Source organism: Rhodoplanes tepidamans (assembly GCF_030813915.1).
In the GTDB taxonomy this organism is placed as follows: domain Bacteria; phylum Pseudomonadota; class Alphaproteobacteria; order Rhizobiales; family Xanthobacteraceae; genus Rhodoplanes; species Rhodoplanes tepidamans.
The window spans coordinates 114,066-170,393 of the sequence record NZ_JAUSUJ010000016.1 but is presented as its reverse complement, the minus strand read 5'-3'; the positions used below and the strand labels follow the sequence as shown (position 1 = coordinate 170,393).

At 72.2% G+C, this 56,328-nt stretch carries 48 protein-coding genes and 1 tRNA gene (2 of these 49 running past the window's edge); 21 read left to right on the top strand and 28 right to left on the bottom strand.

The window, feature by feature from the left end:
- Window positions 1-99 carry the 3' end of a carboxylesterase/lipase family protein gene (locus J2S22_RS19540; protein ID WP_272775344.1) on the top strand. It extends 1,590 nt beyond the left edge of the window, so 99 of the gene's 1,689 nt are visible here — the last part of the coding sequence; its start codon lies off the left edge, out of view; the stop codon is at window positions 97-99.
- 146 nt (window positions 100-245) lie between these two features.
- Here J2S22_RS19540 and J2S22_RS19535 read toward each other — a convergent pair whose 3' ends face one another.
- On the bottom strand, window positions 246-2,960 hold the full coding sequence (locus J2S22_RS19535) for a phosphoenolpyruvate carboxylase (protein ID WP_272775343.1): 2,715 nt from the start codon (window positions 2,958-2,960) through the stop codon (window positions 246-248).
- A gap of 206 nt (window positions 2,961-3,166) precedes the next feature.
- A complete protein-coding gene (gene ccrA / locus J2S22_RS19530) occupies window positions 3,167-4,444 on the bottom strand; it encodes a crotonyl-CoA carboxylase/reductase (protein ID WP_272775342.1) in 1,278 nt (425 codons plus the stop codon).
- A 294-nt stretch (window positions 4,445-4,738) separates the two neighbouring features.
- On the opposite strand from ccrA, the gene J2S22_RS19525 reads away from it, so the two are divergent.
- The 3 genes from J2S22_RS19525 (at window position 4,739) to J2S22_RS19515 (ending at window position 8,314) form a co-directional block, all read left to right on the top strand.
- Window positions 4,739-5,890, top strand: a complete 1,152-nt coding sequence (locus tag J2S22_RS19525) for a glycosyltransferase family 87 protein (protein WP_272775341.1) — start codon at window positions 4,739-4,741, stop codon at window positions 5,888-5,890.
- 114 nt (window positions 5,891-6,004) lie between these two features.
- Window positions 6,005-6,253: a GlsB/YeaQ/YmgE family stress response membrane protein gene (locus J2S22_RS19520; RefSeq protein WP_272775340.1), complete on the top strand. Its 249-nt coding sequence runs from the start codon at window positions 6,005-6,007 to the stop codon at window positions 6,251-6,253.
- Window positions 6,254-6,349: 96 nt separating this feature from the next.
- A complete protein-coding gene (locus J2S22_RS19515; protein WP_272775339.1) occupies window positions 6,350-8,314 on the top strand; it encodes an ethylmalonyl-CoA mutase in 1,965 nt (654 codons plus the stop codon).
- Window positions 8,315-8,405: 91 nt separating this feature from the next.
- Here the strand turns inward: J2S22_RS19515 and cowN are convergent, their stop codons facing one another.
- Window positions 8,406-8,684, bottom strand: a complete 279-nt coding sequence (gene cowN / locus J2S22_RS19510) for a N(2)-fixation sustaining protein CowN (RefSeq protein ID WP_272775338.1) — start codon at window positions 8,682-8,684, stop codon at window positions 8,406-8,408.
- 125 nt (window positions 8,685-8,809) lie between these two features.
- On the opposite strand from cowN, the gene J2S22_RS19505 reads away from it, so the two are divergent.
- Window positions 8,810-10,090: a glycosyltransferase family 87 protein gene (locus tag J2S22_RS19505; RefSeq protein WP_272775337.1), complete on the top strand. Its 1,281-nt coding sequence runs from the start codon at window positions 8,810-8,812 to the stop codon at window positions 10,088-10,090.
- Here the strand turns inward: J2S22_RS19505 and J2S22_RS19500 are convergent.
- Window positions 10,053-11,051: an AraC family transcriptional regulator gene (locus J2S22_RS19500; RefSeq protein ID WP_272775336.1), complete on the bottom strand. Its 999-nt coding sequence runs from the start codon at window positions 11,049-11,051 to the stop codon at window positions 10,053-10,055. The genes J2S22_RS19505 and J2S22_RS19500 overlap by 38 nt on opposite strands.
- A 191-nt stretch (window positions 11,052-11,242) precedes the next feature.
- Here J2S22_RS19500 and J2S22_RS19495 point away from each other — a divergent pair, with 191 nt between their 5' ends.
- A complete protein-coding gene (locus J2S22_RS19495) occupies window positions 11,243-12,106 on the top strand; it encodes an outer membrane protein (RefSeq protein WP_272775335.1) in 864 nt (287 codons plus the stop codon).
- A 48-nt stretch (window positions 12,107-12,154) separates the two neighbouring features.
- Here J2S22_RS19495 and J2S22_RS19490 read toward each other — a convergent pair whose 3' ends face one another.
- Entirely contained in the window at window positions 12,155-13,369 is a 1,215-nt protein-coding gene (locus J2S22_RS19490; RefSeq protein ID WP_272775334.1) for an ATP-binding protein, read from the bottom strand.
- Window positions 13,370-13,618: 249 nt separating this feature from the next.
- Between J2S22_RS19490 and J2S22_RS19485 the strand changes: the two genes are divergently transcribed.
- The 6 genes from J2S22_RS19485 (at window position 13,619) to J2S22_RS19460 (ending at window position 21,398) form a co-directional block, all read left to right on the top strand.
- Window positions 13,619-14,290 (top strand): Crp/Fnr family transcriptional regulator, encoded by a 672-nt coding sequence (locus J2S22_RS19485; protein ID WP_272775333.1) that lies wholly within the window; start codon window positions 13,619-13,621, stop codon window positions 14,288-14,290.
- Between the two features lie 133 nt (window positions 14,291-14,423).
- A complete protein-coding gene (locus J2S22_RS19480) occupies window positions 14,424-15,386 on the top strand; it encodes an efflux RND transporter periplasmic adaptor subunit (protein WP_272775332.1) in 963 nt (320 codons plus the stop codon).
- A 1-nt stretch (window position 15,387) separates the two neighbouring features.
- Window positions 15,388-18,669, top strand: coding sequence for an efflux RND transporter permease subunit (locus J2S22_RS19475; RefSeq protein ID WP_272775331.1), 3,282 nt, complete (start codon window positions 15,388-15,390; stop codon window positions 18,667-18,669).
- Between the two features lie 152 nt (window positions 18,670-18,821).
- Window positions 18,822-19,499 (top strand): response regulator, encoded by a 678-nt coding sequence (locus J2S22_RS19470; protein ID WP_272775330.1) that lies wholly within the window; start codon window positions 18,822-18,824, stop codon window positions 19,497-19,499.
- Complete coding sequence (locus J2S22_RS19465) at window positions 19,496-20,926, top strand: sensor histidine kinase (RefSeq protein ID WP_272775329.1); 1,431 nt, start codon at window positions 19,496-19,498, stop codon at window positions 20,924-20,926. The genes J2S22_RS19470 and J2S22_RS19465 overlap by 4 nt, the downstream gene beginning before the upstream one ends.
- Window positions 20,927-21,134: 208 nt before the next feature.
- Complete coding sequence (locus J2S22_RS19460) at window positions 21,135-21,398, top strand: hypothetical protein (RefSeq protein WP_272775328.1); 264 nt, start codon at window positions 21,135-21,137, stop codon at window positions 21,396-21,398.
- Between the two features lie 27 nt (window positions 21,399-21,425).
- Here the strand turns inward: J2S22_RS19460 and J2S22_RS19455 are convergent, their stop codons facing one another.
- The 3 genes from J2S22_RS19455 to J2S22_RS19445 all read right to left on the bottom strand — a co-directional run bounded on the left by J2S22_RS19455 (window position 21,426) and on the right by J2S22_RS19445 (window position 25,512).
- Complete coding sequence (locus J2S22_RS19455; protein WP_272775327.1) at window positions 21,426-22,562, bottom strand: adenylate/guanylate cyclase domain-containing protein; 1,137 nt, start codon at window positions 22,560-22,562, stop codon at window positions 21,426-21,428.
- 155 nt (window positions 22,563-22,717) lie between these two features.
- A complete protein-coding gene (locus tag J2S22_RS19450) occupies window positions 22,718-23,098 on the bottom strand; it encodes a response regulator (RefSeq protein ID WP_272775326.1) in 381 nt (126 codons plus the stop codon).
- A complete protein-coding gene (locus J2S22_RS19445) occupies window positions 23,095-25,512 on the bottom strand; it encodes a sensor histidine kinase (protein ID WP_272775325.1) in 2,418 nt (805 codons plus the stop codon). The genes J2S22_RS19450 and J2S22_RS19445 overlap by 4 nt, the downstream gene beginning before the upstream one ends.
- Window positions 25,513-25,759: 247 nt before the next feature.
- On the opposite strand from J2S22_RS19445, the gene J2S22_RS19440 reads away from it, so the two are divergent.
- Window positions 25,760-26,011 carry a hypothetical protein gene (locus tag J2S22_RS19440; RefSeq protein WP_272775324.1) on the top strand — a complete coding sequence of 84 codons (252 nt, stop codon included), beginning with the start codon at window positions 25,760-25,762 and terminating at the stop codon, window positions 26,009-26,011.
- A gap of 67 nt (window positions 26,012-26,078) precedes the next feature.
- Here J2S22_RS19440 and J2S22_RS19435 read toward each other — a convergent pair whose 3' ends face one another.
- From J2S22_RS19435 to J2S22_RS19415, 5 genes are all read right to left on the bottom strand, one after another.
- A complete protein-coding gene (locus J2S22_RS19435) occupies window positions 26,079-26,651 on the bottom strand; it encodes an NADPH-dependent FMN reductase (RefSeq protein ID WP_272775323.1) in 573 nt (190 codons plus the stop codon).
- An 83-nt stretch (window positions 26,652-26,734) separates the two neighbouring features.
- Window positions 26,735-28,045 carry an O-antigen ligase family protein gene (locus J2S22_RS19430; protein ID WP_272775322.1) on the bottom strand — a complete coding sequence of 437 codons (1,311 nt, stop codon included), beginning with the start codon at window positions 28,043-28,045 and terminating at the stop codon, window positions 26,735-26,737.
- A gap of 34 nt (window positions 28,046-28,079) precedes the next feature.
- Window positions 28,080-29,540: a glycosyltransferase family 4 protein gene (locus J2S22_RS19425; protein WP_272775321.1), complete on the bottom strand. Its 1,461-nt coding sequence runs from the start codon at window positions 29,538-29,540 to the stop codon at window positions 28,080-28,082.
- Window positions 29,537-31,021 carry a glycosyltransferase family 4 protein gene (locus J2S22_RS19420; RefSeq protein ID WP_272775320.1) on the bottom strand — a complete coding sequence of 495 codons (1,485 nt, stop codon included), beginning with the start codon at window positions 31,019-31,021 and terminating at the stop codon, window positions 29,537-29,539. Before J2S22_RS19420 ends, J2S22_RS19425 begins: the two co-directional genes overlap by 4 nt.
- A 327-nt stretch (window positions 31,022-31,348) precedes the next feature.
- Window positions 31,349-31,425: transfer RNA gene (locus tag J2S22_RS19415), tRNA-Pro, on the bottom strand.
- A gap of 71 nt (window positions 31,426-31,496) precedes the next feature.
- Here J2S22_RS19415 and J2S22_RS19410 point away from each other — a divergent pair.
- Entirely contained in the window at window positions 31,497-32,501 is a 1,005-nt protein-coding gene (locus J2S22_RS19410) for an L-threonylcarbamoyladenylate synthase (RefSeq protein ID WP_272775319.1), read from the top strand.
- A gap of 74 nt (window positions 32,502-32,575) precedes the next feature.
- Entirely contained in the window at window positions 32,576-33,997 is a 1,422-nt protein-coding gene (locus J2S22_RS19405; protein ID WP_370878222.1) for an FAD-binding oxidoreductase, read from the top strand.
- Between the two features lie 155 nt (window positions 33,998-34,152).
- Here the strand turns inward: J2S22_RS19405 and J2S22_RS19400 are convergent, their stop codons facing one another.
- From J2S22_RS19400 to J2S22_RS19390, 3 genes are all read right to left on the bottom strand, one after another.
- Window positions 34,153-34,557 (bottom strand): hypothetical protein, encoded by a 405-nt coding sequence (locus J2S22_RS19400; protein ID WP_272775317.1) that lies wholly within the window; start codon window positions 34,555-34,557, stop codon window positions 34,153-34,155.
- Between the two features lie 101 nt (window positions 34,558-34,658).
- A complete protein-coding gene (locus tag J2S22_RS19395) occupies window positions 34,659-35,423 on the bottom strand; it encodes a DUF4198 domain-containing protein (protein WP_272775316.1) in 765 nt (254 codons plus the stop codon).
- Window positions 35,420-37,675: a TonB-dependent receptor gene (locus tag J2S22_RS19390; protein ID WP_272775315.1), complete on the bottom strand. Its 2,256-nt coding sequence runs from the start codon at window positions 37,673-37,675 to the stop codon at window positions 35,420-35,422. The genes J2S22_RS19395 and J2S22_RS19390 overlap by 4 nt, the downstream gene beginning before the upstream one ends.
- 478 nt (window positions 37,676-38,153) lie before the next feature.
- Here J2S22_RS19390 and nikR point away from each other — a divergent pair, with 478 nt between their 5' ends.
- Window positions 38,154-38,714, top strand: coding sequence for a nickel-responsive transcriptional regulator NikR (gene nikR / locus J2S22_RS19385; protein WP_370878221.1), 561 nt, complete (start codon window positions 38,154-38,156; stop codon window positions 38,712-38,714).
- Window positions 38,715-38,733: 19 nt separating this feature from the next.
- On the opposite strand, the gene J2S22_RS19380 is transcribed toward nikR, so the two are convergent.
- The 3 genes from J2S22_RS19380 to J2S22_RS19370 are packed head-to-tail and all read right to left on the bottom strand — an operon-like array spanning window position 38,734 to window position 41,014.
- Window positions 38,734-39,729 (bottom strand): Bug family tripartite tricarboxylate transporter substrate binding protein, encoded by a 996-nt coding sequence (locus J2S22_RS19380; RefSeq protein WP_272775314.1) that lies wholly within the window; start codon window positions 39,727-39,729, stop codon window positions 38,734-38,736.
- A gap of 51 nt (window positions 39,730-39,780) precedes the next feature.
- Entirely contained in the window at window positions 39,781-40,200 is a 420-nt protein-coding gene (locus tag J2S22_RS19375; RefSeq protein WP_272775313.1) for a cupin domain-containing protein, read from the bottom strand.
- Window positions 40,201-40,213: 13 nt separating this feature from the next.
- Window positions 40,214-41,014 carry an SDR family NAD(P)-dependent oxidoreductase gene (locus J2S22_RS19370; protein ID WP_272775312.1) on the bottom strand — a complete coding sequence of 267 codons (801 nt, stop codon included), beginning with the start codon at window positions 41,012-41,014 and terminating at the stop codon, window positions 40,214-40,216.
- 271 nt (window positions 41,015-41,285) lie between these two features.
- On the opposite strand from J2S22_RS19370, the gene J2S22_RS19365 reads away from it, so the two are divergent.
- Window positions 41,286-42,254: an AraC-like ligand-binding domain-containing protein gene (locus J2S22_RS19365; protein ID WP_272775311.1), complete on the top strand. Its 969-nt coding sequence runs from the start codon at window positions 41,286-41,288 to the stop codon at window positions 42,252-42,254.
- A 185-nt stretch (window positions 42,255-42,439) separates the two neighbouring features.
- Entirely contained in the window at window positions 42,440-43,051 is a 612-nt protein-coding gene (locus J2S22_RS19360) for a HupE/UreJ family protein (protein ID WP_272775310.1), read from the top strand.
- Window positions 43,052-43,097: 46 nt separating this feature from the next.
- Here J2S22_RS19360 and J2S22_RS19355 read toward each other — a convergent pair whose 3' ends face one another.
- Window positions 43,098-45,677, bottom strand: a complete 2,580-nt coding sequence (locus J2S22_RS19355) for an HWE histidine kinase domain-containing protein (RefSeq protein ID WP_272775309.1) — start codon at window positions 45,675-45,677, stop codon at window positions 43,098-43,100.
- 280 nt (window positions 45,678-45,957) lie between these two features.
- On the opposite strand from J2S22_RS19355, the gene J2S22_RS19350 reads away from it, so the two are divergent.
- Both J2S22_RS19350 and J2S22_RS19345 read left to right on the top strand, forming a co-directional pair.
- On the top strand, window positions 45,958-46,701 hold the full coding sequence (locus tag J2S22_RS19350; protein ID WP_272775308.1) for a Crp/Fnr family transcriptional regulator: 744 nt from the start codon (window positions 45,958-45,960) through the stop codon (window positions 46,699-46,701).
- Window positions 46,702-46,859: 158 nt separating this feature from the next.
- Window positions 46,860-47,348: a DUF992 domain-containing protein gene (locus J2S22_RS19345; protein WP_272775307.1), complete on the top strand. Its 489-nt coding sequence runs from the start codon at window positions 46,860-46,862 to the stop codon at window positions 47,346-47,348.
- A gap of 91 nt (window positions 47,349-47,439) precedes the next feature.
- Here the strand turns inward: J2S22_RS19345 and J2S22_RS19340 are convergent, their stop codons facing one another.
- From J2S22_RS19340 to J2S22_RS19320, 5 genes are all read right to left on the bottom strand, one after another.
- Entirely contained in the window at window positions 47,440-49,002 is a 1,563-nt protein-coding gene (locus tag J2S22_RS19340; RefSeq protein ID WP_272775306.1) for a DHA2 family efflux MFS transporter permease subunit, read from the bottom strand.
- Window positions 48,995-50,272, bottom strand: a complete 1,278-nt coding sequence (locus tag J2S22_RS19335; RefSeq protein ID WP_272775305.1) for an HlyD family secretion protein — start codon at window positions 50,270-50,272, stop codon at window positions 48,995-48,997. Before J2S22_RS19335 ends, J2S22_RS19340 begins: the two co-directional genes overlap by 8 nt.
- The gene (locus J2S22_RS19330) at window positions 50,265-50,744 is read right to left on the bottom strand and encodes a MarR family winged helix-turn-helix transcriptional regulator (protein ID WP_272775304.1); all 480 of its coding nucleotides are present in this window, start codon (window positions 50,742-50,744) and stop codon (window positions 50,265-50,267) included. The genes J2S22_RS19335 and J2S22_RS19330 overlap by 8 nt, the downstream gene beginning before the upstream one ends.
- Window positions 50,745-50,928: 184 nt before the next feature.
- Window positions 50,929-51,372, bottom strand: coding sequence for a hypothetical protein (locus tag J2S22_RS19325; protein WP_272775303.1), 444 nt, complete (start codon window positions 51,370-51,372; stop codon window positions 50,929-50,931).
- Between the two features lie 78 nt (window positions 51,373-51,450).
- Complete coding sequence (locus J2S22_RS19320) at window positions 51,451-52,029, bottom strand: TetR/AcrR family transcriptional regulator (RefSeq protein WP_272775302.1); 579 nt, start codon at window positions 52,027-52,029, stop codon at window positions 51,451-51,453.
- Between the two features lie 145 nt (window positions 52,030-52,174).
- On the opposite strand from J2S22_RS19320, the gene J2S22_RS19315 reads away from it, so the two are divergent.
- The gene (locus J2S22_RS19315; protein WP_272775301.1) at window positions 52,175-53,152 is read left to right on the top strand and encodes an SDR family NAD(P)-dependent oxidoreductase; all 978 of its coding nucleotides are present in this window, start codon (window positions 52,175-52,177) and stop codon (window positions 53,150-53,152) included.
- A 116-nt stretch (window positions 53,153-53,268) separates the two neighbouring features.
- On the opposite strand, the gene J2S22_RS19310 is transcribed toward J2S22_RS19315, so the two are convergent.
- From J2S22_RS19310 to J2S22_RS19300, 3 genes are all read right to left on the bottom strand, one after another.
- On the bottom strand, window positions 53,269-54,258 hold the full coding sequence (locus J2S22_RS19310) for an MBL fold metallo-hydrolase (RefSeq protein ID WP_272775300.1): 990 nt from the start codon (window positions 54,256-54,258) through the stop codon (window positions 53,269-53,271).
- A 104-nt stretch (window positions 54,259-54,362) separates the two neighbouring features.
- Window positions 54,363-55,346, bottom strand: a complete 984-nt coding sequence (locus tag J2S22_RS19305; RefSeq protein ID WP_272775299.1) for a Bug family tripartite tricarboxylate transporter substrate binding protein — start codon at window positions 55,344-55,346, stop codon at window positions 54,363-54,365.
- Between the two features lie 34 nt (window positions 55,347-55,380).
- Window positions 55,381-56,328 carry the 3' portion of a mandelate racemase/muconate lactonizing enzyme family protein gene (locus J2S22_RS19300; RefSeq protein WP_272775298.1) on the bottom strand. 150 nt of this gene lie beyond the right edge of the window, so the window shows 948 of its 1,098 coding nt (coding positions 151-1,098); its start codon lies off the right edge, out of view; the stop codon is at window positions 55,381-55,383.

Below are 56,328 nucleotides of genomic sequence, written 5' to 3'. Positions count from 1 at the left end.
ATGAACTTCACGCCCGGCCAGGTCGGGACCTTCGACGCCTCGGTCGCGCACAAATGCGGCTTCTGGAAGCCGCTCTATCCGGGCTTCTTGACGCAGTAGGCACGAGGGCCCGACGACGCTTTGCGCCGACGGCGCGAGCCTCGAACGATGCCGGCCCGGGCCGTCGCCCTTCGAGGGCCGCGCTGCGCGCGGCCACCTCGGGGTGACGGCGACAGTCAGCGTCCTGCCCGCCAGGGGCGGAGCGTCTACCCCGTGGTCTTCTGGCCCATGGCGATGGCGTTGACGGTGAGCAGGAGCGCATCGAGCGTCGCCTCGTCGGGCGCGGCGCGGTAGCGGCGCAGCAGCCGCACCTGCTCGTGGTGCAGCCAGGTGAGGCCGCGGGCCCGCATCTCGATGGTGCGCAGGAAGCGCGGGCGTCGCGCGTCGGTCGACGCGGCGAACAGCGACGACACGGCGGCGCGGGTGCGCTCGTGCTCGGCCAGGATGGTCGCCATCATGCGATCGCGCAGCGCCGCGTCCTCGACCAGGGAGGCATAGAGCTCCATCACCGCCGGATTGGCCATCAGCAGGCTGGCCTCGACGTTGTGGAGCACGTAGCCGAGGAAGCGCCAGCGCGGCAGCACCTCGCGGATCGTCTCGAAGCTCTCGGGGCGCTCGCGCCGCAGCCAGTCGATCGCGCTGCCGACGCCGTACCAGCCGGGCAGGTGGAAGCGCGCCTGGCTCCACGAGAACACCCATGGAATGGCCCGCAGATCGGCGAGGGTGGCGCGGCCGCTGCGGCGGCTCGGGCGCGAGCCGATGCGGGCCTGCTCGATGGCGTCGATCGGCGTCGCCGACCGGAAGAAGTCGATGAAGCCGTCCGCCTCGACCAGCCGCCGGTAGGCCGCGAAGCTCTCGTCCACCACGTCCTGCCACAGGCCGCGCAGGGGATGCGGCGGGACGGGGCCGGCCTCGTGCAGCATGGTGGTGCGCACCACGCCGGCGAGCAGCCGCTCCAGATGGAACGTCGCGGTGACCCGGTTGGCGTATTGCTGGGAGATCACCTCGCCCTGCTCGGTGACGCGCATGCGGCCGCTCAGGCTGCCGGCCGGCAGGGCGTCGAGGAAGGCGTGCGTCGGGCCGGCGCCGCGGCCGATGGTGCCGCCGCGGCCGTGGAAGAACTCCACCCGCACGCCGTGCTCGCGACCGACCCGGGCCAGACGCTCCTCGGCGAGGTGCAGGCCCCAGTGGCTCGCCAGAATGCCGCCGTCCTTGTTGCTGTCGCTGTAGCCGAGCATCACGGTGCATTCCGGCACGGCCTTGCCGTCGCGCAGGCGCAGATGCGTCAGCGTCGCCCGGGTGATCGGGTGCGCCAGGAAGGCGTCGAAGATCGTGTCGCACCGCGCCAGATCCGCGATGGTCTCGAACAGCGGCACCACCGGGATCATCGACGCGGGCCCCTGCGGCGTCTCGATCAGCAGACCGACCTCGCGGGCGAGCAGATACGGCGTCAGGAGATCCGACACGCTCCGCGTCATGCTGATCACCAGCGGGCCGAGCCCGTCCGGCCCGTGGCGCAGCAGATGGCGGCGCAGCCCGCGCAGCAGCGACACGGTCGCCTCCGCCTCGCCGGACAGCGCGGTGTGGTCGCCCGTGAACGGACGCGGGCTCGACAGCTCGCGCTCCAGGAAGGCGAGCTTCTCGGCCTCGCTCCAGTCCGGATAGTCGGTGCGGCGGTGGCCGGCCGCCGCGAGCAGCCCGGCGACGGCGCGATCGTGGAAGCCGGAGTTCTGGCGCACGTCGAGCCGGGCGAAATGGAAGCCGAAGACGCGCGCCTGTGCGGTGACGGGCCGGACGTCGACGGCGGCGATCTCGGCCGCGCCGGTCTCGACCAGGGCCGCTTCCAGGATCTCGAGGTCGGCGACCAGCTCGGCGGCCGCGGCGTAGCCGCCGTCCACGCCGTCGCGGGTCCGGGCGAGCCGCAGGAGCAGGAGATTGACCATCTGGCGCCACGGCTCGCCGCGATTGCGGGCCAGCGCCGTGCGGCTGTCGTCGCCGAGCAGCGCCGCGGTCTCGTCGATGCGCCGCTGCAGGATCGCCGGCACCTCGTCGCCGGACGCGGCGACGCTGATCCGCACGGCCAGCCCCGACAGCCGCGCCTGCAGGAGCGCGAGCGCCCCGGCCCGCAGCCGCCCGAGCATCCCCATCGTCACCGCGGTGGTCACGAACGGGTGGCCGTCGCGGTCCCCGCCGACCCAGGTGGCGAAGCCGAGCCGCGGCAGCGGCGGCGACGCGCTGCCGAACGTGTCCCGCCACGCCTGCTGGAAGCGCAGGTCGAGAAGCTCGACGGCGTCCGGGAACACGGTCTCCATGTAGTGCAGGACCGTGCGGATCTCGCTCTCCAGGTCGGGCCGCTCGAGCTGGATCTCGCCGGTGCGCCACAGCCGCTGCAGTGCCGCCTGGAGGCGGCGACGATAGATGCCGAGCTCGATGTCGGTGAAGGAGCGGGTCTCGCGCTCGAGCAGCATGAGATAGAGGGCGCGGTGATGCTCCAGCACGGTCGCCCGCTTCGCCTCGGTCGGGTGGGCGGTCAGCACCGGCTCGAGCGAGGCGCCGGCGATGGTGCGGCGGATGTCGCCCTCGGCCCGGCCGCGCGCCAGGAGGTCGCCGAGGTCGTGCCGCCAGAGCCCGGGCTCGCGCTCGTTGCGGCGCTCCTCGGCCCGGCGGCGCATCTGGTTGGCGGTGTTCTCCTCGACGATGTTGAGGAGCTGGAAGGCGATCGACAGCGCCTGGTAGCGGACGAGGCCGCCATTGCCGCCGTCCGGCGGCATGCCGTCGGCCGAGAAGCAGGCGCGCACGAAGCCGGCGACGCCGGCGGCCGGGCGGTGCGCCTCGACGACCTGACAGAAGGCGTCGAGGAGCCCGTCGAAATCGGCGGACCATTTGGCGAAGTCGTCACGGAGGCGGGCGGGAACGTCCATCGGAGCACTGGCGGCGGCGCGCGACCGGGCCCGACGAGTTCGGACCCGGCGGCGACCCGGGGGTGGCGGATTGTCTCATGCAGGCGGCATGCCAGCGGCAGCCCTGGCTTCATCCGGACATGGGGTGGTCGGTCCGGTCAGGGCGCCGGCTCCCTCGCTCCGCATGCGGAGCGAGCCGAGGCGTGGCGGACCGCGCGCCGCCGCGCCTACTGCCCCACCGCCTCCAGCACGTCCTCGAAGGTCCGGAGGCCCTTCTGCGGCACGTTGACGAGCACCGCCATGTTGCCGGGCTTGTGCTGGTTCTGCCACATCATGTGATGGGCGAGCGGGATCTCGGCCCAGGAGAAGACCTCGCTCATGCACGGGTCGATGCGGTGGTCGAGCACGAACTGGTTCGCCGCCGAGGCCTGCTTGAGGTGGGCGAAGTGCGAGCCCTGGACGCGCTTCTGCCGCATCCAGACATAGCGGGCGTCGAAGGTGATGTTGAAGCCCGAGGTGCCGGCGCAGAACACCACCATGCCGCCGCGCTTCACCACCAGGCAGGAGACCGGGAAGGTCGCCTCGCCGGGGTGCTCGAACACGATGTCGACGTCCTTCTTGCCGGTGATGTCCCAGATCGCCTTGCCGAACTTGCGCGCCTCCTTCACCCAGGCGGCGTATTCCGGCGTGTTGACCTGGGGCATCTGGCCCCAGCACTTGAAGTCCTTGCGGTTGATCACGCCCTTGGCGCCGAGCTGCAGCACGTAGTCGCGCTTGGTCTCGTCCGAGATGATGCCGATGGCGTTGGCGCCGGCGGCGGCGCAGATCTGCACGCCGAACACGCCGAGGCCGCCGGAGGCGCCCCACACCAGCACGTTGTCGCCCGGCTTCAGGATATGGGGCGGATGGCCGAACAGCATGCGATAGGCGGTGGCCAGCGTCAGCGTGTAGCAGGCCGACTCCTCCCAGGTGAGGTGCTCGGGCTTCTTGAGGAGCTGGCGCGACTGCACCCGGCAGAACTGGGCGAACGAGCCGTCCGGCGTCTCGTAGCCCCAGATGCGCTGCGACGGCGAGAACATCGGGTCGCCGCCGTTGCACTCCTCGTCCTCGCCGTCGTCCTGATTACAATGGACGATGACCTCGTCGCCGACCTTCCAGCGGTGCACCTTGCTGCCCACCGCCCAGACGATGCCGGAGGCGTCGGAGCCGGCGATGTGATACGGCTCGCCATGACCGTCGAGCGGCGAGATCGGCTGGCCGAGCGCCGCCCAGACGCCGTTGTAGTTGACGCCGCCGGCCATGACGTGGACCAGCACGTCCTCGTCGCCGAGCTGCCAGGTCGGCACCACCTCGATCTGCATCGCCTCCTGCGGCGGGCCGTGGCGCTCCTTGCGGATCGCCCAGGCGTACATCTTGGCCGGCACGTGCCCGAGCGGCGGGATTTCGCCGATCTCGTAGAGATCCTTCGGTTCGTTCGACGATCTGAGCTGGGTCACGGCCGCCATGGAACTTCCTCCGCCGGTCGAGAAGTCGGTCCGCCCGTAAGCCGGGCGAGTGTGCATCACCAGATATCGCGCCGCAACACGTACCACGGTCACAAGGCGCGGCGCAGGCCTTAAGGCTTCGTCAATTCGGAGGGGGGATCCTGCCGCGGGACGCCGCGAGCGCCCGTCCTCCGTCCCGAGAGAGTCGTCTCCGAGACCGCGTCTCCGACTGGATCCGCCATGCCCGCGCCGGCGATGCCCGTCTCCCCCGCGACCGCGGTCCGCCCCCCTCCCGCCGGAGCGGGAGTCGAAACGGTGCGGCTCGCCTGCTTCGCCCTCCTGATCGCCAACCTGACCTACATGGCGGTCGTGTTCACGTCGGGCGACTGGATCGTGACCTCTTCCGGAGCCCCGGTCCACACCGATTTCGTGATGGTCTACGCCGCCGGCAAGCTGGCGCTCGCCGGCGATCCCGCCGCCGCCTGGGACTGGACGCTCCACCGCGCCGCCGAGGACGCGGTGCTCGGCCGCCCGGCCCCGGCCTATTACGGCTGGCACTATCCGCCGCCCTTCCTGATGGTCGCGGCGGCGCTCGCGACGCTGCACTACGGCGCCGCGTTCGCCGCCTGGATGGCCGTGACCCTGCCGCTCTATGTCGCAGCCCTGCGGGCCATCGTGGCCGACCGCATCGGCTGGCTCCTGGCCGGGGGCTTTCCGGTGATCGTGCCGAATCTGGTGCCGGGGCAGAACGGGTTCTTCACGGCGGCGCTGATCGGCGGCACGCTGCTGTGGCTCGAGAGGCATCCGGTCGCGGCCGGAGTCTGTCTCGGGCTGCTCACCTACAAGCCGCAGTACGGCGTGCTGTTTCCGCTGGTGCTGATCGCCGCCGGCCGGTGGACCGTGATCGTCGCCGCCGGCGCGACCGCGCTCCTGCTGGCTGCCGTCACGGTGCTGGCGTTCGGCCCGGCGCCGTGGGGCGCGTTCCTGCACTGGCTGCCGCTCACCTCGCAGACCCTGCTCTCCGGTCCGGACACCGACTGGTACAAGTTCCAGAGCGTGTTCGCGCTGGTGCGGCTCCTGGGGGGCGGGGCGATGCCGGCCTGGGCCCTGCAAGGCGTCGCCGCAGCGGCGACCGCGGTGACGCTCTGTCTGATTTGGCGAAATAAGAGAGTTTCGTATGACCTGAAAGCAGCGGCGCTCGCAGTCGGCGTCCTCCTGGCGACGCCCTATGTCTATCTGTACGACCTCGCGATCCTCGTCGTGGCGCTCGCCTTCCTGCTGCGGCATGCGCTCGCGACCGGCTTCCTGCCGGGCGAGCGGGCGGCGCTCGGCTCCATCGCCCTCGCTTTCCTGGTGCTGCCGGTCGCCGGCATCCCGGTCGGTCTGCTCGGCGCCGCCGTGACGCTCGGCCTGATCGCCCGCCGCATCCGGGCGGACGTGCCGGACGCCGCCGCGGCTGTCGCCTAAAGTCGCAGGCCATGGTCGCGGTAGCGGGCTGACAGCCCGGATCGTCCGCGTTATGCTCGCTGCCGCAGTGCAAAATGGACCGCGCGGAGGCTCTCCGCCGCACCGGGACGAACCATGGGCTTGTCCTTGCTGGTTTGGCTGATCGTGGGCGCGCTCGCCGGCTGGATCGCCGGCAAGCTGGTGCACGGCGCCGGCTTCGGCCTGATCGGCAACGTCGCGATCGGCATCGTCGGCGCCGCCATCGCCGGCTCGCTGCTGCCGATGCTCGGGATCGCGGCCGGCGGCGGCTTTGTCCATGCGGTCTTTCACGCCGTGATCGGCGCCGTGATTCTGCTCGTACTGGCCGGGCTGATCCGGCGCTAGCCGCACGGCCGGGCTGCTTTCGTCGGTGGGCCCGCGGGTCCGGCGACGCAACGATTTCCGACAGTAAGAAACGTCATTTCACAGGGAACGTCCTCGATGCGCGACAAGCCGTGGATCATCCGGACCTATGCGGGCCACTCCAGCGCCCGCGAGTCGAACGCCCTCTACCGCAAGAACCTCGCCAAGGGGCAGACCGGCCTGTCGGTCGCCTTCGACCTGCCGACTCAGACCGGTTACGACAGCGATCATCCGATCGCCCGCGGCGAGGTCGGCAAGGTCGGCGTGGCGGTCTCCCATATCGGCGACATGCGCACGCTGTTCGATGGCATCCCGCTCGGCGAGATGAACACGTCGATGACCATCAACGCCACGGCGGCCTGGCTGCTCGCCATGTATGTCGCGGTCGCCGACGAGCAGGGGGTGCCGCGCGCGAAGCTCACCGGCACCACCCAGAACGACATCATCAAGGAGTATCTGTCCCGCGGCACCTACGTGTTCCCGCCGGGCCCCTCGATGCGGCTGATCAAGGACGTGATTCTGTTCACGACCCGCGAGATGCCGAAGTGGAACCCGATGAACGTCTGCTCCTACCACCTGCAGGAGGCCGGCGCGACGCCCGTGCAGGAGCTCGCCTATGCGCTCGCCACCGCGGTGGCGGTGCTCGACTCGGTGAAGGCGGCGGGCGAGATCGACGACTTCGGCGAGGTGGTCGGGCGCATCTCGTTCTTCGTCAACGCCGGCATGCGGTTCATCACCGAGATCTGCAAGATGCGGGCGTTCTGCGAGCTGTGGGACGAGATCACCCGCGAGCGCTACGGGGTCGCCGATCCGAAGCAGCGCCTGTTCCGCTACGGCGTGCAGGTCAACTCGCTCGGACTGACCGAGCAGCAGCCGGAGAACAACGTCTACCGCATCTTCCTGCAGATGCTCGCCGTCACGCTGTCGAAGTCGGCGCGGGCGCGGGCCGTGCAGCTGCCGGCCTGGAACGAGGCGCTCGGGCTGCCGACGCCGTGGGACCAGCAGTGGTCGCTGCGCGCCCAGCAGATCCTCGCCTACGAGAGCGACCTCCTGGAATACGGCGACATCTTCACCGGATCGGTGGAGATCGCCAGGAAGGTCGAGGAGCTGAAGGCCGAGGCGCGCGACGAGCTGCGGCGGATCCTCGACATGGGCGGCGCCGTCGGGGCGATCGACACCGGCTATCTCAAGGAGCAGCTGGTTGTCTCCAACTCGCGCCGCGTCGAGCTGATCGAGGCGGGCGAGCAGGTGGTGGTCGGGGTGAATCGGTTCGTCGAGACCGAGCCGTCGCCGCTGCCGACCGGCGAGGGGGCCATCATCACCATCCCGCCGGAGGTGGAGCAGGAGCAGATCGCCCGCCTGCAGGCGTGGCGCGACGGCCGCGACAACGGTGCGGTCGCCGCGACCCTGAAGGAGCTGCGGCGCGCCGCGGTCGAGGGACGCAACATCATGCCGGCCTCGATCGCCTGCGCCAAGGCGGGCGTCACCACGGGCGAATGGGCGTTCGCGCTGCGCGAGGGCTTCGGGGAGTATCGCGCCCCGACCGGCATCTCGGCGTCGGCCCGCAACGACGCCAGGAACATCGACGACCTCAAGGCCGAGGTCGACCGGGTGTCGCGGACGCTCGGGCGGCGGCTCAAGTTCCTGGTCGGCAAGCCGGGACTCGACGGCCATTCCAACGGCGCCGAGCAGGTGGCGGTGCGGGCCCGCGACGCCGGCATGGACGTGGTCTACGAGGGCATCCGCTTCACCCCGGAGGACATCGCCCGCGCGGCGCGCGACAAGGACGTGCACGTGGTCGGGCTGTCGATCCTGTCGGGGTCGCACATGGAGCTGGTCGCCGACACGATGGCGAAGCTGCGCGAGGCCGGCGTCTCGCACGTCCCCGTCGTGGTCGGCGGCATCATTCCGCCCGACGACGCCAAGGCGCTGCTCGCCTCCGGCGTCGCCGCCGTCTACACGCCCAAGGACTTCGAGCTCAACCGCATCATGACCGACATCTGCCGCATCGTCGAAGAGGCGGCGTCCGACAAGGCGGCGTGAGGGCAGGACGGAGGCACGGCAGCGTGGCTTCACCTCTCCCCGGCGGGGAGAGGTGAAGCCAAGGGGCCCGTCGTCCTCACATGCACCGTCCTCACATGCACTGCGTCTCCAGCTCCTCCAGAAGCGCCAGGGTCTCCTCGTCGCCGAGGTCGTCCAGGAGCTCCTTCAGGGTCGGCAGGAAATTGTGCAGCACCCGCAGGTCGTCGAAGCCGCGGCCATGGGCGAGGGCGCGCTGCTCCTCGAAATAGGGCCAGAACGGGCTGTCGCCGGCCGCGACATGGCGCAGCACGTGCGCCATCACGGTCCGGGTCATGCCCTCGCAATCGATGTTCCTGAACGTCACGTAGCGGTCTTGGCGGTCTTGTCGCATGTCGGTCCACACTCCGGTGGCGCGCGACAAGCACGTCCCGTGCCGCCGGCTGCCGCTTAAGGCTTCCGAAAGCGCCCGCCCGCTAGGCTGCCGGCGATCGTCGCCCGACCGCAGGAGCACGACCGATGAGCACCGACGCCGTTCCGGGCGCCGCCGCACCGGGCCGCGCCGCGATCCCGCCCGCCGCCGTCGCGCCCGGGACGCTGCCGCCGCGCCGGCTGATCGCCGTCGTCGGGCTGTCGCTGGCGCTCGGCTATGCGGTGCTGCTCGCCGGCAGCGTGCTGCGCGGCGAGTGGCTGGTCGACGCGACCGGCCGGCCGATCGTCAACGACTTCGTCACCATGTGGTCGGCCGGGCTGACCGCGCTGAACGGAACCCCGACGCTGGCCTGGAACTGGCCGGCCGCCAAGGCGCTGGCGGTGGCGACGCTCGGCGGGCCGTTCCCGGACGGCTACCCGATCTTCTATCCGCCGCACTTCCTGCTGCTCGCCATGCCGTTCGCGATGCTGCCCTGGCTGCCCGCGATGGCCGCCTGGATCGCCCTCACCGCGCCGCTCTACGTGCTCACCATCCGGGCGATCCTGGGCGGCTGGACCGGCGTTCTGTTCGCCCTCGGCGTCCCGGCCGCGCTGTGGAACCTGACCGCGGCCCAGAACGGCTTCCTCAACACCGCCCTGCTCGGCGGCGCGCTCGTCGTGCTGCCACGCCGGCCGGTGGCCGCCGGGGTGCTGCTCGGGCTGCTCACCTACAAGCCGCATCTCGGCCTGCTGATCCCGCTGGCGCTGCTGGCCGGCGGCCACTGGCGCACCATGGCGGCGGCGGCCGCGACCACCCTGGCGCTGGCGGCGGCCGCGTGGCTCGCCTTCGGCACGCCGGCCTTCGTCGCCTTCGTGGAGGCGATGCCGGGCGCCCGCGAGACCTTCCTGGTCCTCGGGCTCGGCAACTGGTGGAAGCTGCAGACCGTGTTCGGCCTGGTCCGGGCGTTCGGCGGCAGCGAGGCGCTCGGCTGGACGCTGCACGGGATCGTCGCGCTCGCCGCCGCCGGCTGCGTCGTCCTGCTGTGGCGCAGCCGGGCCCCCCATGCCCTGAAGGCGGCGGCGCTCGTCACCGGCGCGCTGCTGGTGACGCCCTACGGCTACATCTACGACATGACCCTGCTGGCCGTGCCGGCGGCGTTCCTGCTGCGGCTCGGGCTGGACGAGGGCTTCCTGCCCGACGAGCCGCTCGGCTTCGCCGTCGCCGGCGGCTTCCTGCTCGCCTATCCACTCTGCCCGGTGCAGCTCGGGCTGGCGGCCACCCTGACCATCGCGCTGATGATCGCGCGCCGCGCGGCGCCGTGGGTGGTCTCCCGGCCGCCGCCGGTCGCCGCTACGGCGGATCGTCCCGGTCCGGCAGGCTGCCGCTGAGCGAGGAGGGCACGGCGGCGGCCCGTATCTCGGTCGGCGTTCCCCCGTAGCGGCGGCGGAAGCTGCGATTGAAATAGGACAGGTCGCCGAAGCCTGCCGCGAGCGCGATGTCGCCGATCGGCCGCCCGGCCTGGCCGGGATCGGTCAGCAGGCGGTGCGCGCGGCGCAGCCGCTCGTTCATGAGGGCATCCGTGAAGGTGGTCCCGGCCTCGTCGAGGAGCTTGCGGGCGTAGCTCGCCGAGATGCCGAGCCGGCGGGCGACCTTGTCCAGCGTCAGCCCCTGTTCACCGGCCCGGTGGAGGATCTCCGCTTGCACGGCACGGCGGCGCGCGGCGCGTGCGGCGGGCCGCCCGTCGACCGCCGGGGAAACCATCGACGGACCGTGATCGGCAGCCAACAGCACGGCGACGATGTCGTGCAGGTGGTCCGCCACCATCCCGGCAACCGCCGGATCGGATCCCGCATCGTGCCCGGCCCACAGCCGGACGTAATCGGCGAGCAGGCGCAGCGCCGGTGCACCCGCCGGGATGGTGCGCATCAGCCGGTCGTCGAGGCCGGGGACCCGGTCCGCCATCCGGGCGCGATCGAGCCGCAGGTTGAGCACCCGGACCGGCGCCTTGCTGACGAAGACACCGAGCTCGCCCTTGGTGGTCAGCACCGCCTCGCCGGCGCCGATCACCGCACGACGACCGAGGTGCTCCATGCTGGCGGCTCCGCTCTGCACCAGCACCAGGAGGAGATCCCTGCCGCTGCCCGGCTGCGCCCGATGTGTCGCCCTGACCGGCGACATCCAGCCCTCGGTCATTGCGAGGCCGGGAAGGGCGCGCAGCACGAAATCGGCCTCCAAACCGCGGCTCAGCGGGTCGAACTCGACATCGATGAGCGCGCCGAAGAGCGCTCGCGCCCGGTCGATGCGATCGCGTGCGGGAAGCGCGCTCGTGACGAGCCGGATCGTCTTCAACGTGTCCTGCATTCTCCACCCGCCTTACGCCCGGGCTCGTCCGGTGTGTCGCCGCGGGGCAACATCGGGTTCACGGCAATGCGCCGAGTGTCGCGCAGTCCGCGTCCGGTCGCGTCCTGTCCAAACGGCCGTCCGCGCCCTGCGCTAGCGTCGCTCCAGATCGACCACATCGCATGATCTGGAGACCGACCATGAAGCACCTGCTGGCCGCCCCCCTCCTGCTCGCCATGGCGGCGACCGGAGCCGCGTTCGCCGCCGATTTGGACCTCCCGCGGGCCGTGCCCGTCAAGGCTCCGGTCGTGCCCGCGATCGACTGGACCGGATTCCATCTCGGTGCCCATGGCGGTTGGGGCTGGAGCAAGACCGATGCCGCTTTCGTCGGGACCGACCCGGCCGGCGTCGCCGGGTTGATCCTGGGCGGTGCGTTCGGCGGTGATCCGGCGGGATCGCCCGGGCTCGCTGCCGACGGCGCAACGGCCGGGGTCGGGATCGGCTACGACTGGCAGATCGATCGACGCTGGCTGGTCGGCCTGTCCGCCGATATCTCCTGGAGCGACATCACCGGCTCTGGCGACACCACGTTCCTGGTGACGCGGTCCTTTACCAGATGGATGAGCATCGCCACCAGGCGCGACGTCGATTGGTACGGCACCGTGATGGCGCGGCTCGGCGTGCTGCCGACCGAGCGGCTGCTGGTGTACGGTACCGGCGGCTTCGCCTACGGCCGGGTGTCGAGCGCGGTCGAGCTGACCAGTGCGATGGACCTCCGGTTCAATAACCCCAATGGGGGCTTCGACTGCACGTTCGGGGGCGCCTGCTTTGCCGGCTCCTCGGCCCGGATCGGCCTGGGCTGGGCGGCCGGCGCCGGTGTCGAATACGCCCTGACCACACACCTGACGGTCCGCGGCGAGTATCTCCATGTCGATCTCGGCGGCGACAGCGTCGACGTGGCGGCGACCACGCCGCCGGCGGGCAATCGGCCGGCCTCCTTCACGGCTGCGATCGGCCACGGCGGGCTCGACATTCTCAGGGCCGGGGTCAGATACCGGTTCTGAACGGCCCGGATCGAAGCGGCTCGACTGCGGAGCGACCGGGCGAACCCCTCACCCCCGCCGCGGAATCGCGGCGAGCGCCCGGGCGAGCGCCCGCGGGCTGATCGGCTTCTGCAGGTAGCCGGTCATGCCGGCGGCCCGGGCCTGCGCCTCGTGGGTGCGGGTCGGCTGGCCGGACAGGCCGATCACCGGGATGCGGCCGGCCTCGCCGGGCAGGGCGCGGAGCCGGCGGGTGATCTCGAAGCCGTCGGCCGCCCCGCTCAGCACCACGTCCATCAGCACCACGTCGTAGCCGGCGCGCCCGAGCGCCTCGACGGCCGCCTCGCCGGTGTCGACGAAATCGGTCGCGTGACCGAGCTCGCCCAGCACGGTGCGCATGATGATGCGCCCGTAGGGGTTGTCCTCGACGCACAGGATGCGCAGCGGTCCCGGCTCGGCGTCCGCCTCGGCCGCCTCGACGGCGCCGTCGGGGGCGGGCGGCGCCGGATCGACCACGACGACGAGACGGAACGTGCTGCCGCGCCCCGGCGTGCTCGTCACCGTCACGTCGCCCCCCATGGCGCGGGCGAGACGTTTCACATAGGCGAGGCCGAGCCCCGAGCCGCCGTACTTCTCGGCGACCCGGTCGCTGCCCTGCGAGAACGGACGGAAGAGATGCCGGATCTCCGGCTTGCCGAGGCCGATGCCGCTGTCCGACACGGCGATGGTGATCCGGTGACCGTCGCCGGCCGGCGCATGCCCGACGGCGAGCCGCACACCGCCGGCCGACGTGAACTTCACGGCGTTGTCGAGCAGGTTCTCGATCGCGGCGCGCAGGCGGATCTGGTCGCCCGTCACGACGGCCGGAACGTCCGGCGCGATGTCGGCCGAGAAGTCGATCCCCTTGGCCTCGGCGCGCGCCGCCGCGGAGGCACCGGCGTCCGCGACGGTGCGGCGCAGATCGAACGCCTCGTGGCGCAGCACCAGGCCCTTCTCGCCCGCCCGGGCGCCGTCGACGATCAGGGAGGTGAGCGCGGTGAGGTGCTCGGCCGAGCTCTTGAGCGCCTCCACCCAGCCGCGCTCGCGCTCGCCGAGCTTCGACATGGCGAGCAGCTCGCTGATCGCCAGAATGCCGGTGAGGGGGGTGCGGATCTCGTGGGCGAGCGACGCCAGCAGGCGCTCGAAGGCGCGCCCGGTGGCGGTCGCCGAGGGCTTGCGGGCGGAGCGCCGCGTGCGCTTCCGCTTCGAGCGTCCGGGCGCGGTCCTGGTGATGCGAGACTTGGCCATGCTGGTCTTCGCCGCACGTTACTTCGCGACGCGAATCCTGGCCATGCTGGTCTTGGCCACGCGACTTTGAACTCCACTGCGGAGCAGATCCACCAACGAGCGTTCGCCGTCCATCGGAGCGACCGGACGATCGTCGGCACGGGCGTCCCGGGCAGGGGCGCCTTTGCCGGTCTTCTTATTCGGTCTATGCTGTGGATGAAACCATCTTATTGGCATCGCGGGACGATCCCGGACGGGGCGAGGACCAGAATGGGCAAGCCGCTCGAGTTCGCGACCCTGCTCGGCATGAATCCGCTGTTTTCCGGCCTCGATTCCGACGCGATCGCGGCCATCGCGCGGCTGTGTCAGGTCCGCAAGCTGCCGGCCGGCCGGACGCTGTTCGTCAAGGGCGAGCCGGGCGACGCGCTCTACGGCGTGCGCCGCGGCCAGATCCGCATCGAGACCGGTACCGCGACGGGCGAGCGGATGACCATCGAGGTGTTCGGGCCCGGCGATCTGCTCGGCGAGATGGCGGTGCTGGACGGCCGCCCGCGCAGTGCCGACGCGGTCGCCCAGGAGGACTGCGAGCTGTTCGTGCTGCCGCGCGCCGAGTTCATGGCGCTGCTGGAGCGCAACGGGCGGCTGGCGATCCGCGTGATCGAGCTGCTCTGCGCCCGCCTGCGGTCGACCAACGAGCGCACCGAGGAGATGATGTTCCAGCCGCTCCCGGTGCGGCTGGCGCGCCGGCTGGAGGCGCTCGCCGCCGATTTCGGGTCCGATCTGCAGATCACCCAGGACGAGCTCGCCGGCCTGGTCGGCGTCACCCGCGAGAGCGTCAACCGTCAGCTCCAGGAATGGCGCGCGAGCGGCATCGTGCAGCTCGGCCGCGGCCGCATCCAGGTGGATGTCGGCCGCCTTGCCGCCGTCTGCCGGAAAGCGTAAGTTGAACAGGATTGTCACCGCAATTCTGTTTCATCTCGCGCGTATTGTTTCGACGCGGGCCGTCCCGGTCCCGTCCCTCCGCCGCGCCGTCCCGCCGCGGCGCCCGACATCGCGATGGAATGGGCTCACCCGCATGACACCTCCTGCAAGCAGAAGGCGGTTCGGCGGCCCGGCGCGGCGTGCCGGCGCTGTCGGCCGCGTCGCCGCGATCGCCGCCCTGGCCTTCGCTCTGGCCGCTCTCGCGCTGCCGGCGCCGCTCGCCGCCGCCGACAAGGGCAAGCCGGCCGCCGCTCCGGGCGTCATCGTCATCGTCACCAAGGCGCAGACCGCCTGCTTCTCCAGCGCCATCCGGGTCAACGGCCTGCTGATGGCGCGCTCCGAGGCGATGGTGATCCCCGAGGTCGAGGGCGGCTTCAAGGTGAGCCAGGTGCTGGCCCGCGACGGCGACCGCGTCAGCGCCGGCCAGTCGCTCGCCCGCCTGACCCGTGCCGACGGCGTCGCCGTGACGGTGCGGGCGCCGGTCAACGGCATCGTGATCAAGAGCAATGCCACGCTCGGCGCACTCGCCTCGGCGAAGTCGCCCGACCCGCTGTTCCGCATCGCGCTCGACGGCGAGATCGAGCTGATGGCCGAGGTGCCGAGCATCTACCTGCCCAAGCTGCAGCCGGGGCAGCCGGCGCGGGTCGAGCTGGAGGAAGGCCGCGACATCCCGGGCCGGGTGCGGCTGGTGCCGTCGGAGATCAACCCGGTGAGCCAGCTCGGCCAGGTCCGCGTCTCGATCGAGAACGACCCGTCGCTGCGGGTCGGCACCTTCGCCCGCGCCACCATCGACGCGGCGCGAAGCTGCGGCGTCTCGGTGCCGCGCACGGCGGTCCAGTTCCGCACCGAGGGCGCCATCGTGCAGGTGGTCGCCGACGGCGCGGTGGAGACTCGCAAGGTGCAGGTCGGCCTCGTCTCCGGCGACGGGGCCGAGATCCGCGACGGCATCAAGGAAGGCGAGGTGGTGATCGCCAACGCCGGCGGCTCGTTGCGCAACGGCGAGAAGGTTCGCCCGATGGTGCGCGACGAGACCTCCGGCCAGCTCGAGGAGATGTGACGTGAACATCTCGGCCTGGTCCATCCGGACGCCGCTGCCCGCCGTCGTCTTCTCGATCATCATCGTGATGCTCGGGTGGATGAGCTTCGTGAAGCTGCCGATCACCCGGCTGCCCAGCGTCGACGTGCCGATCGTCTCGGTCGCCGTCGCCCAGTTCGGCGCCTCGCCGGCCGAGCTCGAGGCGCAGGTGACCAAGACCATCGAGGACGCGGTCGCCTCGATCGTCGGCGTCAACCACATCGATTCGACGATCAGCGACGGCCTCTCCGTCACCACCATCACGTTCCTGCTCGACGCCGACCCCGACCGCGCCCTCAACGACGTCAAGGACGCCGCAACCCGGGTGCGCTCCAGCCTGCCGAGCGGCATCACCGAGCCGCTGGTGCAGCGCCAGGAGGTGATCCCGTTCCCGATCATGACCTACGCGGCGATCTCGCCGGGGCGGACGCCGGAGCAGCTCTCCTGGTTCGTCGACGACGTCATCAAGCGCAACCTGCAGGGCCTGCGCGGCGTCGCCAAGTTCGAGCGCATCGGCGGCGCCGACCGCGAGATCCTGGTGTCGCTCGACCCCGACCGGCTGCAGGCCGTGGGCCTGACCGCGGCCGGCATCTCCGAGCAGCTGCTCAAGAACAACGTCGACGTCGCCGGCGGCCGCGCCGAGATCGGCGGCCGCGACCAGTCGATCCGCACCATCGCGGGGGCGCCCACCATCGAGGCGCTGGCCGGCACCACCTTCAGCCTGCTGGCCGGCGGCGAGGTGCGGCTCGACGACCTCGGCGTCGTCACCGACACGGTGGTCGATCCGCGCACCTTCGCGCGCCTCGACGGCGACCCGGTGGTCGCCTTCTCGGTCTACCGGGCCAAGGGCGCGAGCGACGTGCGCGTCTCCGAGGCGGTGGAGCGCGAGATCGCCAAGATCAAGGACGAGCACCCCGACGTCGACGTCAGGCTGATCGACTCGTCGGTCGACTTCACCCGCGCCAACTACGACAACGCCATGCAGACGCTGCTCGAGGGCGCGCTGCTCACCATCGTGGTCGTCTTCCTGTTCCTGCGCGACTGGCGGGCCACCGCCATCGCCGCGATCGCCCTGCCTCTGTCCGTCTTCCCGGCCTTCTGGGTGATGGACATGCTCGGGTTCTCGCTCAATCTCGTGACGCTGCTCGCCATCACGCTGTCGACCGGCATCCTGGTCGACGACGCGATCGTCGAGATCGAGAACATCGAGCGCCACATCCAGATGGGCAAGTCGCCCTACGACGCCTCGATGGAGGCCGCCGACGAGATCGGGCTCGCGGTCATCGCCATCAGCCTCGCCATCGTGGCCATGTTCCTCCCGGCGAGCTTCATGCCGGGCATCGCCGGGCAGTTCTTCAAGCAGTTCGGCGTCACCGTCTCGGTGCAGGTGCTGTTCTCGCTGGTGGTCGCGCGGCTCGTCACGCCGATGCTCGCCGCCTATTTCCTGCGGCCCAAGAGCCACGCGGAGAAGCCGCCGGGCGCCATCATGCGGATCTATGTCCGCGTGCTCGAGGCGTCGGTGCGGATGCGCTACCTCACCCTCCTGGCCGGTCTCGCCGTGTTCGCCGCCTCGCTGTGGGGCCTCACGCTGCTGCCGTCCGGATTCCTGCCGCAGCAGGACGTCGCCCGCTCGCTCCTCGCCGTCGAGCTGCCGCCCGGCACGCCGCTGTCCGACACCGAGGCGGTGACGCGGCGCATGGTCGAGATCATCCGCAAGCGGCCCGAGGTTCGCAGCGTCTTCGTCGACGGCGGCCGCATCCCGCCCAAGGTGACCGAGGTCAACACCGCCGCCCTGATCATCAACTACGTGCCGAAGAAGGAGCGCAAGGTCAGCCAGGCGCAGCTCGAGCAGACCATCAGCCGCGACCTCGCCGACGTGCCGGACGTGCGCTACTGGTTCCTCGACGAGAACGGGCAGCGCGTCATCTCGCGCATCGTCACCGGCCAGGACGGGGCGACCGTCGCCAACGTGGCGGCCGAGCTCGCCAACCAGATGCGGCGGCTGTCCTCCATCTCCAACGTCGTCTCCACGGCGGCGCTCGACCGGCCGGAGCTGCGCATCGTGCCGCGCAAGGCGCTGGCCACCCGCCTCAACGTCAACACCGAGACGCTCGCCGCCACGGTGCGGGTCGCCACCATCGGCGACGTCGGGCCGCGGCTCGCCAAGTTCAACGTCGGCGACCGGCTGGTGCCGATCCGGGTGATGATCGAGGACACGGGCCGGGCCGACCGGCAGGTGCTCGAGCAGCTCAGGGTGCCCACCCTGCGCGGCACCACGGTGCCGCTGCTCGCCATCGCCGACATCCAGCTCGGCCAGGGGCCGGCCGTGATCTCGCGGCACGACCGCGAGCGGCAGGTCAAGATCGAGGCCGATCTCGTCGGCCACACGCCGCAGAGCCGGGCCGAGAAGGAGATCGACGCGCTGCCGGTGATCCAGCATCTGCCGAAGGGCGTGCGGCTGCAGCCCTCGGCCGATTCCGAGGCCAAGACCGAGCTGCTCGACGGCTTCCCGCCCGTGATGGCCAAGGGCATGGTGACGGTCTACGCCGTGCTGGTGCTGCTGTTCCACTCGTTCCTGCAGCCGATCACCATCCTGTTCTCGCTGCCGCTGTCGATCGGCGGCGCCGTGATCGCGCTGCTGCTCACCGGCAACCAGCTCGACCTGCCGGTGTCGATCGGCCTCCTGATGCTGATGGGCATCGTCACCAAGAACGCCATCATGCTGGTCGACTTCGCCATCGAATCGATGGCGCGAGGCATGGGCCGCGACGGGGCCATCATCGACGCCGGGCAGAAGCGGGCGCGGCCGATCATCATGACCACCATCGCCATGGTCGCCGGCATGACGCCGGCCGCCCTCGGCATCGGCGCCGGCGGCGAGTTCCGCTCGCCGATGGCGACCGCGGTGATCGGCGGCCTGATCGTCTCGACGCTGCTGTCGCTGCTGTTCGTGCCGGCCGTGTTCACCGTGATGGACGACATCGGCCGCGGCTTCGGACGGATCTTCGGCCGCCTCGTCACCGGCACCACGCCGCACGGCGGCGGCCACGGCGGACCGGAGGGGCCGCACGGCGGCGGAGGTGGCGGTCCGGGCCACGAGTCCCCGGCGGCGCCCGACCGTTCGGAGAAGGCGCCGGAGCGCCTGCCCGAACGCGTCGCCGAGCGCGGCCGCGAGCCGGCACCCGCCGCCATGGCGGCGGCGCCGGAGGACAAGCCGGAGCCGAAGCGCGCCCCGCCCCGCGGCCTGTTCGGCTTCGGGCGGTAGGAACGGGGCGTGGTCACGTATCGACGACGCGTCTCCTGATCAGGACCGCGTCGTCTCCCCCGCGTGCAAGACTATGCTATGTCCGTGCCTCGCCGCGCCGGCCTCCCATGGGGGCCGGGCGGCGGCTCGGGTGCACGACTGCGGGTGGACGCATGCGGGTGTTGATCGTCGAGGACAACGAGGAGCTGGGGCGGCTGGTGGTCGGCGGGCTCGCCAAGGCGGGCCATCCGGCCGAGCACGCGGCGACGGCCGGCGAGGCGCGGCACATGCTGGCGGTCGAGACCTACGACGCCGTGGTGCTCGATCTCGGCCTGCCCGACGCCGACGGCCTCACCATCCTGCGCGAGATGCGGGCCCGGCAGGACCCGACCGCCATCCTGGTGCTGACCGCGCGGGCCGGGGTCGACGACCGGGTCGAAGGCCTGCGCAGCGGCGCCGACGACTACCTGGTCAAGCCGTTCGCGTTCGAGGAGCTGGTGGCGCGGCTCGAGGCGCTGTCTCGGCGGCCGCGCGCCATGCAGGGCCTCACCCTCGTGGTCGCCAATCTGAGCCTCGACACGGCCGGCAAGCAGGCCTTCGTCGACGAGGTGCCGCACGTGCTCTCGGCCCGCGAACTCGCCGTGCTGGAGATGCTGATGCGCCGCAAGGGCCGGGTGGTGCCGAAGAAGCTGGTCGAGGACCAGCTGTTCGGGGCGGGCGGCGATCTCTCGTCCAACGCCGTCGAGGTCTATGTGCATCGCCTGCGCCGGCAGCTCGCCGAGTGCGGCGCCCGCGTCACCATCCACACGGTGCGGGGCGTCGGCTACATGATCGCCGAGGCCAAGGCGTGAGTCCCGTCGCGGCCCGCTCGCGCTCGATCGTCCGCCGCATCCTGTGGATGCACGTGGTGGCGGTCGGCACCGTCGCGATCCTGGTGCCGCTGTCGCTCTACCTGCTGCTGGTCGCCGAGACGTCGAGCCTGCATCGCGACTCGATGCGCGAGCAGGCCGACGCCATCGCCGAGCATCTGACGGCCGGACCCGACGGGCGCTGGCGTCTCGACCTGCCGGAGGCGCTGCAGGACCTCTATTCGGAGGCCTATGGCCGCTACATCTACGCCATCGTCGACCGCGACGGCGTCGTGCTGTTCTCGTCCCACAACGCCGACCAGCCGATCTTCCCGGTGGTCCCGGGGACGAGCGGACCGGCCTTCCTGCAGGTGCAGCGCCCGTTCAGCACCATCTCGGGCACCCGCGTCCCCAGGACCGTCGGCGACCGGACCGTCTATGTCGAGGTGGCCGAGAACCTGTCGCATCGCGACGTGCTGATCGACGACATCGTCTCGAACTTCATCCCGCGCGTCGCCTGGATCACGGTGCCGATCCTGCTGCTGCTGCTGGGGATCGAGACGCACGTGGTGCGCCGGGTGTTCCGCCCGGTCGAGGAGGCGTCGCAGCGTGCCCGCGAGATCTCGCCGCGCCGCACCGACATCCGGCTGTCGCTGGCCGACATCCCGAGCGAGATCGCGCCGCTGGTGGTCGCCGTCAACGAGGCGCTCGACCGGCTCGATCACGGGTTTCGCGTCCAGCGCGAGTTCACGGCCGACGCCGCGCACGAGCTCCGCACCCCGATCACCATCCTGCGCACCCGCATCGACACGCTCGGCGACGCCCGTCTCGCCGAGCCGCTGCGCCGCGACCTCGAGACCATGACGCGCGTCGTCACCCAGCTCCTGGAGATGGCCGAGGTCGAGAACATGGCGGCGGGCGACGAGGAGGCCGATCTGCGTGCCGTCACGGCCGACGTGATCGCCTTCCTGGTGCCGCTCGCCATCGCCGAGGGCCGCAGCATCGCGCTCTCCGGCGTCGAGGTGCCGGTGCCGGTCGCCGGCCGCGGCGAGGTGATCGCGCGGGCGATCCGCAATCTGATCGAGAACGCCATCCGGCACACACCCGCCGGCACCGTGGTCGAGGTGGTGGTCGAGGCCGACGGCAGCGTGCAGATCTGCGACGAGGGGCCGGGCATCGACGAGGCGGAGCGCGAGCTCCTGTTCCGCCGCTTCTGGCGGCGCGACCGCAAGCGCTCCGGCGGCGCCGGCCTCGGCCTGTCGATCGTGCAGCGGATCGTCGAGCTGTACGGCGGCTCCGTCGCGGTCTCGAACCGGTGCGGCGGCGGCGCCTGCTTCTCGCTGCGGTTTCGGCCGGGCCTCTCGGCGGACGATGCGTCGGCCCGGCATCCGGCAGCGGTGCCTCTTTCCGGGGCAGGGCTGCCGTCGTGACAGGCAGTCGCGTCGCGCGCATGCGGCCTGCGCAATGCCGCTGCCCGGCGTCCGGCCGCGCCCGTAAGGTCGATGTAAGCTAGCCTCGCTAACCTCGTGCCGTCTTCGCCTTCCCCCCGCCGAGCGGAGACCGCACCCCCCTCACCCCGGGGCTCCCCGGTGGTCCGGGGCGGTGTCGGGACGACCGACCCCCGCAAGGACGCCCGTCATGAAAGCGCTCATCCTCTACACCGTCTTCGTCGCCGTCGGCGCCACGATCTCGGCCCTCGTCGGCGTCTACATCGAGCGCGAGGTCTCCGAGACGGCGAGCCTGGTCGTCTTCCTGGCGATGTTCTTCGCGAACTTCGTGGTGGCCTGGATCGGCGTCATCCTGGTGATGGACCGCTCGCTCTCCAACGCGTACGGCCGCGCCGAGCAGATCGCGATCGAGCGCGAAGGTCGTCGCGCCGCCTCGGGCCGCGCCGCGGCCTGATCGTACCGCCGCCCGGTCGCGCCGCCGTCAGGCGTCGCGCCAGCGGATCGCGTCGAAGGCCGGGACCGGCCGCGCGAATCCCTTCAGCTCCAGCGGCCCGACCGGCGTCGCCTCGCAGCGCGGCTCCACCGCGGCGAGCACCCGCTGGCTGATCAGCACCTGCCCGGCCTTGGCGGACGCGCAGAGACGGTGCGCGAGACTGACGACGCTGCCGATCGCCGTGTATTCGCGCCGCTGGTCGAAGCCGATCTCGCCGAGCGTCGCGTAGCCGAGCGCCACCGCCGCGCCGAAGCCGACCTCGTGGCCGCGCCGGCGCCACGCCTCGGCGAGCCGAGCCATCGCGTCGCGCATCTCCAGGCCGAGCCGCACGCCGCGTGCGGCGTGATCGGGGCAGGGCAGGGGATCGTTGAAGATCACCATCACGCCGTCGCCGGCGAAGCGCTCGAGCGTGCCCTCGTGGCGGAAGATCAGCTCGCCGACCGCCCGGTGATACTCGTCCAGCACGGTCATCACGTCCTCCGGCTCGGACGCCTCGGTCAGTGCCGTGAAACCGCGCAGGTCGCAGCACACCACGGTGATCTCGCGCCGGTGGCTGACCAGCGCCGCGCCGCCCTCCCGCGAGACGATCTCGGCGAGCTGCGGCGGCAGGAACCGGCGCAGCCGGCCGATGCGCTCGATCTCGGCGACCTGGGCGGCGACGCGCTCCTCCAGCGACCGGTTGGCGGCGGCGAGCGCCTCGGCCTGCTCGGCGAGGCGGGCCGCCTGCGCGGTCGCGAGGTCGTGCAGCTCCTTGATGCGCAGGAGCGAGCGCACCCGCGCGACCAGCGCGGCCTGGTCGAACGGCTTCGTGAGATAGTCGTCGGCGCCGGCTTCGAGCCCCGCCACCACGTCGCGGGTGTCGGCCTTGGCCGTGACCAGCACGACCGGCACGAAGCGCAGCGCCGTGTCCGCCTTCAGCGCCTTCAGCACCGCGATGCCGTCGAGCTTCGGCATCATGATGTCGAGCAGCACCAGGTCGGGCGATTCGGCCCGCGCGCGGGCGAGCCCCTCCTCGCCGTCCGCCGCCGTGATCACGTCGTAGCCCTTCGCCGCCAGGCGCGTGCGGAGAATCTCCAGGTTCTCCGGCGCGTCGTCCACGGCGAGGATCTTCGGTGGATCGTGCATGGGTCAGGGCCCGACCAGAGGATCGGCCCGACCTCCGATGTCGTCATGGCCGGGCTCGTCCCCGCCATCGACGCTCTTGTGCGAGCGGAGCATCGAAGACGTGGATGCCCGGCACAAGGCCGGGCATGACGACGCCGAGGATGCTGCGGCGTGCATCACGGCCGTTCCGCCTTCGTGGCCAGGAGCTCCTTCACCTTGGCGAGCAGCTGGCGCGGGCTGAACGGCTTCGCCACGTAGGCGTCGCAGCCGGCGGCGCGGGCCTTGGCCTCGTCGCCGGAGAGCGCATAGGAGGTCACCGCGATGATCGGCGTGCGGCGCATCGCCGGATCGGCCTTGATGCGGCGCGCCGCCTCGTAGCCGTCGATCACCGGCAGCTGCATGTCCATCAGGATGAGGTCCGGCTTCTCCGACAGCGCCAGCGCGACGCCGCGCTCGCCGTCGCCGGCCTCGGTCAGGGTGAAGCCGGCATGGGTGAGCAGGTCGCGCAGGATGCGGCGATTGTCCTCGGTGTCCTCGATCACCAGGATCCGGCTCACGGCGTCGCTCCCGCGGCGGTCTCGGCCGGGGCTGCGGCCGGCGTCTCCGCCGCGGCCGGCGGTGCCAGGTCGGGCCGCACCGGCAGCCGCACCAGGAACTCGGATCCGACCCCGACCTCCGACTCGAGCGTGATGGCGCCGCCGTGCATCTCGACGAGGCGCCGCGCGATGGCGAGGCCGAGCCCGGTGCCGCCCTTCTGGCGGGTGTTGGAATTGTCGACCTGCTGGAACTCGTCGAAGATGCGCTGGCGGTCCTCCGGCGCGATGCCGGGCCCGGTGTCGCGCACCGCGACCAGGAACTGCCCGTCGGCGGCGCCGACCCGGATGGCGACCGCGCCGTGCTCCGTGAATTTGATGGCGTTGCCCACGATGTTGAGGAACACCTGGGTCAGCCTCCTCTCGTCGCCGTGCCCGAGCGGCAGATCCTCGGCAATCTCGGTGGTCAGCGCAAGGCCCTTGGCGCGGGCGAGCGACTCGGTCGCGGCGACCACCTGCTCGACGACGCCGCGCATGGCGTAGGTGTCGGCGGCGAGCGCCAGCTGACCGGCCTCGATCTTGGAGAGGTCGAGCACGTCGTTGATCAGCCCGAGCAGATGGCGGCCGTTCGCCTGCACGCGCTCCAGCACGTCGACCGCCTTGGCCGGCAACTCGCCGTAGAGGCCGTCGACCAGGAGCTCGGCATAGCCCAGCACGGCGTTGAGCGGCGTGCGCAGCTCGTGGCTCATGTTGGCGAAGAACTGCGACTTGTGCTCGTTGGCGATCTGCAGCTGGCGGCCGCGCTCGGCGAGCTCGCGGAACAGCTCGGCGTTGTGCATGGCGATCACCGACTGGTCGGCGAAGGTCCGCATCAGGCCGACGATGCCGGGCGGGAACTCGCCGGCGTCGCGCCGCTGCACGACCAGCGAGCCGAGGATCTCCTCCGGCCCGACCAGCGGCACCACCAGGGCGGAGCGGAACCCGGCGGCGAGCGCCAGCTCGCCGACCCGGTGCGTCGCGGCGTCGCCGAGATCCGCCATGCCGATCGGCTGGCGGGTGAGCGCGGCGCGGCCCATGAGGCTGGCGTCGAGCGGGATCGCCATCCGCCCTACCTCCTCGACCAGCGCCGCGTCGAGGCCGTGCGCCTCGGCGAGCCGGAAGGCGCGGGCCGCCTTGTCGTAGGCGAAGATGGCGCCGCCGTCGGCGCGGGCGAGATCGACGGCCCGATCGACGATGGTGGAGAGCACCGACTTCAGGTCGAGCGAGGAGGCGACGGTGCGGCCGATCTCCTCCAGCGCCTTCAGCTCGCGAACCGAACGGGCGAGGTCGCGGGTGCGCTCCTCGACGGTCTGCTCCAGCCGGGTATAGGACTGGTCGAGCTGCGCCGCCATGCGGTTGAACTCGTCGGCGAGCGCCTCGAGCTCGTCGCCGGTGCGCACCTCGATGCGCTGGGAGAAGTCGCCGGCGCCGAGCCGAGCCGCGCCGGCGGCGAGCGCCCGGATCGGCACCACCATGCGGCGGGCGAGCAGAACGCCGGCCAGGACGGCGAGCAGGATGCACAGCAGGATCAGCCCGGCGATGCGCAGGAGCAGCACGTAGAACGGCTTGAACGCCTCGGACAGCGGCTGCTCGACCAGCACCAGCCAGTCGGTGCGCGGGATCGCCACCGCGGCGGCGAGCACCGAGCGGTCGCCGAGGTCGCGCCCGAAGGCGGCGGCGGCCGTGCGGTCGCCGGCCGGACGGCCGTCGAGGTCGAGGACGACCGAGGCGACCTGCGGCAGGCCGCCGAGATCGCTGCCGCGCGGCACCTTGAGCTGGCCGGAGGCGGCGAGCAGCCGGCCCTTCGCGCCGATCACATAGGCGTAGCCCTGGTCGCCGACCGCGAAGGGGGCGACCAGCTCCTGCAGGAAGCGGAGATCGACCTCGGCCACCGTGACGCCGGCGTACTGGCCCGAATGCGCCATGGCGATGGAGATGTAGGGGTCGACCTCGTTGCGGAACGTCACCGGGCCGATCCACACCTGCCGGGCGAGCGCCTGGACGAAGCGCGGATCCTTCGAATAGTCGGTGCCGGCGACCGCCTCGACCGTGAAGCGCGAGACGCGCAGCAGCTCCTTGCCGTTGCCGTCGAGCTGCATCAGCTCGTCGATCGCCGGCATCTGCTGGAGCAGCAGCATGTAGTCGTTGCGGCGCTGCTCGAGCCCGGCGCTGGCGCGGGTCGTCCAGGCGATCTGGCGCTCGATCTCGGCGATCTGCTGGGCGATGCGCAGCGCGGCGGCCTCGGCCTTCTCGCTCTCGACCTTGATCACCGCCGCCGTGGTCTCGCGATAGGTGAAGCCGATCTCCAGGGCGCCGTTCACCATCAGGACGAACACGGCGAAGCCGACGAACGTGCCGACATACTTGCCGAACAGGCCGCCGCGCAGGCGTGTCCTCATCGTCGCTGTCCTGTCCGGGTCGCTGTCCTGTCCGGTCCCGTCCGGGCCGGGCACCCCGGCCGCCGTGCTCCCGCGATCGCCGGCCGCGGAGTATAGCGCACGGCCTCGGCCGTACACCGGGTCTCTAGCCGCCGCCGGCGGGGCCCTGTGTGATCCACCGCACGGTACCGCCGGACGCCGCCGGCTTCTATGGAGGACCAACACTGTCGCAGGACGGGCTGCGGCCACCCTGCCGGAGGACGCCACCATGGTCCCTCACCCGAACCGGCTGCGGTCCGCCTGCGCCCTCGCCGCCGCCGCCCTCGTCCTGGCCACGGCCGCCCCCATCCCGCTGGCGGCGGCGCCGCTCGCGGCCGGTCAGCGCGCCGCCTGCACCAACGACGCGTTCCGGCTGTGCGGTACCGAGGTGCCGCGGGTCGACCAGATCATGGCCTGCCTGAAGAAGGCGCGGCCCAGCCTGTCGCCGGCCTGCCGCGCCGTGGTCGACCTGAAGGGGTGAGGCCCCCGCGGGACGGTCACGGTGCGGGTGGCCTCGTGGTGCGGGACGGGCCGTCGCCTGCCGTCGATCAGCCCTTCGCGGTGTGCAGCGGCTTCAGGGCGCCGGCCCATTTGTGCAGCTCGTCCAGGACCTCCTTGACCGCGGTCACCTGGATGTCGTTCGGCACGAAGGCGCCATCCTTGATCTGCTGATGCACGAACGGGATCACCACCGCCTCGAGGACCGGCATCACCTTGAGGGTGGTGAGGATCTGCTTGGTCACCTGCACGGCGCGGATGCCGCCCGAGACGCCGCCGTAGCTGACGAAGGCGGCCGGCTTGTAGTTCCACTCCGAGTACACGTAGTTGAGCGCGTTCACGAGCGCCGGGGTGGGGCCGAAATTGTACTCCGGCGTCACCAGCACATAGGCGTCGGCCGCGGCCACGCTCTCGCTCCACTGCTTCGTATGGGCGTGCTCGTATTTCCGCATCCGCGGGTGATGCGGCTCGTCGTAGACCGGCAGGGCGAAGTCGGCGAGGTCGACCAGATGCGCGTCGAAGCCGCCGTGCGCGGCGGCGCGCTCGTGGAACCAGCGCCCGATGGTCGGGCCGATGCGGCCGGGGCGGGTGCTGGCGACGATGGTGTGGAGGCGAAGGGTCACGAGGGTCTCGCTTGTGGCTGATGTCGAGGGTGAAAGGCGTCCCCGGTCCCCATTAAGGAACGCCGGCCCCGATCCGCAAGGCGTTACCGCCGGGTGCCCGCGTCGCCCACGGCCGGATCGGCCCCGGCCCGCACGGCGAGCTCGGCGCCGGCCGCGAAGCCGATCGGCAGCCAGAAGGTCAGCCAGGGCCAGGCCGGACGGGTGATCAGCAGGTTGTAGTCGACCATGCCGCACACCGTCATGGTGACGAAGCCGCACAGCGGCACGACGCTGCCGCCGGCCCGCACCAGGCGCACGCTCCAGAACAGCCCGGCGGCGAGCAGCGCCGCCATGGCGAGCGCCGCACCGATGCCGCCGCGGATCTGGCCCGAGAGGATCAGGTTGTGCGGCTGGCCGATCGGCACGTCGGGCGCGATCGTCACGCCGATGTCGGCGTGCGGGCCGTAGCCGAGCAGCGGCCGCTCCGCCGCCTTGTCGAGATAGGCGGCCCAGACGGCCGGCCGGTAGCTCACGCCCCGCTGCACCCAGTCGGGACCGAGCGGCGTCACGGCGAGGCCGGCCAGGCACAGTGTCGCCCCGACCAGGAGGGCGATGCGGGCGCGGCGCGACAACGTCGCCGCGAGCACGACGAGCCCGCAGGCGACGCCGAGCACGGCACCGCGCGACTGCGTCAGGATCACGGCGACGCCGAGCACGCCGGTTGCCACGATCAGCACGCTCCGCTCGAGCCAGGAGCGCGTCAGCCCGCTCGCCGCCGCCGCGGCGACGACCAGGAGAACGGCGTAGGTGGCGCTGATGTTGGTCGCGTTGGCGTATTCCGGCATTCCCAGGACGGCGACGAGCCGCCAGGCGAGGAGATCCTCCGGGTCGGTGGGGAACGAGGGCAGGAAGGCCGCCACGTTCAGCAGCGCGCTGGCCGCCACCGCGCCGGCGAGGCCGAGCACGGCGAGGCGGAGGAACCGCGTGCCGGTCGCGACGAGAACGCCGGTCGCCGCCACGAAGCCGACGATGGCGAGGCCGTACTCGGAGTCCTTGCGGACGAGCCGCCAAGTCGCGTCGGGCTGCACGGCCGCCGCGATCGTCAGGAACGTCACATAGGCCGCGCTCGCGGCGACGACCGTTCCGGGCAGGCGGCGCAGCACCGCGCGCCCGTCCGGACGGCTCGCCAGGGCGACGATGCGGGGGATCGACAGCGGCAGCAGCGCGGCGAAGAACAGGAAGTTGGCGGCCGAGAGCCTGTTGGTCAGCACCATCGGGGCGAACGTCACGAGATAGCCGAGCGCCGCGGTCTCCGGAGCGGTCAGGGCCTCGCGCAGCCAGGCGAGCACCACCGCACGGCGCGGCCGCATCGCGGCGCCCGTCATGGTCGATCGCTCGCCGGGGTCGCCGGCCATCCTGCCCTCGCTGGTCCGAACATGTCCGTTCCGACTAAATCCCGGGGCTCCCGGCCACGCTGCCGGTCGCCTCGTGCACGCATGCGAAGAACCGCGCTGCTGCTGCGTCCCAGCCGGGGTGCCGGAACGCCGTCCTGATCCGCGTCTCGTGCACGGCCCGTGCCGCCGGATCGGCGATCCACGACCGCAGGGCCGCGGTCCAGGCATCGACATCGTCCGGATCGAGGCAGGGCGAGAAGTCCGCCACGACTTCGGGCAGCGCGCCGCCCGTCGAGGCCAGCACGGCCTTGCCGAACCGGAACGCCTCCACCACCGGCAGGCCGTAACCCTCGCAGCGGGAGGGATAGCAGCAGAAGGCGGCGCCGCGATAGAGGGTCGCGACGGTCGCGTCCTCCACCCCGGCGAGATGGACGATGGTCGCGGCGAGCCGCGGATCGGCGGCGATCTCGTCGCGCAGCGGTCCGCTCCCCCAGCCGGCACGGCCGACGAACACCAGCCGGAAGCCGGCGATCCCCGGCGCGCCCGACTCGATCAGGCGCCGCCAGGCCGCGACCAGCACCCGGTGATTCTTGCGCGGCTCGAGCGTGCTGACGAAGAGGGCGTAGCGGCCGGCCGCGAGTCCGGCCGGCAGCGGCGCCGCCTCGCCGGTATCGGGCGCGACCGGACCGTCGGCGCCGAGCGGCACCACCGCGGTACGGGGCACGCCCAGGCCCTGCGCTCCGCACCAGGCGCGGATGTCGTCCGCCGTGCAGGCGGCATTGACGAGGACCAGATCGGCGGCCGGCAGCGCCATCCGCATGTAGGCGTCGAACAGCGCCCGGTCGTGCGGCTGGAAGCAGTCGGGCAGCGTCAGCGGCATCAGGTCGTAGCACAGCAGCGCCAGCCGGAAGCCGGTCTCGCGTTTCTCCCGGACGACGGCCGCGATGTCGGTGTCGTGCCAGCCCGTGCCGGCACAGACGAGCACGTCGTCCGGCCCGAAGGCGACCGTCGGGCCGAGCGCCGCGCCGCGGCTGAGCACCGGGCGCCGGTCCCCGCCGCCGCGCATCATCACGGCCCGGTCCTTGGCGGCGGCCAGGCGGTCCTGCACGGCCGCGGCGACGCCAGACGCGGCCCCGCCGGCGAGCCGCAGGCGCTCCAGCGCCATCAGGGCCTGGTGGCGCGACTGCAGCACCCAGAAGGCGGCCGGCCGCAGCCCGGCCGGTATCCGGTCGGTCCCGTGCCGGCGCGTCCCGGTCGGGTCCGGCAGTCCGATCGGATCGATCACGGCGTCCTCGTCCAGCACCGGATCGACGGCCGCGTCGCGCAGCAGCCGGTAGCCGTGCGTGTCCGGATCGAAGAACACGAAGCGGACGTCGGGGAGCGTCCTGCGGGCGAAGCGGGCGAGCTCGCCCGCGGCCCGCAGGATGCCGACCGGCGGCCCGGTCCAGCGCATGATGGTGGACAGGTCGAACAGCACGCGCGGCGCCGACGCCGTTTCGGGCAGCCGATCGGTCACGGTGCCGGCACCTCGGACGGCGCCGCCGCGGCAACCGGCAGGGCGGTGACGCGCGCGAAGAACAGCGCCGCCGCCTCGCGCCAGCCCGGGTGGCGGAACGATGCACGGATCGTCGCCTCGTAGGGCGCGCGCGCCGCCGGATCCTCGATCCACCGCTGCAGCGTGGCGAACCAGGCGTCGCCGTCCTCCGGATCGAGGCACGGCGAGAACGGCCCCGCCACCTCGGGCAGCGAGCCGCCCGTCGAGGCGATCACCGCCTTGCCGAGATGGAAGGCCTCGACCAGCGGCAGGCCGTAGCCCTCGTAGCGCGACGGATAGAGCCCGAAGGCGCAGCCGAGGGAGAGCGCCCGCATGGTGGCGTCGTCGGCGCGGTCGAGCCGCAGCAGCGTGCCTTTGATGCGCGCGTCGCCGTCGAGCGTGCGGACAAGGTCCTCGACCATCCAGCCGGGCCGGCCGACGAAGACCAGCTTGAATCCGGTGCGCTGGGGCACGCCGGCCTGCAGCAGGCGCAGCCAGGTCTCGTACAGCAGCCGGTGCCCCTTGCGCGGTTCGATGGTGCTGACGAACAGCGCGAACTTCTGCGGCTCGAGCCCGTGCGGCAGGGGCGGCGCAGGCCCGTCGGCCGCGCCGTCCGCCGGCGCCGGGATGTCGGCGCCGAGCGGCACGACGGCGGTCTCCTTCAGCGGCAGGCCGCGGCTGGCGCACCACGCCTGCACGTCGGTCTCGACCCGGCGCGAGTTGACCAGCACCAGGTCGGCCGCCGGGAAGGCGCCCTCGAAATAGTGCGTGAAGCTCTCGACGTCGTGCGGCTTGTAGAACTGCGGGAACAGGATCGGGATGATGTCGTAGCAGAGCAGCGCGAGGCGGAACGGCGTCGCCTGCTTCTGCGCCCGGATCGCGGCGATGTCGGTGTGCGACCAGCCGGCGCCGGCACAGACGAGAATGTCGTCGGGCCGGAAGTCGACCGGCCGGCTCGCCAGCGCGTCGAGCGGCACGAAGTCGCGCCGGGTGCCGTCCGGCTTCACCATCAGGCCGCGATACTTTCCCCGGATCAGCGGCGCCTGCAGGCGGGCGAGCCGTGCCGCCGCCGCCGGGGACGCTGCCGCGAGGCGCCGCCGCTCCAGCGTCTGCAGCAGCATGTGGCGCGACTGCAGAAGCCAGCGCGCCGCCGGACGGAGCGCCGCCGGGACCCGGTCGCTCTTGCGGCGGCCGACCCGGCCGGGATCGCGCAGGCCGAGCGTGTCGAGCACCGCGTCGCCGCCGAGGAACGACCCGGCGGTCGCCCGGTCGAGCAGCCGGTACTGCAGGGTGGCCGGATCGAAGAACACGCCGTGCGCCGCGGGCAGGTTGGCGAAGGCCCAGCGGGCGAACTCGCGCTCGACCCGCAGGATGCCGACCGGCGGGCCGGCCCAGCGCAGCGACCAGGAGAGATCGAGGAGGAGGCGCGGCACCGCGTCGGACATCGCCGGTTGGGAATTCATCGCAGGGCGCGCTCGCGGGTCTCTCGGTCAGGCCGACGGTCGGTCGGGCCGACGATGCCGCCCGGCCCGGACAGCCGCATCGGGACGGCCGGGGGAATCGCCGTCGCGCCGCGGCCGGGCCGATACACGCCATCGGTGCCGCCGTGTCAAACGTGGTTATTTTCGGCGATTTTTAGCGAATTCGCGATCACCCGATCGTCTGCAGCCGGGCTAGCCGCGGAGGCCGGCAGCGCGCAGAGCCGTGCGTGCAGCGGCCCGCGTGACGTGGTAATGGCGCGTCGTCTGATGGCGCCGGCGGACCGAACACCCGAGGCAAGGGCCCCGGAATGGTCGGAGTGGCAGGATTTGAACCTGCGACCCCCTCGTCCCGAACGAGGTGCGCTACCAGACTGCGCTACACTCCGTCCCGCCGGCGAGGACGGTCTTATAGCCATTGGAGTCCGAGCCGGCAAGCACGGGAGTCGATGTGACTGCGATGATTTTTACCCGCGTCCTGGCGGCAGGGCCGGAGGCGACCTCTACCGCCGCGCGCATCCTGCAGGACGGCGGGCTGGTGGCTTTCCCCACGGAGACGGTCTACGGGCTCGGCGCCGACGCGACCAATGCGGCGGCGGTGGCGCGGCTCTACGCCGCCAAGGGCCGGCCGCGCTTCAATCCGCTGATCGCGCATGTCCCGGATGCGGCTGCCGCATGCGGGCTCGGCCGCTTCGACGGCGCCGCCCGAACGCTCGCGTCGGCGTTCTGGCCCGGTCCGCTCACCCTGGTGGTGCCCAAGGCCGAGGGCTGCCCGGTGTCCGACCTCGCCACCGCCGGGCTCGACACCCTGGCGCTGCGGGTGCCGGACCATCCGGTCGCCGTGGCGATCCTCGCGGCCTGCGGCCGGCCCGTGGTGGCGCCTTCGGCGAACCGCTCCGGCCACGTCTCGCCCACCACGGCGGCCCATGTGGTCGGCGACCTCGCCGGCCGCATCGACCTCGTGGTCGACGGCGGGGCGACTCCGGTCGGGGTCGAATCGACGATCGTGGCCTGCCTCGGCGGCACGCCGCGCCTGCTGCGCCCCGGCGGGGTGCCGAAGGAGGCGCTGGAGGCGGCGCTGGGCGGCCTGGTGGCCGACCCGCCGGCCCCGACCACCGATCCCGGGCCGGGCCTGGTGCCGGACGCCGGGCCGATCGCGCCGGGCATGCTGAGCTCGCACTATGCACCCCGCGCCTTCCTGCGGCTGCGCGCCGCGGCCGTGTCGCCCGGCGAGGCCCTGCTGGCCTTCGGCCCGACCCTGCCGCCGGGCGCCGAGGGCGCCCTCGCGGTCCTGAACCTCTCCGAGCGGGGCGACCTCGCCGAGGCGGCGGCGCGGCTGTTCGCCCATCTGCGCGCCCTCGACGCGTCGGGCGCGAGCGTGATCGCGGTCGCGCCGATCCCGCGCCACGGCCTCGGCGCCGCCATCGCCGACCGTCTCGCCCGCGCCGCCGCGCCGCGGGGGTGACTCCCCTCGCTCGCGACTCCCACAGCGGGAGGAGAACGCGCTAGAGTGGCGCGCCCATGGACATTCCCCGCCGCATGCCCCTGTCGCCCGCGCCGCCATCGCCCGAACAGCTCGCCCGCTTCGTCGCCATCGTGGGCGAGCGCCATGCCGTCGTCGACCCGGCCGGCCAGGCTGCCTATCTGGAAGAGCCCCGCGGCCTCTATCACGGCCGCACGCCGGCGGTGCTGCGCCCCGGCAGCGTCGACGAGGTCGCCGCGATCCTGCGGCTCGCCAGCGAGCTCGGCGTGCCGGTGGTGCCGCAGGGCGGCAACACCGGGCTGGTCGGCGGCCAGATCCCGCATTCCGGCGAGATCCTCCTGTCGCTGAAGCGGCTCGACCGAATCCGCGAGATCGACCCGGCGTCCGACACCATGACGGCCGAGGCCGGCGTCGTGCTGCAGGCGGCCCAGCAGGCCGCCGCGGAGGTCGACCGGCTGTTCCCGCTGTCGCTGGGCGCCGAGGGCAGCTGCACGATCGGCGGCAATCTCTCCAGCAATGCCGGCGGCACCGCGGCGCTCGCCTACGGGGTGGCCCGCGACCTCGTGCTCGGGCTCGAGGTGGTGCTGCCCGACGGCCGGGTCTGGCACGGGCTCAACAAGCTCAAGAAGGACAACACCGGCTACGACCTCAAGCACCTGTTCATGGGCGCCGAGGGTACGCTCGGCGTCATCACGGCGGCGGTGCTGAAGCTGTTCCCGGCGCCGAAGTCGGTGGAGACGGCGTTCGTCGCCGTCGAGTCGCCGGAGGCGGCGCTGGCGCTGTTCGGGCTCGCCCAGGGGCGTGCCGGCGGCAGCCTGACCAGCTTCGAGCTGATGGCGCGCATCTGCCTCGACGTCGCGCTGAAGCACGGCACCAACCTGCGCGACCCGCTCGCCGGCCTGCATCCCTGGTACGTGCTGATCGAGCTCTCCTCGGGCGCCCGCGACGGCCTGCGCGACCTGCTCGAGGACACGCTGGCGCTCGCCATCGAGCAGGGCCTGGTGATCGACGCCGTGATGGCGGAGAGCCTGGAGCACCGCGCCGCCTTCTGGCGGCTGCGCGAGTTCGTCTCCGATGCCCAGCGCTACGAGGGCGGCTCGATCAAGCAGGACGTGTCGGTGCCGGTCGCCGCGGTGCCGGACTTCATCCGTGCCGCGGCCGCGGCGGTGACCCGGCTGATCCCGGGCTGCCGGCCGGTGCCGTTCGGCCATCTCGGCGACGGCAACATCCACTTCAACGTCAGCCAGCCGCCGGACGGCGACAAGCAGGCCTTCCTGGCCCGCTGGGACGAGGTGTCGAACGCCGTCTTCGCCGAGGTCCTGTCGCGCGGCGGCTCGATCTCGGCGGAGCACGGCATCGGCGTGATGAAGCGCGACTACCTGCCGCGCATCAAGGATCCGGTCGCCCTCGACCTGATGCGCAGCATCAAGCAGGTGCTCGACCCGAAGGGGATCCTCAACCCCGGCAAGGTGGTGTGAGGGCCGACCTGCGGGCCGCTAGAGCAGTTTTCGGCTGTGACGAATCGGACTCGTCCGCTCGTCCCCGCGAAGGCGGGGACCCAGGGGCGCAAGTCGTGGCGCCCTGGAGTGCCGCTTGCGCGGGAATGAGCGGCGAGAGCTCGGCGGACGGAGCTCTACGGGCAGCGGCGGTAGGACACGAGGCGCTCGAAGCTCGGGCCGACGGCGCCGTCGTCGGGGGCCTTCAGCCAGAGGATGAGGTTGGTGGTCGCCGCCGTCGCGGCCGGGGCGGTGCCGAGGGCGCCGCAGCGCATGTGCAGCGAGTAGATCACGCCGGGCGTGCCGCCGCGCTCCTCCACCCAGTCGACCGCGCAGGCGGCGTCCGGGCTCTGATAGGTCTGCGCCCCGACCAGCAGGCGCGCGGCGGGCGATCCGGGGCAGGCCTCCGCGGCAGGCGCCCAGCTGCCGCGCAACGCCTCCGGCACCTGCGCGTGCCGCACGTCGGCACGCGCCGCGGTCCCGGTCAGGACCGCGCCCGAAAGCGCCAGCCCCGCGACGATCAGACGAATCCCTGCCCTCATGATGCCTGCCGCTCCCGCTCGACACGGGCCGACTCTACCTCCGTTCGGCGGCTCGCACCATCGCGGCTGTCGCGGATGCGGCGCCGAACGGGCCGGTGGCGTCAGCGGGCCGGGACGTCGACCATCAGGGTCGCGTTGTAGAGGTCGTAGTCGGCGAGCGCCGGAAGCTTCGCCGGCTTCGCCTCGTGGTCGACGGCGAGGAGCTGCGGTCCGGTCCGCTCGATCGGGATCTCGGCGACGCCGTCGGCATTGGTCTTGAAGGTCGGCATGTCCTTCTCGTCCTTCACGGTGACGCCGTCGCCGCGCTCGACCGCGATGCCGGCGAGCGGCGCGCCGCGGAACAGCACCCGCACCGGCAGTTTCGCCCCGACCGTGAGGGCGGCCGGATCGGCGAGCGGCACGATCTCCATCTCGTGGCCCAGCACCGTGCCCCACGGCGCCGTGCGGCCGACCACCGCCTTGGCGAACTTGATCGACCACATCGCCGTCTTGGCGTCCGGGTAGACGAGGCGGCTGCTGTTGCGGTGGACGCCGTCCTGCGCCTCGACCCAGAAGCCGTTGTCGTAGCGGCCGGCGACCAGCGCGTCGCCGGTCCATGGCGCGGTGGCGACCACGATGCCGTCGACGACGCCGGTGGCGAGCTTCGCCTTCAGCGGCACCGGCGCGCCGCCGGCCGGCGTCGCGGCGAGCTCGAGCACCTTGTCGGCCAGCGGCGGATGCCGGTCGCCCGGATGGCCGTAATTGACGACGACGCGGGCGTCGGCGCCCGTGCCGACCGCGGAGATCCAGACGTCGTGCGCGGCGGCGGCGCCGGAGAACAGCGTGGCGGCGGCGAGCGCCAGGGAGGCGAGCGGGCGGAGCATCATTTCACGACCATCTTGGTGGTGGGGAGCGGAGTGGCGGTGCCGAAGGCCGGCGTGTCGAAGCGGTAGATCAGGCCGGCCGTCACGGCGAGCCGGGCCTGCGGGCTGGTGTAGATGTCGGCCGACGACGCGTTGACGACATCGCCGAAATTGAGCGCGATCTCGCTCGTCGTGTCGCCCGGATACCAGGTCGCCTGGGTGAAGGCGGTCCAGCCCTCGGCCCAGGCATAGGCGAGCCGGCCGGTGACGCGCGAATACGGCTCGGTGCTGAGCAGGCCGTCCTGGGTGAGGTTCTTCTTGCCCACGAAGGTCACGTAGGCGGAGCCGTAGAGCCGCTCGGTGCCGCGCGTGGCGACGTCGAAGTCGATGCCGAGATTGGCGACGTAGCTCGGCACGTTCGGCACGTAGTAGGACGGCGCGGCGTCGAGCAGCACCGCCCGCACGCCGCCGTAATTGGCGAACAGCGCGATGTTGCGGCCGGGCTCGCGCACCAGTGCGAAGCGGGTGTCGATGTCGAAGCCGTCGCGCCGCGCCGCGCCCAGATAGGTCACCGGCAGGCTCGGCGCCGCCTGGAACGACTCGTTCTCCGAGGTCGTCGTCCACACGTCGCCTTGGATGCTGACGCGGTCGAACACGAGGCGCGCCCCGGCCTCCTGGCTCTCGATCTTGAACGGCTTGAGAGCGGGATTGTCGATCAGCTCGGTCGAGCCGTAGCTGCGGAAGCCCTGGCCGTAATTGCCGTAGAGCTCGAGCCACGAGAGCGGCGTGATCGACAGGCCGGCCTTGGGGCTGAGCACGCCGGGCGACGTCGTGATCGAGTTCGCCGGCGTGAGGTTGTCGGTGACGTCGTAGTAGAACTGGTCGAAGCGGCCGCCGCCGGTGATCTTCAGCCATTCGGTCGGCTTCACCTGGAGCTGCGCGAAGCCGGCGAGGTTGGTCTGCTCGGTGGCGGCGCTGAGCTGCGCCGTGGTGAGATGGCGCGCGACGGTGCGGCCCTGGAAGCTGTCGATCAGGTCGGTGCGCCAGTTGCCGCCGGCGAGGATCTGGACCGGCAGCACGTCGGAGACCGCGCCGGTCCACACCTTGCGGATGGTGCCGCCGGCGGTGACGCGCTCGTCGTTCTGCCAGCGCTGGCCGCTGCCGAAATCGGACCAGCGGTTGAACGTGTCGTGGCTGACGAACAGCACGCCCGACAGCTCCTGGTCGGTCGCGCCCGACACGTAGTTGGCGACGATGTTCTCGTAGTACCGGTTGCCGCCGTCGGTGTCGTTGATCGCGGTCTTCGGCGACAGCGTGCCGGCCCGCACGGCGTCGCGGCTGATGTAGCTCGCCGCGCCGAAGTCGGTGCCGTAGGCCTGCACGCGCAGCGACAGCACGCCGTCTTCGCCGACCCGGGTCGAGACCTTGTTGAAGCCGTTGTAGCGATCGATGAAGCTGTTGTCGCGGTAGCCGTCGGTGCGGTAGCCCTCCCACGCCACATAGGGCTCGAAGGCACCGCCCTGGCTGCTGATGGTGGCGAGCCCGCGCCCCGTCGCGAACGACCCGCCCGAGGCCGTGACGGTGGCGAACGGCTCGGAGCGCTTGGTGACGATGTTGACCGAGCCGCCGACATTGGCATCGCCGAACTCCACCGAGAACGGTCCGCGGATGATCTCGATGCTGCGCACCGTCTCGGGGATCAGCGGGTTGAGATCGGCATAGCTCGGGATGTGCAGGGACGACACGATGTTGACCGGCACGCCGTCGATCGCATAGGCGACGTCGCGGCCGTGGTCGCCCTCGTTGAAGCCGCGCATCGAGATGCCGTAACCGATGGCGCCCTGGCCGAAGTTGGAGACGTTCATGCCCGGCACCGATCGGAACAGGTCGCCATAGGTCGACACCGGCGTGCGGCTGATCCAGGCGGAGTCGAGCGTGGTGCTGGCCGCCGGCTGGGCCGAGGCGGCGGTCGAGAGCTGACCGCGACCGGGGCCGCCTTCGCCGCCCGGGCCGGAGAGCATCAGGCCGGTCGCCGGGGCGGTCCCTGCGGCCACCGGCGTCGGGGCCGGCTCGGCGCCTCGCGACGTGCGGCCGTCGGCCGCCGACGAGGCCGGGCGCGACGAACGCCGCGGGGCCGTCACGGTGAGGGGCGGCAGACGGGTGTCGCTTCGCTCCGCCGTCGCTCCGGCCGACGCGGTCGCGCCGCCGGTCGCGGCCTCCTGGGCGGCCGCCGGCGCCAGGCTCGCCGGCAGCAGGGCGAGAATCGCGAGGCGCACCAGGGTCGCGCGCGACGCCGTCGTCCGGAGAGACCGGTGCGCCGGAGACGGGAGGGAGAGCGGGGATGCCCCGCGCGGCGAGCATCGCATTCGGGAGAGACGTGACATGGACCTGCAATTCCTGAATCGCGACGGGCGCCCCGCACGACGAGGCTCGGGTCCCGAGGCTTCGGCGCGGACGCTATTAGGAAATTTTAACCGATTCATAACACACTGAGTAGGAATAAATTACGTAATCATCATACGCGGGTGCGGTCCTCCGCCCGTGCCGCGACGACCGTGTCCGGACCGTGCCGCGGGGCGCCCCGCCGGAGACCGGCCGGGCGCCGCGTTCGGTGGCGGGGCGGCCGCCGTCCTCTCGTGAGGGAGCCGCGGGCGCCGCCGCCGCCCCGCGTGACAAGGCGGGCCCGGCGTCCTACGGTCGCGCCCGCCGCGCCGGGCAAGGCGCATCGGCAGGAGCCAGAACGGAGCCGCTCGCATGCAACGGGTCACGATCGCCATCGACGACGATCTTCTCGAGGCGCTCGACGCGCTGTGCGCGCGCCGCGGCTACCAGAACCGGTCCGAAGCCATTCGCGACATGGTGCGCCAGGCCGATGCGGCGGAGCGGATCCGCCAGGACGGCGACGGCGGCGACGGAGACTGCGTCGCGGCGCTCGCCTATGTCTACGAGCACGAGACCCGCGATCTCGCGCGGCGGTTGACCAACAGCCAGCACGAGCACCACGGCCTGTCGGTCGCCACCATGCACGTGCATCTGTCGCACGACGACTGCCTGGAGGTCGCGGTGCTGCGCGGGACCGTCGGCGAGGTCCAGTCCTTCGCCGACAGCGTGATCACCCAGCGCGGCGTGCGGCACGGCCAGCTCTACGTCGTGCCGGAGGCGGCCTCCGCGACCGAACACGATGCCCCGCGCGGCGCCGGGCCGGGGCACCGCCACGCGCACGGCCACGATCATCCGCACGATCATCCGCACGCGCACGGCGCCGCGACCCCGCGGCGCGGCGCGGCGCCGAAGCGCCGGCGCCGCGCCGGATAGGCGGCGGGCCGCGCCGGCCTCACTGGCCCTTGTATTCCTCGGGCCTGGTGTCGGCGATCCGGATGAGCTGCTCGGCCGCCTTGCGGTCCTCGGCCAGGAAGGCGACGAAGGCCTCCGGGCCGGTCGGCGCCGACATCACCGCCTGCTGGTCCAGGAAGGCCTTGAACTTCGGCTCGGAGAACAGCCTGGCGAACTCCGCCGCGAGCCGGGCGATCACCTCGGGAGGCGTGCCCTTCGGTGCGCCGAGCCCCCACCAGCCGATCCCCGGATAACCGCCGAGCCCCGCCTCGGCGGCGGTCGGCACCTCGGGCAGCAGGGGCGAGCGCTCCGGCGACGACACCGCCAGAGCCTTCACCTTGCCGCTCTGCAGCGCCGCCCGGAAGTTGCCGACGCCGAACCGCGTCATCTGCGCCTCGCCGGCCATCAGGGCCTGCGCGGCCGGGCCGCCGCCCTTGTAGGGGATGCCCTGGATCTTGGTGTTCCACTGGTTGTTGGTCCAGCGCAGGAACAGATCGGGCAGCGAGCCCTCGCCGAGCGTCGCGTAGTTCAGCGCGTCGGGTCTGGCCTGGGCTTTCGCCTTCAGCTCGGCGACCGTCGAGACGCCGAGATCGGTCGACACGAACACGCCCTCGACCAGGAAGAACAGCCGGCCGACCGGCACGATGTCGTCCGGGCTGTAGGGCAGCTTGGTGAACAGCAGCGGGTTGTACGACATGGTGTTGTGATAGACGGCGCAGAAGGTGTGGCCGTCCGGCGCCGACTGGGCGCAGGCGGTGGCGCCCAGGATGCCGGCGGCGCCGCCCTTGTTCTCGATGATGATCGGCTGGCCGAGACGCGGCTGCAGCTCGTTGGCGGCGGCGCGCAGGATCACGTCGGTGACGCTGCCGGCGGCGATCGGCACGACCATGCGGATCGGCTTCTGCGGCCAGCTCTGGGCCGCGGCGCCGGGCGCTCCTCCGGCGAGCAGGCCGGCGGCGGCGAAGCAGGCGACGGCGAGACGGATCGGACTCTTCATGTTCGCTTCCTCTGATCGTCGTTGTCGTTGCGGAGCCGGCGTGCCGCCGGATCAGCCGGAGGTCTTGCCGGCGCGCGTGCCGTAGAGGCCGTGCGAGGTGTCCTTCACGGTGAAGAAGACGACGTCGGCGTCGGGTCCGGCGCGGCCGCCGTGGACGACGTTCGAGGGCTGGTAGATCACCGTGCCGGGGCCGGCCACGAAGGTCCGGCCGTCGACCTCGGCGTGCATCACGCCCTCGATGATGTAGGTCCACTGCTCGTTGGGATGGCTGTGCGACTCGGTCACCTCGCCGGCCTTCAGTCGCACCAGGCCGCACATCATGCGCTCGCCCTGCACGACCTTGCCGGTCGCCGAGGTGTAGCCGCGGCCGACGTCGAGCGACGCGATGGACGTGAGGTCGAACACGTATTCGTTCTCCCCCGCCTTGGTGACGAGGGGCTTGTCGGACGGCTTCGGTGTCTGGTTCGTCATCTCCGCGTCCTTCTCACGTGAAATGGGCGCCCTTGTCGGCGACGATGAACTGGCCCGTGATGGCGTCGCTCTCGGGCGAGCACAGGAAGACGAGCGGCCCGGCGAGGTCGTCCGGCGTCACGTCCTCCGGGATGGCGCGGGCGGCGCGGATCTTCGCGACGAGCTCGGGCCTGGCCGCGAAGGCGGCGCCGGCCGCCGGATTGGCGACGAGGCCGGTGGCGAGCGTGTTGACCCGGATGCCCTGCGGCCCGAGCTCGCGGGCGAGCGCCCGCGTCAGCGCCAGCACGCCGCCCTTCATGCTCACATAGTGCAGGCGGTTCGGCAGGCCCTCCTGCATGGTGGTCGAGCCGATGTTGACGATCTTGCCCCAGCCGTTGCGGGCCATGCGGGGGGCCGCCGCCTTGGCGCACAGGACGCTGCCGCGCAGGCCGACCGCGATCACCCGGTCGAAGGCCGCGACGTCGAGCTCGGCGAGGGGGACGGGCGGAATGTTGGAGCCGACCACGGCGTTGTTGACCAGGATGTCGAGGCGGCCGAACACCTCCTCGGCCTTGGCGGCCATCGCCTCGACCGCGCCTTCGTCGGTGACGTCGACCGGCACGGCGACGGCCCGGCCGCCCTTCGCGCGCAGCGCCGCGGCGACCGGCTCGGCATCCACGATGTCGGCCACCACCACGCTGGCGCCGGCGGCGGCGAGCGCCGCGGCGAACACCGAGCCGAGCGCGGCCTTTGGTCCGAAGGCCGCTCCGGTGACGACGGCGACGAGTCCATCGAGGCGGCGGGTGTCGCGGTGCAGCAGCGAGTCGTCCGGCATGGCGGTCCCTGGAGAGTCCACGCGGCCGGCGCGCCCGGTCACCGAGGTCCGCCGCGATGTCGGCCAGCTCTGCATGCGCTGCCGGCGCCGTCAAAGCCGCCGGCGGCCTTCTGCGCCCCGGCGACAGAGATCGTGCGCTCGGCGGACAGGGCGGCCGTCCCGCCCGCTCCCGGGCCGTCATGCTGCAGCGCGTGTTGCGGCGGCCTCCGGCGGCCCCTAGGATCGCCGAAAAAAGAGACGCGGACGATCGACGCAGTCGCGGGAGGCGAGCATGGTCAGGGTCGATCTCGGACTCGAGCCGGGACGCAAGCGGCAGATCTGGCAGGACGCCATCGCCTGGCATTTCGGCGAGGCCGATCTCTCGATCCGTCGGCCGGACCGCTTCACCGGACGCATCGTCGCGCTCGGCGACGGGCCGATCCGGCTGGTCGAGGTGGAGAGCGACAACGAGCTCGGGGTGCGCACCCGCCGCCACGCCGCGCACCAGCGCGACGAGGTCTTCGTCGTCGCCCTGGTGAACCGCGGCCGGGTGGCGTTCGAGCAGCGCGGCCGCTCCTGTCTCCTCACCGACGGCATGGCGACCCTGTTCGCCGCCTCCGAACCGTACGAGATCCGCCACGACGATCCGGCCGACGTGATCAATCTCACGGCGCCGGCCTCGCTCCTCGAGGCCTTCCTGCGGCGGCCGCACGACCATGTCTGCCGGGCCGTCGCCATGCGCGGGCTGGTCGGCAGGGTGTCGCGCGACCTCCTGGTCGGCCTCGCCGGAACGGCGCGCACCGGCGGGCCGATGGCGGCCGACGGCGCGTCGCTTTCGCCCGCATCGCTCCGCCTCGCGCTGGCGAGCATCGCGGTGCTGCTCGAGGAGGGCGCGGAGGCGCAGCCCGGGCTGAGCCCGCGCCAGGCCGCCATGATGCGACGCTGCCGCGAGATCATCGCGGCCTCGGCCGGCGATCCCGATCTCGGCCCGACGCAGCTGGCGCAGCGCATGGGGGTCTCGGTGCGCTGCCTGCACGGCTTGTTTCACGCCGCCGGCACCACGGTCTGCGATGGCGTGCTGGAGGCACGGCTGGAGCGCAGCCTGCAGGCGCTCGGCAATCCCGGCCTGGCGCATCTCCGCCTGAAGGAGATCGCCTTCGCGAGCGGATTCGCCAATCCGTCGGTATTCGCGGCCCAGTTCAAGCGCCGCTACGGCAAGACGCCCGGCGAGATGCGCCGCGACCTCCTCGCCGCGCGCTGAGCCGACCCCGGCCCGCCGCGGCTGACGCGCCGTCATTCGGCATTGCGGCGGTATGAAGGATCTGTAAAATCTTAGGACAGGACGGAGTCGGCCATCGGGCGGGGCGGTGGCGTGGCAGCCGGCCGCCTGCCGGGTCGGGCGACGTTCGCGCGCCCCGGCCCACCACCCGCGCCAGGAGAATCGCGATGACACATGTCACCACCGTCGCCCGCACCGCCGCGCTCGCCGGCGGACTGCTGCTCGCCGCCGCCACGGCGGCGTCCGCGCATGTCGGGCAGGCGCCCCATGTCCACGGCTTCGGCGACGGCTTCGTCCACCCGCTGCTCGGCCTCGACCATCTGGCCGCCATGCTGGCGGTCGGCCTGTGGTCGGCGACGCTGGGCGGCGCCGCGCTCCTCGCCGTCCCGGCCGCCTTCGTGGGACTGCTGATGATCGGCGCGGTGCTCGGCGCGGCCGGCGTGCCGCTGCCGGCCGTCGAGCCGGCGATCACGGCCTCGGTGGTGGTGCTCGGTCTCCTGGTGGCGCTGTCGGTGCGGCTGCCGCTGGTGCCGGCCGCTCTCCTGGTCGGCGCCTTCGGGCTCGTCCACGGCTACGCCCACGGCGCCGAGATGCCGGCGGCGGCGGCTCCGCTCGCCTACGGGCTCGGCTTCGTCGCGGCGACGGCGCTGCTGCACGCGGTCGGCATCGGTCTCGGGCTCGGCCTGGGCCGGCTGGCGCAGCGGCGCGGCGCGGTGCGGGCCGCCCGGCTCGCCGGCGCCTGCGTGGCCGGCGTCGGGGTGGTGCTGGCGCTGGCGTGAGACCACCGTGGCGGTGCGGCGGCGCCATTCGCGGCGCCGCCGTGTCTCACGTCTCGCCGCCGGGGCCGGGCGCGAACGGCTCGATCAGCATCCGCAGCGTCTCGGCCGTGTAGGGCTTGCGCAGCCGCGGCGTCTCGGCGAAGGCGGGCGGGAACGCCGCCTGCTCGCCGTAGCCGGTGGCGAAGGCGAACGGTACGCCGAGCGCCCGGAGCTCCGTCGCCACCGCGAAGCTGCTCTCCGCCCCGAGATTGACGTCGAGCAGCGCGAAGTGGGGCGGCCGCTGCGCGATCGCCGCGAGCGCATCCTTCACCGAGGCCGCCACCCGCACCGCGTCGACGCCCAGCCGCCGCAGCATGTCCTCGGCGTCGAGCGCGATGATCATCGTGTCCTCGACCAGAAGCACGTACTGGGGCACGTGGCCGGCCGGTGCGGCGGCCTCGGTCACCGGGGCGTCGGCGATCGCCCCGCCCGGGGCGGGTCGCACATAGGCGCCCGGGATGACGAAGCGGGCGACCAGCCCGGTCGGGGCGTAGTCGACCGAAGCCTCGCCCTTGAGGTCGTGGCGGATCGAGCGCTCGATCACGGTCGAGCCGAAGCCGCGTCGCTTCGGCGGGGAGACCGGCGGGCCGCCGGACTCGCGCCAGCGCAGCGCGAGTGCTCCGTCGGCTCCGAAGCCGGCCGCGATGTCGACGCGGCCGCGCTGGTCGCTGAGCGCGCCGTATTTCGCCGAGTTGGTGATCATCTCGTGCACGACCAGCGCGATGGTGGTGAACGCCTCCGGCTCGATCAGCACGTCGGGGCCGGCGAGGCGCACGCGCTCGCCCTTGCCCAGATAGGCCGCCGCTTCCGCCGCGATCAGGCTGCGCAGCGAGGCGGGGCCCCAGTGATCGGCCGTGATCTGGTCGTGCGCGCGGGCGAGGGCCTGGATGCGGCCGCCCACCACCTCGGTGAAGGCCTCGATGGTCGAGGCGGAGTCTCGACTCTGGGTGATGACGCCGCGGATCAGGCCGAGGATGTTGCGGATGCGGTGGTTGAGCTCGGCGATCAGCAGGTCCTGCCGCTCGATGGCGCGGCGGCGCTCCTCCTCGGTGAGGTCGGAGAGCTGCAGGATCACCTCCAGCAGGCTGACGCGCAGCTGCTCGGCGATCCGGCACTCGACCGGGAGCCACGGCAGCGACTGACCCGTGACGGTCTGCTTCCAGGTCTCGAAGCTCTTGCGCGGGGTGAGGCGGTCGCCGTTCGGTCCGAGGAACTTCGGGACGGTCGGATCGCCCGCCCAGCTGACGCTGCGCGCCATCTCGCGGCGGAAGAACACGAGATAGTCGCGCGCCGGGCGCGACAGCGGCACCACCAGCATGCCGGCGGCGCGCTCCGCGAAGGCGCGGCCGGGCGGGTACTCGGCGCCGATGTCCTTGCGGGCCTGCACCTTGTCGATCGCCTGTCCGTCGATATGGGCGACCAGGGCGGCGAACGCGTCGGCGTCGGGCGTCAGGCCCTTGAGGGTGGCGCGGCCGTTCGTCCAGACGCCGATCCCGTCGCAGGCCAGCAGATCCGCCATGTCGTCCAGATGCGCGACCACGCTCTCGAACCGCGTCGCCTCGCGCGCCATCGAGGTGACCAGGCGGTGATGCAGCGCCTGGGCCCGCGCCTCGTAGGCCGCCTCCGCGGCCCGCTCGCGATTCTCCAGCAGCAGCGAGAACACCTGCGCGAACAGCTCGGCCGCGGTGCGCCGGCCGAAGGCCACCCGATGCGGGGCATAGTGATGGCAGGCGAACAGGCCCCACAGCCGGTCGTCCCGCAGGATCGAGACCGACATGGAGGCGCGCACCCCCATGTTGCGAAGATACTCGATGTGGATCGCCGAGACGCTGCGCAGCACGCTCATCGACAGGTCGAGCGGAGCGCCGTCCGGCTCGCCGGGCACGACCGGCACGGGCGCGGCCTCGATGTCCGGGATGATCCGCAGCACGTTGCGGGCGTAGAGCACGCGCGCCTGGCGCGGGATGTCGGAGGCCGGGTAATGCAGGCCGAGGAACGAGCCGCGGCCCGGGTCGACCGCCTCCGCCACCACCTCGCCGGAGCCGTCCTCGTCGAAGCGATAGACCATCACCCGGTCGAAGCCGGTGAGGGCCCGCATCTCGCGGGCGGCGGTGCGGAAGAAGCTCTTCTGGTCGTCGGTGCGCTGCAGCCTCGCGATCATGTCGCGGGCGAGGCCGGCCGCCGCGGTGTCACCCTCGCCGGCGGTCCACTCGCATTCGATCACCACGGTGTCGGCCGTGCCGCCGGTCGTCGCCGCCGCGATCACGTGGGCCGCGATGTCGCAGCGCAGGCCCGGGACGAGGTCGAGCGCGAAGCCGCGCGCCACCATGTCGCCGGAGACGCCCTGCAGCAGGCCGCGGATCGTGTGCAGCGGCTCCTGCGCCACGACGGCGTCGAGCGGCCGGCCGATCAGCGCATCGGGCGCCACGCCGAGCGCCGCCGCCGCATTCGCCGAGGCATGCGTGATGTGCCAGTCGTCGGCCGCCACGGCGAGCAGGAATCCGAACGGCTGAACGGCGCCGAGCAGATGGATCGGCTCGCGGTCGCAGTTCGTCAGGTCGACGGTCGGGCCGTTGTCGGCGTTCATGTCTGGTCCGGTGGTCGGGAAAACCGCCGGTACGCGGCGGCAGGCGCAAGCACGCCACTGAACTCCGGTCGGGCCGGGACGCCCGTGCTTCGGAGGCTCCCAAAGCGGCGATCCGGCGCTCCCTCCGGGGAGCTTGAACGCCGGGTCCGTAAAAACACCATACCACCGTTGCCGCCGTCCATCGGTGCACTTGTGAACACAGCGGGACCATGCGATGCGCTAGAGGGAGCGCTCGCCACACCCGTTCCGCCGATCGCATCTCACCGCACCCGCACGCATCATGAGCAAGCACCACGACGGGCCTGGAGACCGGCCCGACAACAACCTGCTGCGAACCTTGCGCGAGAGCGATTTCGCGCTGCTGGCACCGTATCTCGAGATCTCCGCGCAGGAGGCCAACCAGCTCCTCTACAGTCCCGGCGACAATGTCGAGACCGTGCACTTCCCGTGCGGACCGAGCCTCGTCTCCTATCTGGTCGGCAGCGAGGACGGCCGCGACCTCGAGACCATCCTGGTCGGGCGCGAGGGGGCGGTCGGCGGCATCGTCAGCTTCGGCCACCTGCCGGCCTATTGCCGGATCGTCGTGAAATACGGCGGGCTCTTCGCGCGGGTCCGCGTGACCCAGCTCGAGGCCGCCAAGGCGAAGTCGCTGACGCTGCGCTATCTGTTCGCCCGCTACGCCGACTGCCTGCTGGCCCAGGTGTTCCAGTCGACCGCCTGCAACGCCATCCACTCGATCGAGCAGCGCGCCGCCAAATGGATCCTGTCGGCCATGGAGCGCACCGGCGACCATGTGGTGCCGCTCACCCACGAGCAGCTCGCCACCATGCTGGGGGTCGGGCGCAGCTACACCAGCCGTGTCATGCAGGGATTCCGGGCCGAGCGCATTCTGGAGACGCGCCGCGGCGCCGTGGTGGTGCGCGACCCCGAGGCCCTCAAGGCCCGCGCCTGCCTGTGCAACGAGTCGGTCAAGGCCCATTTCGACGCGGTGCTGCGCGGCGTCTATCCGAACGGCGACGAGTAGGGCAGGGCCGGTACCGGACGGCAGGCCCGTGTTCGCAGGCCGTGACACTTTCTTCACGACCCGGCGACACGCCTCCGCGCCGCTGCGCTCGGTGATTGCCGCGCGGGGCGGCCTCGCTGTATCAAGGCACCTGCCAATTCCGGCTGGAGGGGATATCCATGCTCAAGACGTGTTCGACCCTGGCGGCGCTCGCCACGGTCGCAGTGCTGGCCGCGCCTGCGTCCGCCCAGGCTCCGGGCGCCTCGTGGACCCAGGTCGGCATGCTCGACTGCCGGGTCGATCCGAGCATCGGCTTCATCATCGCCGGCCACCAGTCGATGCAGTGCCGCTTCAGCCAGAACGCCCCGATCCCGCCGCAGACCTATCAGGGCGCGATCAACACGGTCGGCATCAATATCGGCGTCTCGGCCGGCGGCCGCCTCGCCTGGGGCGTGTTCGCGCCGACCACCGGGGTTCCGGCCGGGGCACTGGCCGGCGAGTATGTCGGCGCCAGCGCCGACGCGGCGATCGGCGTCGGGGTCGGCGCCAACGTGCTGATCGGCGGCTCCAACCGCACCGTCGCCCTGCAGCCGCTGTCGCTCGAGGGCTCGGTGGCGCTCAACGTCACGCTCGGCGTCTCGGCGCTCAAGCTGCGCTACGTGAACTGATCCGGCTGAGCCGATCCGGGCCATCCGGCCCGGATCGCGGCGGCCGGGCCCGGCGCCCGGCCGTTTTCCGGCCCTGCGGCCGCCGTGACGCTCAGTCGACCACGACCGCCGGCCCGCCGCCGCCCGAGCCCTTGCGCAGCAGCAGCACCAGCGGCAGGGCGGCGAGCGCCAGAATCATCAGCAGCCGGAAATCGTCCACATAGGCGATGATGGTCGCCTGGCGGGTGACGACGCTGTCGAGCGCGGCGCGGCCGGCCGCCGTCCACGGGCTCCACGCCTGGGCGATCGCCGGCATCTCCAGGAGCCGATTGAACGGCGTGACGTAGCCGGCGATGTCGGCGTGGTTCGCCTGCACGTTCTCGGTCAGCAGCGCCGCGACGATCGAGATTCCGACCGACGAGCCGACGTTTCGCGACAGGTTGTAGAGGCCGGTCGCGGCCGGCCGCCGCTCGGGCGCGAGCGTCGAGAACGTCACGGTGGTCAGCGGCACGAACAGGAAGCCGAGCCCGGCGCCCTGGATCATCCCGGTGACGATCATGGTCTGCTGCGACACGTCGGGCGTCCAGCCGGTCATGTCCCACATGGCCCAGGCGGTGAGCGCGAGGCCGACGGCGAGCAGGATCCGGGTGTCGACCGTCCCGATCAGCCGGCCGACCATCATCATGGCGATCACGGTGCCGATGCCGCGCGGCCCCATCACGAGCCCGGCCGTCACGACCGGATAGCCCATCAGCGACTGCAGGAACGGCGTCATCAGGGCGAGCGAGGCCAGATAGGTGATGCCGACGATGAAGATGAACAGCATGCCGACCGCGAAGTTGCGGTCGCGGAACAGGCCGGCATCGACGAAGGAGGCCTTGCCGGCCGTGACGGTGTGGACCAGGAACAGATAGAACGCGACCGCCATCACCAGCGCCTCGAGCTGGATCTCGCCCGAGGCGAACCAGTCGAGCTGCTCGCCGCGGTCGAGGAAGATCTGCAGCGCCGCGATGGCGATCGACAGCGTCGCGAAGCCGAACCAGTCGAGCCGCGAGCGCAGGGCGCGCGCCGTCTCGCCGACGAAGGCCGAGATGCCGAGGAACGCCACGACGCCGATCGGCAGGTTGATGTAGAACACCCAGCGCCAGCTCAGATGATCGGTCAGCCAGCCGCCGATCACCGGGCCGAGGATGGGGCCGACCATCACCGACATGCCGAACAGCGCCATCGCCGAGCCGCGCTGCGCCGGCGGATAGATGTCGAGCAGGATCGACTGGGCGAGCGGCACCAGGGCGGCGCCGAACATGCCCTGCAGCACCCGGTAGCCGACGATCTCGGTCAGCGACTGCGCGGTGCCGCACAGCATCGACGCCACCGTGAAGCCGGCGACCGAGACGAGCAGCACGCGCTTGCGGCCGAAGCGGCCGGCGAGCCAGCCGGAGGGCGGCGTCATGATGGCGGCGGCGACGATGTAGGAGGTCAGCACCCAGTTGATCTGGTCCTGGCTCGCCGCCACGCTGCCCTGGATGTAGGGCAGCGCCACGTTGGCGATGGTGGTGTCGAGCGCCTGCATCACCACGGCGAGCACGATGCAGGCCGTGACGGCGCCGCGATGCGGCACCGCCGCCCCGGTCTCGCCGGCGGGCGCCGCCTCGCGCGAGACGGACTCAGCCACGGCCGGCTCCGGCGGCGGCCGCGGGGCCGCCGAACAGGTCGCGCACGACGCGCGGGAGGCCGCGCGGCCGCCCCGTGTCGACGTCGATCACGACGCTCATGCCGACCCGCAGCCGCGGCTTGTCGGCGGGCGTGTCGAGGCGCACCCGAATCGGGATGCGCTGCACCACCTTCACCCAGTTGCCGGAGGTGTTCTGGGCCGGCAGCAGCGAGAAGGAGGCGCCGCTCGCCGGGCTGATCGAGTCGACGGTGCCGTGCCATTCGACGCCCGGATAGGTGTCCACGGTCACGGTGACGGCCTGGCCAGGCTGCACATGGGTGAGCTCGGTCTCCTTCGGGTTCGACTCCACCCAGACATGATCGCCGGCGACGACGCTGAAGGCCGGCGTCGCGGCGGCCAGATACTGGCCCGGCTGCAGCGACGGCACGTTGGTGACGACGCCGTCGAACGGCGCCTTCACCCTGGTGTGGGCGAGCTGGCGCGCCGCCTCGTCGCGCTGCGCCAGCGCGTCCCTGTAGCGGGGGTGGTCCTCCACCTTGATGTCGGGATCGCCGTTCAGGTTGGCCGTGATGCCGGCGAGCTGCTGCTGCAGCGAGGCGTGCTTCTGCCGGGCGACCTCGAGATTGTGGCGCGCCTGGTCGAACGCCGCCTCGGAGGCGACGTTGCGGTTGACCAGCGCCTGCTGACGGTCGAACTCGCGGGTGTAGTAGGCGACGTCGGCCTCGGCCTGGCGGATCTGCGCCTGCATGTCGCGCCAGCTCGCCTTGGTCGCCTCGATCTGGTCGCGGGTGAGGGCGAGCTGCGCCTCGGCGCGGGTCAGCGCCAGGCGGAACGGCTCGTCGTCGAGCTCGAACAGCACGTCGCCCTTGCGGACCTCCTGGTTGTCGCGCACGTCGACGGCCTTGACGATGCCGGACACGTCGGTCGACACGGCGACCTTGTCGGCCTGGACATAGGCGTTGTCGCTCGACACCACGGCGCCGCCCGTGACGTAGACATATCCGCCGGCGACGAGCGCGACCGGCAGCAGCGCGAACAGGATCTTTCGCAGGTTTCCCCGCCGGGGCTCGACTGCCGCGGGCGACTCCGGCGCCGGCCCGGGCCCGGCGGACGGCTCGTCCGTCGACGGCGCGGATTCGCCCGGGGACACGCGGGCCTCGGCGGGCGTGCCGGCCACGGCCACGGGGCCGGGGCGGCGCTCGGGCGCGCGCGGGGCCGGCGGCGGAGCCGGCTGGCTGTCGACGGGATCGACGCGGCGGGGGTCAGCCATGTGCGGCCTCCTTCTGGCGGCAGCCGGTGCCGCAGGCCTGGACGAGATTGGTCTTCATGGTGGCGAGGATGCGCTCGAGGTGATCGCGGTCGGCGTCGGAGACGCCGGCCAGCGCCTCGGCCCGCGTCGCGTCGCCGATCGCCTGCATGTCGTGGATCAGCGGGTGCGCCTCCGGCCGCAGAAACAGCCGCTTGACGCGGCGGTCCTTCGGGTCGGGGCGGCGCTCCACCAGCCCGGCCGCCTCCAGGCGGTCGACGATGCGGGCGAGCGTGATCGGCTCGATCTCCAGGATGTCCGCGAGGCCGCTCTGCTGGATGCCTTCGGCGCGGCGAAGATGCGCCAGCGTCTGCCACTGAGCCCGGGTCAGCCCCAGGCCGCGGGCGTTCTGCTCGAAGCGCTTGCGCAGCAGGCGCGCGACGTCGTTGAGCAGGAAGCCGAGGGTCGGGGCGGGAAGGGCGTGCGGGCTGGTCATGGTCGTCGCCGGTAAGGTCGTAAGCAACACACATCGTGTGTTTGGCTTAATGTAAGCGTGCTTATGATTCTTGCAAGAGACGTCTCCGGCGGCCCGGTACTGGACCGACGCGCGCCGCGAGGGGTTGGTTCCAGGGCGGGACCGGGCGGCCCCGGCGCGGCGTTCTCGTTCGGAACGGCGGGTGTCAGCGCGGCGGCAGCGTGCCCGTCTCCGCACGCTCAGGCGCGTCCGAGGTGTCGGCGTGGATCTCCTCGCGGATGACCCTCAGGGTCACCTCGTGCAGGTAGGAGCGCAGCGCCGTGTCGAGCTCGGTGAACTCCGGCCACAGGATCTGGTCGACGAAGCCGCGTGGCACTCGCACCATTACGGTGGTCCGGCGCTGCCGCGGATAGCGGTAGGGCGACAGCCCGTAGCGGCGGCACAGCGCGACGAAGAGCTGCACCGACCAGGTGTCCGGCACCGTGAACTTCATCTCGATCGGCGGATCCTGCCGCTCGGCGTCCTTCAGCCGGGCCCGAACCCGATGCAGCGCCGCCTCGGCGGCGCTGCGCTCGCCCGGCGTCCCCGCCCCGGCGAACAGCGCCTCGATCTTCTTCAGCTTGTCGCGCAGCTGCGCGTCGCTCGTCATGCCCGCCCCACCCTGTGCTCGCGCGGGCGAGCCGAGCACCCGGGCGGCGGCGAAGTCAACGCCGGCCGCGGCCGTGCCTCACCGGGCCTTCAGGCCGGCGAGGATGATGTCGATGACCTGGTAGGCGATGTCGCGCCGGCCGGCACCCGCGTCGGGCGTGACGACGCCGGCCACGGCCCACAGGAGATCGAGCGGATCGATGTCGATCCGGATGTCGCCGTTCGCCACGGCGCGATCGACCAGCAGCGACAGCGCCGTGCGGATCGCCGCCAGCGACCCCGCATAGAGCTCGGACGTGCCGCCCGCCATGCCTTCGAGGGCGGGCGCGATCACCTTCTTGGTGGCCAGGAAGTCGACGAACACCCGCATCCAACGGCGCAGCGCCTCGACGGGCGGGTGCTCGGCGGCCAGCCGCGGGGCGGCGTCGGCGAGCTGCCGCAGCGCGTCGCGATACACCTCCGCCAGCAGCGCGTCGCGCTCCGGGAAGTGACGGTAGAGCGTGCCGATGCCGAGGCCGGCCCGGCGCGCGATCTCCTCCAGGCTGACCGTGGGACCGACCGCCGCGAAGGCCGCCGTGGCGGCGTCGAGGAGCCGACGCCGGTTGCGCTCCGAATCGGCCCGCGGCTTTCGCGGCGTGCCGGACTTTTCGCCCGTCATGGCCGAGGCACCCCTTGATAAACGGAGGGTTCCTCCGTATTTATAAGCGGAGACATCCTCCGTTTACGCCGTGTCCGCCGGTTCGGCAACCCCGCCGACGGCGCCGGGGAGGCTTTGTCTTCACGACAGGGGTGGGAGTGGGACCATGGCGAAGACCTTCGGGGCGACGAGCACCACCGACGACGTGCTGGCGGACGTCGATCTGGGCGGCAGGCGCGTCCTGGTGACGGGCGTCTCGGCCGGGCTCGGCGTCGAGACGGCGCGGGTGCTGGCGGCGCGCGGCGCCCATGTGGTCGGGGCGGCCCGCGACCTCGGCAAGGCCGAGGCGGTGACCGCGATCGTGCGCGACGCCGCCACGGGCGGGGGCGCGCTGGAGCTGGTGGCGCTCGATCTCGCCTCGCTCGCCAGCGTGCGGGCCTGCGCCGACGCGCTGGTGAAGGCCGGGCAGCCGCTCGATCTGGTGATCGCCAATGCCGGCGTCATGGCCTGCCCGTTCGGGCACACGGCGGACGGCTTCGAGACCCAGTTCGGCACCAACCATCTCGGCCACTTCGTGCTGGTGAACCGCATCGCCGCGCTCATGCGGCCGGGCGCCCGGGTGGTGGTGCTGTCCTCGGCCGGCCACCGGTTCAGCGACGTCGATGTCGACGATCCGGGCTTCGCGCGCACGCCTTACGACGCGTGGCTCGCCTACGGCCGTTCCAAGACCGCCAACGCGCTGTTCGCGGTCGGGTTCGATCGGCGCCACGCGGCGCGCGGCATCCGGGCGACGGCCGTGCACCCGGGCGGCATCGCCACCGAGCTCGGCCGCCATGCGTTCCCGAATCCCGACGACCTGCAGAAGCACCTGGACGAGATCAACGCCGCCCAGGCGGCCGCCGGCAAGCCGCCGCTCCGCCTCAAGACCGTGCCGCAGGGCGCCGCCACGTCGGTGTGGGCCGGCGTCGTCGCGCCGGCCGACGAGGTCGGCGGCCGCTACTGCGAGGACTGCCATGTCGCGGCGGTGAACGACAGTCTCGACGGCGGGGCGATCAGCGACGGCGTGCGCTCCTACGCGGTCGATCCGGATCGCGCCGACGCGCTGTGGCGCAAGAGCGAGGACATGGTCGGCGAGCGGTTCTGACGCCGCGGTCCGGTCAACGGGTCTGCGGTCGTTCCGGGGCCGGCGCTGCGTGCCGGCCGGAACGGCCGCGGCGGGCGCCCCGTCCCTGTCCCCGGACGGGGCGCCCCTGCGCGTGATCATGGCGGCGCGAACGCCGCCCGGAGCTGGGCCGGGACGTGGTCGGGGCGGTCGAGATAGCGGGGCGAGACGTGCAGCGGGATCACCTCCCGCACGCCCGCTGCGCGGGCGATGCGGCCGGCGATGCCGGCGGTGAGATGCAGGCGGCGCTGCGCCAGCGCCAGATCCTCGGTCGCGAAGGCGGATTCGATGTAGAGCCGGTCGGCGCCGCGGGCGAGCGCCGTGGCCGCCGCGACATTGGCGTCGTGCGGAGCGGCGTCGACCACATAGGCGACGCGCAGGCCGGGCCCGACCGAGAGGACGTCGTCGAGGAGATCGCCGAGGCGCAGCCGGCGGCCGTCGTCGGTCGCGATCTCGGTGTCGGGCGGGTCGCCGCGGCGGACGGCACGCTTCGCCGCCGTCAGCCAGGGCCCGACCGGCAGCCCGCGCCGGTCGAGCGCGTCGCGCCGCACGTTGATACGGCGGCGCTCCTGCAGCGCGAAGGCGAGGCTCGGGATGCCGTGGTCGAGCGCCATCGCCTCGATGGAGAAGTCGTCCTCGTCGTGGACGAGGCCGGGCGACAGCGCCGGCGGATCGGCCGCCTCGCGGGCGAAGGCCCGACGCCCGGGAAAGCGCGTGCGCCGCCGCACCGCGCCGTCGAAGAACTCGTCCACCACCACGGAGAAGTCGGGCGTCGTCTCGTCCAGCAGGTTCCAGGTGTAGCCGGCGATCTTCGCGGCGACCCGGTCGGCGAAGTCCTTCGGTCCCACCAACCGCAGCGTGCCGGGCCGGTGCAGGCCGAGCGCCAGCAACGTGTCGAAGCCGCGGAAGTGGTCCATGTGGGCGTGCGACACGAAGGCGTCGGTGACGCGCAGCCGTTCGCGCTGGCCGAGGCCCGAGAGGTCGCCGAGGTCGAACAGCAGGGCCCGCCGGCCGAACCGCAGGTCGACCAGCAGGCCCGGATCGTCGAACGGCCCGCCGACCGGCCGCGTCTCGGCGAGCCGGCTCATGGCCGGGTCACCGGTCGGGGGCGGCGGAGGGAAGGCGAGGCTGCTCGGATCCGCATCCCGCCCGCATACAGGCGCGGGCGGCCCCGGCGCAACAGCGCGGCCGCTCACTCCGGCTTGATGTTGCCCACCTCGATGATGTGCTTCCACTTGGCGATCATCGTGTCGATGTGGGCGGCGTAGTCCTGCGGCGTCGAGCCGATCGGCTCGTAGCCGATCTCCTCCATGCGCTTGCGGATGGCCGCGTCGCTCACGGCGGCCCGGGCCGCTTTGGCGAGGCGGGCCAGGATGTCGGGCGGCAGGTTCGCCGGGCCGACGAGGCCGAAGTCGGGCGCCGCGTCGACCTTCGGCAGGCCGGCCTCGGCCATGCTGGGAACGCCGGGAAGCTGCGCCACGTGTCCCGTGGTGATGCCGAGCGCCTTCAGCTTGCCGGCCCGGATGTGCTCCAGCACGGCCGGGATGGTCGAGAAGTTGAAGTCCACCTTGCCGGCGATCAGGTCCATGATGGCCGGGCCGCCACCGCGATACGGCACCGACACGACGTCGAGACCGGCCTCCTGGCGGAACTGCTCGCAGCCGAGATGCACGGCCGTGCCCATGCCGGCCGTCGCCATGGTGAGAGAGCCGGGCTTCGCCTTGCCGAGCTTGACCAGATCCTCGACGCTCGACACCGGCAGGCTCGCCGGAACCACCAGCACCAGCGAGGTGCGGGCGAGCAGCGAGATCGGCGTGAAGTCACGCTTCGTGTCGTAGGGCAGCTTGGCGCCGAACAGGCCCGGATTGATCGTGAAGGCCGAGTCGACGACGCCGACCGCGTAGCCGTCCGGCGCCGAGGAGGCGATCGCCTGGGTGCCGATCTGGCTCGCGCCGCCGCCGCGGTTGTCGACATAGAGCGACTGGCCGAGGTCCTGGCCCATCGGCACGGCGACGAGCCGCGCGACGATGTCGGAGGCGCCGCCCGCCGCGTAGGGCACCACCACCTTGATGGGCCGCTGCGGATAGGCTTGCGCCCGTGCGGGACCGGCGAGGACGCCGGCGGCCGTCAGGGCCGTGAGTCCCGCGAGGACCTGGCGTCGGCTGCTCTGGGTCATGTCTCTCTCCCGAAATGACGATGCTTCTCGTTGGTCACGCACGAAACGTCGCGATCAGCTCCGGGTCGGGATCGCCGCCGAGGCCGGGAGCCTCGGGAACGGCGATGTGCCCGTCGACGATCGGCACGAAAGGGCCGCAGGGGTCGAAGGCGAGGTCGCAGTAGAAGCGCTCGATCGCGACGGCCCGGACCTTGGCGGCCAGCACATGGATGGTGGCGAGATAGCCGGGGCCGAAGAACGGCGAATGCGGCACACAGGTGAGGCCGGCCGCCTCCGCCTCGCGGCAGATGCGCCATAGCGGCGTCAGCCCGCCGATCTTGATGACGCTCGGCTGGACGTAATCGACGCAGTCCGCCGCCCGCATCTTGCCGAAGTCGAGCGCGGTGCCGGCGTTCTCGCCGATCGCGGTCGGCACGCCGGTGGCGCGCCGCAGCTCGGCGAGGGCGGAGAAGTCCTCCGGCGGCCAGATCGGCTCCTCGATCCACAGGATGTCCGACTCCGCCATCGCGGCGACCGGGGCGGTCGCCTCGCCGGGCAGCCAGGCGCAGTTGGTGTCGACCATGATCGGAACGCCAGGGCCGGCGGCGGCGCGCGCCGCGGCGACCGCCGCGACGGTGCGCTCGTGCAGCTTGATCTGCGAGAAGCCGGCGGCGAGCGCACGGTCGATCGCGTGGCGCAGCCGGTCGGCCTCGCCGTAGTACTGCAGCAGCGAGGCGTAGACCGGGATGCGGTCGCGCCGGCGGCCACCGAGCAGCGTCGAGACCGGCACGCCGGCGGCCTTGCCGCGCAGGTCCCACAGGGCGATGTCGAGGCCCGAGATGGCGTGCACGGTCGGGCCGGTGCGGCCGAGATTGTGCAGCGTCCGCTCGATCCGCTCCGGCAGGCCGGTGTCGTCGGTGCGCTGGCCGATCGCCAGCGGCGCGACGAACTCGTCGACGGCCGCCGTCACGGCCGACCAGAAGCTGCCATACGCCTCGCCCCA

Excerpts from the sequence above, each read along its gene's own strand:
- J2S22_RS19535 (WP_272775343.1), bottom strand. The coding sequence starts at position 2,960 with ATGGACGTTCCCGCCCGCCTCCGTGACGACTTCGCCAAATGGTCCGCC.
- ccrA (WP_272775342.1), bottom strand. The coding sequence starts at position 4,444 with ATGGCGGCCGTGACCCAGCTCAGATCGTCGAACGAACCGAAGGATCTC.
- J2S22_RS19520 (WP_272775340.1), top strand. The coding sequence starts at position 6,005 with ATGGGCTTGTCCTTGCTGGTTTGGCTGATCGTGGGCGCGCTCGCCGGC.
- J2S22_RS19515 (WP_272775339.1), top strand. The coding sequence starts at position 6,350 with ATGCGCGACAAGCCGTGGATCATCCGGACCTATGCGGGCCACTCCAGC.
- cowN (WP_272775338.1), bottom strand. The coding sequence starts at position 8,684 with ATGCGACAAGACCGCCAAGACCGCTACGTGACGTTCAGGAACATCGAT.
- J2S22_RS19505 (WP_272775337.1), top strand. The coding sequence starts at position 8,810 with ATGAGCACCGACGCCGTTCCGGGCGCCGCCGCACCGGGCCGCGCCGCG.
- J2S22_RS19495 (WP_272775335.1), top strand. The coding sequence starts at position 11,243 with ATGAAGCACCTGCTGGCCGCCCCCCTCCTGCTCGCCATGGCGGCGACC.
- J2S22_RS19490 (WP_272775334.1), bottom strand. The coding sequence starts at position 13,369 with ATGGCCAAGTCTCGCATCACCAGGACCGCGCCCGGACGCTCGAAGCGG.
- J2S22_RS19485 (WP_272775333.1), top strand. The coding sequence starts at position 13,619 with ATGGGCAAGCCGCTCGAGTTCGCGACCCTGCTCGGCATGAATCCGCTG.
- J2S22_RS19480 (WP_272775332.1), top strand. The coding sequence starts at position 14,424 with ATGACACCTCCTGCAAGCAGAAGGCGGTTCGGCGGCCCGGCGCGGCGT.
- J2S22_RS19470 (WP_272775330.1), top strand. The coding sequence starts at position 18,822 with ATGCGGGTGTTGATCGTCGAGGACAACGAGGAGCTGGGGCGGCTGGTG.
- J2S22_RS19460 (WP_272775328.1), top strand. The coding sequence starts at position 21,135 with ATGAAAGCGCTCATCCTCTACACCGTCTTCGTCGCCGTCGGCGCCACG.
- J2S22_RS19455 (WP_272775327.1), bottom strand. The coding sequence starts at position 22,562 with ATGCACGATCCACCGAAGATCCTCGCCGTGGACGACGCGCCGGAGAAC.
- J2S22_RS19445 (WP_272775325.1), bottom strand. The coding sequence starts at position 25,512 with ATGAGGACACGCCTGCGCGGCGGCCTGTTCGGCAAGTATGTCGGCACG.
- J2S22_RS19440 (WP_272775324.1), top strand. The coding sequence starts at position 25,760 with ATGGTCCCTCACCCGAACCGGCTGCGGTCCGCCTGCGCCCTCGCCGCC.
- J2S22_RS19430 (WP_272775322.1), bottom strand. The coding sequence starts at position 28,045 with ATGGCCGGCGACCCCGGCGAGCGATCGACCATGACGGGCGCCGCGATG.
- J2S22_RS19420 (WP_272775320.1), bottom strand. The coding sequence starts at position 31,021 with ATGAATTCCCAACCGGCGATGTCCGACGCGGTGCCGCGCCTCCTCCTC.
- J2S22_RS19410 (WP_272775319.1), top strand. The coding sequence starts at position 31,497 with ATGATTTTTACCCGCGTCCTGGCGGCAGGGCCGGAGGCGACCTCTACC.
- J2S22_RS19405 (WP_370878222.1), top strand. The coding sequence starts at position 32,576 with ATGCCCCTGTCGCCCGCGCCGCCATCGCCCGAACAGCTCGCCCGCTTC.
- J2S22_RS19400 (WP_272775317.1), bottom strand. The coding sequence starts at position 34,557 with ATGAGGGCAGGGATTCGTCTGATCGTCGCGGGGCTGGCGCTTTCGGGC.
- J2S22_RS19395 (WP_272775316.1), bottom strand. The coding sequence starts at position 35,423 with ATGATGCTCCGCCCGCTCGCCTCCCTGGCGCTCGCCGCCGCCACGCTG.
- nikR (WP_370878221.1), top strand. The coding sequence starts at position 38,154 with ATGCAACGGGTCACGATCGCCATCGACGACGATCTTCTCGAGGCGCTC.
- J2S22_RS19380 (WP_272775314.1), bottom strand. The coding sequence starts at position 39,729 with ATGAAGAGTCCGATCCGTCTCGCCGTCGCCTGCTTCGCCGCCGCCGGC.
- J2S22_RS19375 (WP_272775313.1), bottom strand. The coding sequence starts at position 40,200 with ATGACGAACCAGACACCGAAGCCGTCCGACAAGCCCCTCGTCACCAAG.
- J2S22_RS19370 (WP_272775312.1), bottom strand. The coding sequence starts at position 41,014 with ATGCCGGACGACTCGCTGCTGCACCGCGACACCCGCCGCCTCGATGGA.
- J2S22_RS19365 (WP_272775311.1), top strand. The coding sequence starts at position 41,286 with ATGGTCAGGGTCGATCTCGGACTCGAGCCGGGACGCAAGCGGCAGATC.
- J2S22_RS19360 (WP_272775310.1), top strand. The coding sequence starts at position 42,440 with ATGACACATGTCACCACCGTCGCCCGCACCGCCGCGCTCGCCGGCGGA.
- J2S22_RS19355 (WP_272775309.1), bottom strand. The coding sequence starts at position 45,677 with ATGAACGCCGACAACGGCCCGACCGTCGACCTGACGAACTGCGACCGC.
- J2S22_RS19350 (WP_272775308.1), top strand. The coding sequence starts at position 45,958 with ATGAGCAAGCACCACGACGGGCCTGGAGACCGGCCCGACAACAACCTG.
- J2S22_RS19345 (WP_272775307.1), top strand. The coding sequence starts at position 46,860 with ATGCTCAAGACGTGTTCGACCCTGGCGGCGCTCGCCACGGTCGCAGTG.
- J2S22_RS19335 (WP_272775305.1), bottom strand. The coding sequence starts at position 50,272 with ATGGCTGACCCCCGCCGCGTCGATCCCGTCGACAGCCAGCCGGCTCCG.
- J2S22_RS19330 (WP_272775304.1), bottom strand. The coding sequence starts at position 50,744 with ATGACCAGCCCGCACGCCCTTCCCGCCCCGACCCTCGGCTTCCTGCTC.
- J2S22_RS19325 (WP_272775303.1), bottom strand. The coding sequence starts at position 51,372 with ATGACGAGCGACGCGCAGCTGCGCGACAAGCTGAAGAAGATCGAGGCG.
- J2S22_RS19320 (WP_272775302.1), bottom strand. The coding sequence starts at position 52,029 with ATGACGGGCGAAAAGTCCGGCACGCCGCGAAAGCCGCGGGCCGATTCG.
- J2S22_RS19315 (WP_272775301.1), top strand. The coding sequence starts at position 52,175 with ATGGCGAAGACCTTCGGGGCGACGAGCACCACCGACGACGTGCTGGCG.
- J2S22_RS19310 (WP_272775300.1), bottom strand. The coding sequence starts at position 54,258 with ATGAGCCGGCTCGCCGAGACGCGGCCGGTCGGCGGGCCGTTCGACGAT.
- J2S22_RS19305 (WP_272775299.1), bottom strand. The coding sequence starts at position 55,346 with ATGACCCAGAGCAGCCGACGCCAGGTCCTCGCGGGACTCACGGCCCTG.